Source organism: Bacillus cereus group sp. N24, from assembly GCF_016483345.1.
Taxonomy (GTDB): Bacteria; Bacillota; Bacilli; order Bacillales; family Bacillaceae_G; genus Bacillus_A; species Bacillus_A toyonensis.
Genome location: NZ_JAEHCA010000002.1, coordinates 115,343 through 173,013 on the forward strand (window position 1 = coordinate 115,343; position 57,671 = coordinate 173,013).

Below are 57,671 nucleotides of genomic sequence, written 5' to 3' on the forward strand. Positions count from 1 at the left end.
ACCATGATGTCATCACGACAACCGATAACTTCACTCAGCGTACATGTACCGTTATAAATTAACTCGTTTGCATTACCGAGCCATACGTCCGTACCATGTGATAGTCCAGAGATTTGGACTAACTCTGAGAATGTCGTTGGTTTTGTCTCTTCTAACATTTGTCTTACGAATTTCGTACCGAATTCCGGTATACCAAGTGTACCTGTTTTACAGTTAATTTGTTCTTCCGTTACTCCTAATGATTCCGGACCTGAGAAAATCTTCATTACTTCCGGATCATCTGTTGGGATTGTTTTCGGATCAATACCACTTAAATCTTGTAACATACGAATAACTGTCGGATCATCGTGTCCTAGTATATCAAGTTTCAATAAATTATCATGAATTGAGTGGAAATCAAAGTGTGTCGTTCTCCACTCAGCCCCTATTGAATCTGCCGGATACTGTATTGGTGAGAAATCAAAGATGTCCATGTAATCTGGCACAACGATAATACCACCTGGATGCTGTCCAGTTGTACGTTTTACACCGGTACACCCTGCTACTAAGCGGTCAATTTCTGCATTTCGTATCGTTAAATTATGATCATTTGCATAACCTTTTACATATCCATAAGCCGTTTTTTCTGCAACTGTACCAATCGTTCCTGCACGATATACATAATCTTCACCGAACAGTATTTTCGTATAGTTATGGGCACGTGGTTGGTATTCGCCGGAGAAGTTCAAATCGATATCGGGTACCTTATCTCCTTTAAATCCAAGGAACGTTTCGAACGGAATATCATGTCCATCTTTTACATATGAAACATTACATGTTGGACATTCTTTATCTGGTAAGTCAAAACCAGAACCTACCGAGCCGTCATTAAAGAATTCTGATTGCTTACACTTCGGACATACATAATGTGGTGGTAATGGATTTACTTCTGTAATTTCCATCATCGTTGCAACGAATGATGAACCTACAGATCCACGCGAACCTACTAAATATCCGTCTACTAACGATTTTTTCACTAGCTTATGTGAAATTAAATAAATTACAGCAAATCCATGTCCGATAATACTTTTTAATTCTTTTTCCAATCGGGCTTCTACAATTTCTGGTAGCTCTTCCCCATAAATGCTACGCGCCATTTTATAACTCATATCACGCGTTTCATCATCAGCACCTTCAATTTTCGGTGTGTATAAATCATCTTTTACTGGATGAACATCACCAATTAATGACGCAACCTTTTGTGTATTCGTTACTACAATTTCTTTCGCTTTGTCTTCACCTAAAAATGAAAAACACTCTAACATCTCATCTGTTGTACGGAAATGTACCGGCGGTAATGAATGTCGATTTAACGGATTTGCTCCGCCCTGCGAACTCACTAAAATTTTACGATACATAGCATCCTCTTGATCTAAATAATGCACGTTCCCTGTAGCGACAACCGGTTTATCTAACGTCTCACCCAGTTTTACTAAGTTAGAAATAATTGTTTTTAATTGTCCTTCATCTCGAACAAGTTCACGTTCTACTAAATGACGTAACACCTCTGGAGGCATTACTTCAATGTAATCATAGAATTGCGCAATTTCTTCTACTTCTTCAGGTGCTTTTTGCATCATTGCCTCAAACACTTCACCTTTATCACAAGCCGTTCCTACTAAAATTCCTTCACGATATTTTTTTAATAGTGACCTTGGTACACGTGGCACACGGTAAAAATAATTCAGGTGAGAATATGAAACAAGTTTATATAAATTTTTCAATCCAACATCTGATGTAGCAAGTAATGTCATATGACTTGGACGCCCACGTTTATACGCATCCCCTTGTCCCATACTATCATTTAATTGATCATGATATTCAAATCCCTTTTCAATTACATCTTTTAGCATTTTCACAAGTAAGTATCCCGTTGCTTCAGTATCATAAATCGCACGGTGATGTTGCGTTAATTCAATATCAAGCTTTTTACACATCGTATTTAATCGATGGTTTTTCATTTCCGGGAATAAGAACCGCGCAAGTTCTAACGTATCAATAACAGGGTTATTCGTTTTTGCTAACCCTGCCTTTTTAAAACCTACGTTAATAAAGCCCATATCAAAGCTTGCGTTATGAGCAACAAGTGTATGGTCACCCATCCATTCCTCAAACTTTTTAAACACTTCGTCCACTTCTGGTGCATCAGTTAACATATCATCTGTAATACCTGTTAATTCAATAATCGTCGCAGATAATGGTTGATGCGGATTTGCGAAAGATTCAAAACGATCAATGATTTCGCCACCTTTTATCTTTACGGCAGCTAACTCAATGACTGTATCGTATACAGCTGATAAACCTGTCGTCTCAACGTCGAAAACAACATACGTTTCCTCTGCAAGTAAACGATGCGCTTCGTTATATGCGATCGGTACACCATCATTAACTAAATTTGCCTCTACACCGTATATAACTTTAACCCCAGCCTTTTTACCCGCAGAGTATGCTTCTGGGAAAGACTGAGCAACAGCATGGTCTGTAACTGCAATAGCCGCATGTCCCCATTTACCAGCTTGAGCAACAAGCCTAGAGACAGGCGTAACAGCGTCCATTTGACTCATTGGGGTATGAAGGTGAAGCTCTACACGTTTTTCACCTTCTGGCGCCTTATCTTTACGAGATGGTCCTGTTATTTCATTAATATCGTTTGCAATCATTACTAAATCTCGAACAAATGTATCATTTTGAACAGAACCACGTGCTTTCACCCACATTCCTTTTCTCAAGGATTGCAGCATTGGAATATCTTCTTTGTCACGCGAAAACATTTTGATCATAATAGAATCCGTATAGTCCGTTATTTTTAAAGTTAATAACGTACGCCCACTACGAAGCTCTTTTGTTTCTACATGGAATACATACCCTTGAACCGTTTTTCTTCGTTCTTCATCTTGAATTTCTCGCATCGGTGTAATCTCTTCATCTGGCTTAATAAGATATCCGAGTACAACCGGTCCTTCATGCACAACGCTACTTTCTTCAGCTTGCTTCTTCGCCATTTCTTCCATAGCTTGTATTACACGCTCACGGTCTTCTTGCTGAGTTTGCTCACGAAACTTTTGCATTTCTTCTGCATTTTGCTTTATATGTGTGTCTAACTGAAACCGTGGGAATCCAAAAGCTTCGTATTGATCACCTACTGGTTTCGTAACATTTTTCTTTAAAGCAGTAGATTCTAACTCGTTATTCACATTTATTAACAACTTCACTCCATTTACCTGAGGTAGTTGCTTCTTTAAGTAAGCAAACATAGGTGAAAATGTAATTCGCTCCGTACAAAGCGGCCAATATGCCTTCACTTCTTCTTCTGTAAATTGTTTATTCTCTGCTTGTAATGCAAATGTTGTTCTTGCAATATGAGAAAATGATTGCTTAAGCTTCATTTCTAGCAATTCATATAATTCTGTCGGCAAAATACGTGGCACTTGTAAGTCAAAATGCCAACTTTTATTCGCTTTATCAATAACTAGCTTTTCAATACCACCGCCCTGTAAATATTGATTTATAAGGTCTTCTGGTATTTGCAACTGCTGGAGCAAAATTTGAAATCGCTCTTGTTGTTCATTTGTTAATGACATAAGCACTCTCCTTCCATTTGCTATTATAAATTGAAACGTACTACAAAGAAAGATGTCTCCCTTCTTCTTTTACAAAATACGTTTACAAAGAAAGAGAAGGTACCTCATTACGAGGTACCTCTTCTTATTTTAAAATATTAGCAATATATGTTTGAAGTTCTTCTACTTTCACTTCTTCAGACTCGCCTGTAGCACGTACTTTCACTTCTACAATACCTTCATCTGCTTTTTTACCAACCGTAACGCGAACTGGAAGGCCAAATAAATCTGCATCTGCAAATTTAACACCTGCACGTTCTGCACGATCATCTAGTAATACTTCATATCCTTGCTCTTGTAATGAGTTGTAAATATTTTCACCCATTTCACGTTGTGCATCAGATTTCATATTTACTGGAATTACATGCACATGGAACGGTGCTACAGCTTTTGGCCAAACTAAGCCGTTCTCATCATTAAACTGCTCTGCAATTGCTGCCACTGTACGAGATACACCGATACCGTAACAACCCATAATAAGTGCTTGTGTTTTCCCGTTTTCATCTAGGAATGTTGCGTTCATCGCTTCACTATAGCGAGTTCCTAATTTAAATACATGACCAACTTCAATTCCGCGTGCGAAAAGAATTGTTCCGTTTCCATCTGGAGATTGGTCTCCTTCTTGGATGAAGCGTAAATCTGTATATTGACTTACTTTAAAGTCACGTTCTGGATTTATATTTACATAATGGAACCCTTCTTCATTCGCTCCTGAACATCCGTTTACAATTGATGCTACAGCATGGTCAGCAATAATTTCGATATCACCTGTTACACCAATCGGTCCTAATGAACCAACTTCACAATTTAATAATTCTTTTACTTCTTCATGAGAAGCAAGCTCAACAACTGAAGCGCCGTATACATTTTTCACTTTTACATCGTTTACTTCATGATCACCACGAACAAGTACAACTACTAATTTCTCGTCTACTTTAAATACCATAGACTTAATACACTGTTCTGCTTCAATGTTTAAGAATGCAGATACTTCTTCAATTGCTTTTTGATCTGGCGTTGCTACTTTTTCAAGTGCCTTTTCTGCTTCGTCACTCTTCGTATACGAAGCTACAACAGGAGCCATTTCGATGTTCGCTGCATAATTGGATGTATCCGAGTATGCAATAGTATCTTCACCAACATCAGATAATACCATAAATTCATGTGTATCTTTTCCGCCCATTGCTCCAGAGTCAGCAATAACCGCACGGAAATTTAAGCCACAACGAGCAAAAATGTTAGAGTATGCTTTATATAAGCGATCATACACTTCATCTAAGCTCTCCTGCGTAGCGTGGAAAGAATAGGCATCTTTCATTAGAAACTCTCTTCCACGTAATAAACCGAAACGAGGTCTTTGTTCGTCACGGAACTTTGTTTGAATTTGGTATAGCGTTAACGGTAATTTTTTATATGATTTTACTTCATCACGTACAAGATCAGTAATTACTTCTTCATGTGTCGCCCCTAAAGCAAATTCACGAGCGTTACGATCTTTCATACGCATTAATTCAGATCCGTAAGAATACCAACGGCCTGATTCTTGCCATAATTCTGCAGCTTGCATCGCTGGCATTAATAATTCTACAGCTCCTGCGCGTTCCATTTCTTCTCGAACGATACGTTCTACTTTGTGTAGTACTTTTAAACCAAATGGTAGAAAACTATAAATACCAGAAGCATTTTGACGCATAAAACCTGCGCGAAGTAATAATTGATGACTCTTAATTTCAGCATCAGCTGGAACTTCACGTAATGTAGGACTGAATACCATACTTTGTTTCATTTATTCGCACCTCTTCATTTTACTCTTACACGCAGTAAAACCCCTCACCTCGAGTTAGGTGAGGGATTTTATTCTACGAGCTCTATTTCATTATAAGTTTCACTTTATTTTACAAGAAAAACTTACGAATGTCATTCCATGTTACAACTAACATTAGTAACATTAATAATGCAAAACCAATAAAGTGGACCATTCCTTCTTTTTGACGGTCAATCGGTTTTCCTCGTAACGCTTCGATTAAGAAGAAGAATAAACGTCCACCGTCTAAAGCAGGGACTGGTAATAGATTAAATAAACCAAGGTTTATACTTAAAACTGCCGCTAAACTTAGCACACGCGTAAATCCATAATCTACGACTTGATCTGTTAGATTATAAATTCCTACTGGACCTGACAACTCATTAATAGAAAATTGACCAGTTACTAATTTCACAAGAGACTCAAAAATTAGTTTCGTCCATTCGTACGTTTGTTCAAATCCTGATTTAATCGAACCCATCACTGTTTTCTCTACAGGAGAGTAAACACCAATTCTACCAACTTCTTCTTTACCTTCTTTATCGAGTGTTGGAGTTACTTTTACATTAAGCTGTTCATTATCACGCTTTACTTGTAACGTAATTTCTTTATTCGGGTTTTCACGTACAATGGCAACAACATCTTTCCATGTACTTGTACTTTTCCCATCAATTGCTTGAATTGTATCGTTTTCTTTTAATCCAGCTTGCTGCGCTGCACTATTTTCCATTATTTTTCCGACCATTGGTTTGTCAATGGGAACCCCTTGTACAAATCCAAGAATCACAAAAATAACAAATGCTAAAATGAAGTTCATTGCAGGACCCGCAAAGATTGTTAAAGCACGTTGACCCAATTTTTTAGAGCCAAATTGCCTGTTATACGGAGCAATTTGAATTTCTTCTCCAGCAGTAATGATACGAGCCTTTTCATTCACTCGGAATGTTTGAAGCTCTTCCTCATACTCTTCATAGCCTGAAATCGTTAGATTATGCTCTAAATCAGCTTGTTCGACTTCAATAACACGAACATTGGGATATTTTTCATATCCATCAAAAACTAATTTCACAGCTTCGTCTTTTTCATTTAGCACAAGGCCAACCTTTTTCCCTGGCTTTAACTCCACTGTGTCCGCATCCTCGCCAGCCATTCTTACATAGCCACCAAGGGGCAGTAATCGAATCGTATACACCGTTTCATTCTTTTCAAATGAGAATATTTTCGGACCAAAACCAATCGCAAACTCGCGACATAAAATGCCTGCTCTTTTCGCGAAATATAGATGCCCTAGCTCATGGAAAAATACGAGTGCACCGAAAATTAATATAAAGGCAATCGCTGTATTCAATTCCATAACCACCTTTGCTAAATTTGTTCCATCACAAACCGTCTTGTGGCTGCATCAATTTCCAGAATTTCCTCTAAGCTCGGACGTGCAATGACATTGTGATGGTTCATTGCTTTTTCAATGAGGTCTTCCACTGTTAAGAAACCAATTCTCTTTTGTAAAAAAGCTTCAACAGCTACTTCATTTGCAGCGTTCATTACAGCTGGCATACTTCCACCTGTTTTCCCAGCCTCATACGCAAAACGTAGACAACGGAAACGTTCTTGGTTCATTTTTTCAAAATGCAATGTTCCCATTTCCCATAAGTTTAACTGTTTTGTATCTGAAAGAGGTAATCTATCAGGATATGTAAGCGCGTATTGAATTGGTACTCGCATATCAGGTGAGCCAAGCTGTGCCATTACACTACGATCTTCAAATTCAACCATAGAATGAATAATACTTTCTTTATGTAAAACAACATCAATTTGCTCATAAGGGATACCAAAAAGCCAATGTGCTTCAATTACTTCTAGTCCCTTATTCATCATTGTAGCAGAATCAATTGTAATTTTCGAACCCATTGACCAGTTTGGATGTCGAAGCGCATCTTCTACGGTCACATGATGCAATTCATCTCTCGTTTTATCACGGAAACTTCCACCAGAAGCCGTTATAATGAGTCGAGAAATTCTTTTTTCATTTTCACCATTCAAGCATTGAAAAATAGCTGAATGTTCACTATCTACCGGAAGTAACGAAACATTATGTTTTTGCGCCGCTTCCATTACTAGATGCCCTGCAGTTACTAACGTTTCTTTATTTGCAATTCCAATTGTTTTTTTCGCCTCAATTGCACGAAGTGTTGGTAACAACCCTACGCTACCTACAACGGCATTTACTAAAATCTCCGCATCTGGATGTAATGCTACTTCTAAAAGACCTTCACTACCATACACAACTTTTGTATTACCAGAAACAGCTTGTAATTTTATAACATCTTCTGCTCTTTGCACAGAAACGATTTGCGGAGAAAATTCTTGAATTACTTTTACTGCGTAGTCAATATTTTTCCCTACAGAAAAAGCAACGAGACGGAATTGGTCTGGGTGCGAGCGTAACACATCTAAAGTTTGTGTACCAATTGATCCGCTTGCACCTAATAAACTAATGTTTTTCATGACTTCAACCCCTCGTTCATTTATTAATTGTATTGCAATAAGAAGTAGAGAATTGGTAACACAAATAACCAACTATCTGTTCGATCTAATATACCACCATGTCCAGGTAAAATTGTACCTGAATCTTTTACACCATAATGACGTTTAAATGCAGATTGTACTAAATCACCAATTTGTCCAAAAATAGAAATGATAATTGTCAGCACAATTAAAATTACTACATTCGATTCAACTGGGAAGAACACGTTGTATACAAGTGCCACAATAATTCCACAAACGATACCACCTACTGAACCTTCAATCGTTTTATTTGGACTAATTTCTGGCCATAATTTTCTTTTTCCTAATGCTTTTCCTACGAAATATGCGCCTGAATCAGTAGCCCATATAACAAATAATGCGCAAAACACATATTTAATTCCTAATATTCTCGTTTCATTCAGATATAAGAATCCCATTGCAACATATGTTGTTGCCATAAGTAAAAATGAAGCATTATCAAAAGTAAATGTATTCTTAGAAAGGACTGTATATGATAAAAGTAATAAAACAATCACAAACGTAATTTCTAATTTACCTAATCCAATCCACCTAAATAGTTCTGATGCACTACTTGGAACTAAAATAGTCCATAATAATACCGCAGCTAAAACTGTTGGTACTGAAATAAGCGTAAGCTTATTCATTCGAATTAACTCATATAAACCTATAGAAGCAAGTGCATACACTAAAACCGTAAAAGGCACGCCACCGTAAATTACGATGGGAATGAATAGCGCGGCAGCAACCACTCCAGTAATAATTCTCTGTTTCACTACCAAACCCTCTCTTTCTACACGCCTCCGAATCTGCGCCCTCTATGTTGAAAGTCTGTAATCGCACTAAGCAAATGTTCTTCCGTAAAGTCTGGCCAATACACATCCGTAAACCAAAATTCCGAATATGCAATTTGCCATAACATGAAATTACTAATACGTAGCTCTCCGCTTGTACGAATTAACAACTCTGGATCAGGTAAAGAACCCGTCATTAAGTAGGAAGAAATCATTTCTTCACTTATCTCTTCAGCACGAATTTTTCCTTCCTCACTATCTTTCATCATATGTTGCACAGCAGAAACGATTTCATCTCGACTTCCATAGTTTAACGCGAAATTGAGAATTAATCCCGTATTCTCTTGCGTATCTTCCATTGCTTTTTCCATCGCTCTGCGTGTATGCGTAGGAAGACGATCTTTTTGCCCTATTACTCGGACTTGTACGTTTTCTTCAATCAATTCTGGTAAAAATGTACCTAGAAATTCTTCTGGAAGCCTCATTAAATAGTCAACTTCCTTTTTCGGTCTTTTCCAGTTCTCAGTTGAAAAAGCATAAAGAGTTAACACTTTCACATTAAGCTTACTTGCAAATTTTGTGATTTTCTTTACAACTTGCATACCTTCATGATGTCCCGCAATACGAGGCATAGCTCTCCTCTTTGCCCATCTTCCATTACCATCCATAATGATGGCAATATGTTCTGGTATATACCCTTTTTTCACTTCTTCAACGAGATGATCAAACGATGCGTCCTTTTTACTTTTAAAAAAAGGAAAGTTTTTAAACATCATTCATACCCTCCAGCAAGCAGACATATGCCTAAAAGTGTAAAAAGACCCCCTTAAGAAGAGGGTCATATTTGCGAAGTTATCGCTATTACACTTCCATGATTTCTTTTTCTTTGTTTTTTGCGATTTCGTCAACTTTTGCAATATATTTATCTGTTTCTTTTTGGATATCTTCAGTATATCCTCTTAAATCATCTTCCGTAATCTCGCCAGCTTTTTCAAGCTTCTTAAGATCATCGTTACCGTCACGACGTACGTTACGAACCGCAACTTTTGCTTCTTCAGCATATTTTTTCACAACTTTTACAAGATCACGACGACGCTCTTCTGTTAATGCAGGGAATGCAATACGAATTACAGTTCCGTCATTAGAAGGGTTTAAGCCTAAATCTGCTTTTAAAATTGCTTTTTCAATATCACCGATAGAAGTTTTATCATACGGTTGAATTACAAGCAAACGTGCTTCTGGAACTGTAATGTTCGCTAATTGCACAACTGGTGTTGGTGCACCATAGTAATCAACTTGTACCTTATCTAATACAGACGAGCTTGCACGACCAGCGCGAACTGTTGCTAATTCACGAGAATAAGCAGCAACTGCTTTTTCCATTTTTTCATTTGAAGACTTCAATACTTGTTGTCCCATAATTATTTCCCCCTTACAACTGTTCCGATATTTTCGCCTAAAACGGCACGTTTAATATTACCTTTTTCCATAACTGAGAATACAATTAATGGAATATCATTATCCATACATAGAGAAGAAGCTGTAGAATCCATTACACCTAAACCTTCTTTTAATACGTCTAAGTAAGTAAGCGTTTCGTACTTCGTAGCAGTTGGATCAATAGATGGATCTGCACTATATACGCCATCCACATTATTTTTCGCCATTAAAATAACGTCCGCTTCGATTTCCGCTGCACGTAATGCTGCTGTCGTATCTGTAGAGAAGTATGGGTTACCAGTACCTGCGGCAAAGATAACAACACGTTTTTTCTCTAAGTGACGAATTGCTTTACGACGAATGTAAGGCTCTGCCACTTGACGCATCTCAATTGAAGTTTGAACGCGAGTTTGAATTCCAATATTCTCTAAACTATCTTGAAGAGCTAGTGAATTCATAACTGTCGCTAACATGCCCATGTAATCTGCTCCTGCACGATCCATGCCCATTTCGCTTCCAATTTTCCCACGCCAAATGTTACCGCCACCAACAACAACAGCAACCTCTACATCAAGTTCTGCAATTTCTTTCACTTGTTCCGCAACTGACTTGATAACAGCTGGGTTAATTCCAAATCCTTGCTCGCCAGCTAAAGCTTCTCCGCTCAGCTTTAAAACGACACGATTATATTTCGGTTTACTCATAATGAACCTCCAATTGCTTACATCTTTATTTTAAAAAAGGGAACACAATGTGTTCCCTAATCTGTATTAGTTGTTACCTTTTACTTGGTTCATTACTTCTTCAGCAAAGTTGTCTTCGCGTTTTTCGATACCTTCACCAACAGCGTAGCGAACGAATCCTTTTAATGTTCCGCCTTTAGACTCAACGAATTGACGAACTTTCATATCAGGGTTTTTAACGAATGCTTGGTCAAGTAAGCAAATTTCTTCGAAGAATTTGCCAAGACGGCCTTCTACCATTTTTGCAACGATTTTTTCAGGCTTGCCTTCGTTTAAAGCTTGTTGTGTTAATACTTGACGCTCATGCTCAACTTCTTCAGCTGTTACAGCATCACGGTCAATGTATTTAGGGTTAACTGCTGCAATGTGCATTGCTACATCTTTAGCAGCTGCTTCGTCAGTAGAACCTTCAAGAACTGTTAATACACCAATACGTCCACCCATGTGTAGGTAAGCGCCGAATGCATCAGCATCCGTTTTTGATACGATTTCGAAACGACGAAGTGTAAGTTTTTCACCAATTTTAGCAATTGCTTCATTGATGTGCTCTTCTACTGTTTTACCGCCTTCAATTGTTTGAGCCATAGCTTCTTCAACGTTAGCTGGTTTGTTAGCTAATAAGTGAGCAGCTAATTCTTTAATTAAAGCTTGGAAACCTTCGTTTTTCGCAACAAAATCAGTTTCAGAGTTTAATTCTAAGATTAAGCCGTCGTTACCGTTTGTTTCGATGAAAGTTAAACCTTCAGCAGCGATGCGGTCAGCTTTTTTAGCAGCTTTCGCAATACCTTTTTCACGTAAGAAGTCAATTGCTTTCTCCATGTCGCCGTTTGTTTCAGTTAAAGCCTTTTTGCAGTCCATCATACCTGCGCCTGTTTTTTCACGAAGTTCTTTTACCATTTGTGCAGTGATTGCCATGTTTTTCATCCTCCTAAAATATGTATTTATACCTTTTAAAAAGGTTTTTATACCTTAAAAAAGGTGATAAAAGGCCGAACCCCTTATCACCTTTCCAAATTTGTTACGCAGTAACAGTTTCTTCACCTTGTTTTGCTTCAAGGATCGCGTCTGCCATTTTAGATGTAAGAAGTTTTACAGCACGAATTGCATCATCGTTTGCTGGGATAACGTGATCGATTTCGTCTGGATCACAGTTTGTATCAACGATACCGATGATTGGAATGTGTAATTTGCGTGCTTCAGCAACTGCAATACGCTCTTTACGAGGGTCTACTACGAATAATGCACTTGGAAGACCTTTCATATCTTTAATACCGCCTAAGAATTTCTCAAGACGCTCTAACTCTTTTTTAAGTTGAACAACTTCTTTCTTAGGAAGTACTTCGAAAGTACCATCTTCTTGCATTCTTTCGATGTCTTTAAGGCGCTTGATACGCTTTTGGATTGTTTGGAAGTTTGTTAAAGTTCCACCTAACCAACGTTGGTTAACGAAGTACATACCAGCACGAGTTGCTTCTTCTTTAATAGCTTCTTGTGCTTGTTTTTTAGTACCTACGAATAAAATGTCTCCGCCTTCAGCAGCGATGTCACGCATCGTTCTGTAAGCTTCCTCAACTTTTTTCACAGTTTTTTGTAAGTCGATGATGTAGATACCGTTACGCTCTGTGAAAATGTAACGCTTCATTTTTGGGTTCCAACGACGTGTTTGATGTCCGAAATGAACACCAGCTTCAAGCAATTGCTTCATAGAAATTACTGACATAATATAGTTCCTCCTAAATGGTTTTTGATATCCTCCGTTTACTTCATCTCTAAGCGAAACTACAACCGTAGCACCAACACTTAAATCAGTAAACGTGTGTACTTTGTACTGACACCACTGCTTACTATATCATACTGAAATATTACAATCAAGTCGAAAATGCGAACAATGTAAAACTTTCTTTATTCACACTCGAATTCTAGTATTACCAACCTGTATTTCTTTTAAGCGAAAAAATAAAATTCAATTCATAGTTTTCCAAAGAACACGATTATGGCGCTTTTCACAAACAACATCAATCTCTTATATACAAAAAAACTCTCCTCATTTGAGGAGAGTTTTTATAAATTAGTTTGTTTTTAATTTAGCAAGTTCATGTAAAAATTTGTCGTTTAATACTTTAATGTATGTTCCTTTCATACCTAAAGAACGAGACTCGATTACACCAGCACTTTCTAATTTACGTAGTGCATTTACAATCACAGAACGAGTGATTCCTACACGATCAGCAATTTTACTTGCAACAAGTAGACCTTCTGTTCCGTTTAACTCTTCGAAAATGTGCTCAATTGCTTCTAACTCACTGTAAGATAATGAGCTAATCGCCATTTGAACAACAGCTTTACTACGTGCTTCCTCTTCGATTTCTTCTGCTTTTTCACGTAAGATTTCCATACCTACTACAGTTGAACTGTATTCAGCAAGGATTAAATCATCATCTAAGAACTCTTGACCAAGACGAGCTAACACTAATGTACCTAGACGCTCACCGCCACCAACGATTGGTACGATTGTAGTTAAACCTTGACCGAATAATTCTCTATTTTCTACTGGGAATGCTGTGTAAGCACTGTTTACATCTAAGTTTGAAGATGTTTCCGTTACATTGAATAAGCTTTGCGTATATTCTTCTGGGAATTGACGCTCTGCAAGCATTTGTTTCATACGCTCGTTCTCGATTTGTTGGTGAATTGCATAACCTAGTAATTTACCACGACGACTTACTACGAATACGTTCGCTTCGATTACTTCACACATTGTGTCAGACATTTCTCTAAAGTTTACAGGCTTTCCTGCTGCGCTCTGTAATAACGCATTTAATTTTCTTGTTTTTGCTAATAATTCCATTTCAAAAGTTCCTCCTACATGTTACTCACATATTTTTTCATCACTTGGAAACTAGGGCGAGTCACCTGATGACACTATTACAAAATAAACTGGCTCACATCTTTATTTTTAGCAATTGTTGCTAATTTCTCCTCAACGTATTGAGGTGTTATCGTTATTTTCTCTAACGTAATTTCAGATGCTTCAAACGATAAATCTTCAAGGAGCTTCTCCATAATCGTATGGAGTCTTCTTGCTCCAATATTATCTGTATCCTGATTAACTTGATAAGCAATCTCAGCAATCTTACGAATAGCTTCGTCTGAAAATTCAATTTCTATACCTTCAGTCGCTAATAATGCCATATACTGTTTAATTAACGCATTGTCAGGCTCGATTAATATTTTAACAAAATCATCTGTCGATAATTTTGTTAATTCTACTCGAATCGGAAATCTCCCTTGCAATTCCGGAATTAAATCCGACGGTTTAGACATATGAAACGCTCCAGCTGCAACGAATAAAATATAATCCGTTTTTACTGATCCGTATTTTGTCGCAACATTCGATCCTTCTACAATTGGTAAAATGTCACGTTGCACACCTTCACGTGATACATCTACGCTATTCGACTGCTTACCAGCAATTTTGTCAATTTCATCGATAAAAATAATCCCGAGCTGTTCAGCACGATAAACAGCCTCTTGTGTAACTTCATCCATATCAATTAAGCGCTGTGCTTCCTCATTTGTCAAGAGTTTTCTTGCTTCTTTTACAGAAAGTTTACGTTTTTTCGTTTTTTTCGGCATAAAACTTCCTAATGCATCTTGGAAATTCATTCCCATTTGTTCCATACCAGTTCCTTGTAACATATCAAACATTGATGACTGTTGCTCAGTCACTTCAATCGATACAATTTCATCTTCAAGAAGTCCTGCAGCAAGCTTTCTTTCCACGTCTTGACGTTTCTTTTCAATTTCAACATCTTCTTGCTCATCGGATGTTTGATTCGAATTTTGAGCACCGCCAAAAAGCATTTCTAATGGATTTTTAAATCCAGACTGCTTCTCCGGACTTGGCACTAAAATTTCAACAAGACGTTGGTTCGCTTGCTCTTCTGCTTTATCTTGAACTTTAACTACCATTTCTTCTTTCACGATGCGTACTGACGTTTCTACAAGGTCACGTACCATCGACTCTACATCTCTACCTACATATCCAACTTCTGTGAATTTAGTAGCTTCAACCTTAATAAAAGGTGCTCCAACGAGTTTCGCCATTCGTCGTGCTACCTCTGTTTTACCAACACCTGTCGGTCCAATCATTAAAATATTTTTAGGTGCAATTTCATCACGTAAATTTTCAGCTAGTTTACTGCGACGATATCGATTTCTCAAAGCTACAGCAACCGCTTTCTTTGCATCTTTTTGACCGATGATGTATTGATCTAATTTTTCCACAATTTGGCGCGGAGTAAAATGTAAATGCATATAAAATGCCTCCCTTACGATTCTACAATTCTTCAACAATTATGTTGTGGTTCGTATAAACACAAATATCGCCTGCAATTTCTAGACTCGCTTTCGCAATCTGCTTCGCAGTTAAATGTTCACTTGCATATTGTTTTAAAGCACGACCTGCAGAAAGTGCATAATTTCCACCAGATCCAATTGCTAAAATACCATCATCCGGTTCAATTACTTCTCCTGTGCCCGAAACAAGGAGCATAGTTGTTTTATCCATGACAATGAGCATCGCTTCTAACTGACGCAGCATTTTATCCCCACGCCATTGTTTCGCCATTTCAACTGCAGCACGCTGCAAGTTCCCGTTATACTCTTCTAATTTCCCTTCAAACATTTCAAAAAGAGTAAATGCGTCCGCAACTGAACCTGCAAAACCAGCTAAAACTTTCCCTTGGAAAAGTCTACGAACTTTACGAGCTGTATGTTTCATTACAACAGCATTCCCCATCGTTACCTGGCCATCTCCAGCCATTGCACATTCTCCATTATGATGAACTGCAAATATCGTTGTAGCGTGGAAATTTCCCATAGAAAAAACTCCTTTATATGTTTTTATAGCTTTAAAAGCAATTTATGCCCGCGGGTGATGCTTCATGTAAACAGAACGCAATCTTTCTTTAGAGACATGCGTATAAATTTGTGTCGTCGACAAATTTTCATGACCTAACAGCTCCTGTACAGTACGTAAATCTGCCCCTTCATCTAACATGTGTGTAGCAAATGTATGCCTTAACATATGGGGACTTATCCGCATTGTCAATGAAGCCTTCTTAATGAGTTCGTTTAATACATAGCGCACACCACGACTTGTTAGCGGCGTACCTTTCGCATTTAAAAATACCATATGAGATTGTTCTTCAGTCTTGTTAGCTAACTGTTTTCTCCCGTTCTCCATATAAGTAATTAAAGCATCTTGTGCATAACTTCCGAACGGAATATACCTTTGTTTTTTTCCTTTTCCCATCACTAAAATTGTTCCCACTGCAAAGTCAATATCGGTAAGTTGTAGGTTGACACATTCACTCACACGGATCCCCGTCGCATACATCAACTCTAATAAAGCTTGATTCCTTTGACCTAGCGGCGTTTCCGTATCAGAAACTTCAAATAATTCCTCTAATTCTTCAGCATATAAAAACTTTGGGATTGACAATTCTTTTTTGGGGAGTGACGCAAGTGCAAACGGGTTATCTTTCCGATAACCTTCACGCATTAAAAAACGATATAAACTTCGTAAGCTTGACACTTTTCTTGCGACAGATTTACGGGCTAACTTTTCATCGTGCAACGTCGTTAAGTACAAACGAACATCCGCGTATGTAACATCTAAAAAAGAGGATATGCCTTCTCGCTCCATAAATCGCACAAAATGTTCTAAATCATTTTGATAACTTGCAATTGTATATTTTGAATAATTTCTTTCAATTTGTAAATATCCAACGAATAATTGTAACAATTTCTTCACATTCACATAACTCACCTCAATAAAGGCTACTAAATCGTATCACAACTTAGTAGCCTTTGCAAGAAATTTAACTAAATATTTACAAAATTTTGAATTGTTTCTAAAGCGCGTGTAGCATACGCTTCATTTCGTTCTGCCTTCTTTTTGATCTTCTTCTCTAACGGTGCAAATAGACCGAAGTTTGCATTCATAGGCTGGAAGTTTTTCGCATTTGTCGCAGTAATATAATTCGCCATACTTCCCATTGCAGTTACAGGTGATAATACAACTGGCTCTTCGCCTTTTACAAGTCGAGCAGCGTTAATACCTGCTAATAACCCTGATGCCGCCGATTCAACATATCCCTCTACTCCAGTCATTTGACCAGCAAAGAATAAATCATCACGTTGTTTATATTGATACGTCGGACGAAGTAAATTAGGCGAATTAATAAACGTATTACGATGCATTACACCGTAGCGTACAATTTCTGCGTTCTCCAGTCCTGGAATTAACTGTAACACTTCTTTTTGTGGTCCCCACTTTAAATGCGTTTGGAAACCTACGATATTGTATAACGTTCCCGCTGCATCATCTTGACGTAACTGAACAACAGCATATGGCGTTTTCCCTGTTTTCGGATCTTCTAATCCAACAGGTTTCATTGGTCCAAATACTAGCGTCTGTCTTCCTCTGCTTGCCATAACTTCCACTGGCATACAACCTTCAAAGAAAATTTCCTTTTCAAATTCTTTTAAAGGTACTGTCTCAGCAGCAATTAAAGCATCATAAAAACGATCAAATTCTTCTTCTGTCATAGGACAGTTTAAGTATGCCGCTTCTCCTTTATCATAACGAGACTTTAAATATACTTTGTTCATATCAATGCTGTCTTTTTCAACGATTGGTGCTGCTGCATCGTAGAAATAGAAATAATCTTCACCTGTTAGTTCTTTTAATTGTGCAGCAAGATCAGGAGATGTAAGTGGACCTGTTGCAATAATTGTTGGTCCTTCTGGAATTTCAGTAAGCTCTTCATTCACTACAGTTACATTCGGATGATTCTTTACGTATTCAGTCACTTTAGCTGCAAACTCATGACGGTCAACTGCTAAAGCTCCTCCAGCTGGCACAGAGCACTCATCAGCTGCACGAATAATGACAGAATCCATTAAACGCATTTCTTCTTTAATAACTCCAACGGCATTTGTTAATGTGTTTGCACGTAATGAGTTACTGCACACTAATTCAGCAAACTTATCTGTGTGATGAGCTGGCGTTTGCCTTACTGGTCTCATTTCATATAATTTTACTTGGACACCACGTTTTGCAATTTGGTAAGCCGCTTCACTTCCTGCAAGACCTGCGCCAATGACGTTTACTACTTGTGTTGTCATATATATCACCTTTCCTTTTCTTCCCGAAAAAAATGTGAGCAGTTACGCTCACATTTGTTGTTCTTCTTCATAATCACACGAAATACATTGTACTTGCACGCCTTTTTTCAACTTTTTCTCTACAAGCATCCCTTCACACTTCGGACATTTACGGCCAATCGGCTTATCCCAAGATACAAAGTCGCATTCTGGATACGTACCGCATCCGTAGAAAAGACGTTTCTTTTTGTTACTACGACGTTCAATAATTTGTCCTTCTTCACACTTCGGACAAATTACACCGATTTCTTTCACAATCGGTTTTGTATTACGACAATCAGGGAAATTCGAGCAAGCCATAAACTTCCCATATTTACCCATTTTAAAGACCATTGGATGACCACATAATTCACAGTCTTCCCCAGCTGGTTCATCTTTAATTTCCACTTCACGCATTTCTTTTTCCGCTTTTTCTAAGCGCGGTTCAAATCCTACGTAGAAATCATCAACAATTTTCACCCAATTCGCATTTCCTTCTTCCACTTCATCAAGGCTTTGCTCCATGTTAGCTGTGAATTCAATGTTAATAATTTCTGGGAAAAACTCTAAAATAAGTTCGATTACTATTCCACCCAATTCAGTTGGAACGAAACGTTTATTATCTAAAGCAACATAACCGCGTTTTTGAATTGTTTCAAGTGTCGGCACATAAGTGGATGGTCTTCCAATCCCAAGTTCTTCAAGTGTTCTTACTAAACGAGCCTCTGTATAACGTGGCGGTGGTTGTGTATAGTGTTGTTTCGGCTCTATATCTTTTGAAAATACCGTTTCTCCCACTTCTAACGGTGGCAACATCTTATCCTTTTCTTCCGCACCATCATCTTTTGACTCAACATACACTTTCATAAACCCCGGGAACTTTACAACCGAGCCACTTGCACGGAACTGAACATTGTTATTAATGAGTTTCGCTGTAACAGTATCCATTATAGCAGACGCCATTTGACTTGCAACAAATCGCTCCCAAATCAATTTATACAACCGAAGTTGGTCACGACCTAAGAAACTTTTTAGTTCCTCTGGCTTTCTCATTACCGAAGTAGGACGAATTGCCTCATGCGCATCTTGTGCATTTGATTTTTTCGTTTCTTTCTTCTTCTCTGTTCCTATGTATTCCGCACCATACGCCTCAGTAATGTAAGTACGAGCCTCTGTTTGAGCTGTTTCTGAGATACGCGTTGAGTCAGTTCTCATATACGTTATAAGACCCACAGTCCCTTGTTTCCCAAGATCTATCCCTTCATACAGTTGCTGTGCAAGCATCATTGTTTTCTTTGCTCGCATATTTAACTTACGTGCTGCTTCTTGTTGCAAGGAAGATGTTGTAAACGGTAAAGCGGGATTACGTTTTCGCTCTTTTCTCGTTACATTTTCAACTGAAAACGCATTATCTTTCATCTGTTCAATTATTTCATTCACTTGCGTTTCATTCGTTAATTGAACCTTTTCACCATCTACACCGTAAAAGCTTGCTTCAAATGTATCTTTCCCTTTTACAAACTCTGTTTTAATTGTCCAGAATTCTTCAGGCTCAAAGTTTTGAATCTCCCTTTCACGTTCGATAATTAAACGAACTGCTACAGATTGTACACGACCTGCACTTAATCCTTTTTTTACTTTCTTCCATAATAAAGGACTAATATTGTAACCAACTAGACGATCAAGTATACGTCTTGCTTGTTGTGCATCTACTAAATCCATATTAATTGCACGAGGATGTTTAAATGATTCTTTTATTGCATCTTTTGTAATTTCATTGAAGACAACTCGACAATCTGATTCAACATCCACATTTAACGTATTCGCTAAATGCCAAGCAATTGCTTCTCCTTCACGGTCTGGATCGGCCGCGAGATAGACTTTCTTTGCTTTTTTTGCCGCTGATTTTAAATCTTTTAAAACGGGACCTTTACCACGAATGGTAATATACTTCGGGGTGAAGTTGTTCTTTACTTCTATCCCCATTTGGCTTTTAGGTAAATCGCGAACATGTCCCATGGACGCAACGACTTTGTATTTTTTCCCTAAATATTTCTCAATGGTCTTCGCCTTAGAAGGCGACTCCACGATTACGAGGTAATCTGACATGCTAGTGCCTCCTTAAGAGGTGGATTCAAGTCTTCATTAATCTTATTGATTTCTCTTGTTTTTGTCAATCAAGAATGAATATACCATACAGTGCCAATCTACCATTTGTCAATAATTGTTTAATAAAAACATAAAAATATAAGGTTAATTTATTATTTCTTCAAAGATATCCTCTGCATTTCGTACTAGTTTTGCACCTTGTTGAATAAGCTGATTCGTTCCCGATGCACTATCAATAAATATTGGTCCAGGAAGCGCAAATACCTCTCTATTTTGCTCTAATGCAAGGTCTGCCGTAATAAGTGACCCACTTCTTGATTTTGCTTCTACAACTAAAACCCCTTTACTTATCCCGCTAATAATTCGATTTCTTTTTGGAAAATACCATTTTTTCGGTGCATAGTGCGGAGGATACTCTGTTAATAGCAATATATATTCCTCCCACTTTTCATATAAACGTCTATTCTCTTTCGGATACATATAAGATAATCCGTGTCCCAATATCGCAATAGTCGGACGATGTTTCTTTACTGTAACTTCATGAGATATTGTATCTATCCCTTTTGCAAATCCGCTCACAATAAGCCATTCTCTTTCTAATAAAGGATGTAAAATAAACTCCATACTCTCACGACTGTATAACGACGGTTCTCTCGTTCCAACAACCGCCAATTTATTTACTTTATTTAGAAAATTCTTCTCTCCTTTTCCATATAAAACAAAAGGAGGGTCTTGTATTTCACGTAATAATTGCGGGTAATTTTCATCCCATATAGTTACATAAAAGATTTGATTTCTCTCTAAATAAGATATATATTGCAAAAGGTTTGAATTTTGGAGGAAATGTACTAGTTCTGCAGATTTTTTCGGGGATATTCCAGTGTAGTTTTCTATTTGTTTTTGGTTAAAATTGTATATTACCTTCAATTCTGGATCGACATATAGCAGCCTCTCCATCGCCTTCCAATGATCCGCTAACACGTAATGAAGATGTAATAATCGCTCTCTTTTCATCCTAATTCTCCTTACCCATAATTTTTATTATGTAAACAGAAAAATTGTAAAAAGACACCCTCAAATAAGAAGGTGCCTTTCAAAAAGATTAATAGTTTTTACAAGTTTCAAATAATCCCTTTTCTTTTAAAACAGAGATTAACGTTTCACCCATAACAGCTGGTGTTTCAGCCACTTTAATACCACAAGCTTCCATTGTTTTAATCTTTTCAGCAGCAGTTCCTTTGCCGCCAGAAATGATTGCCCCCGCATGACCCATACGTTTGCCTTCAGGCGCTGTTTGGCCACCAATGAAGCCTACAACTGGTTTTGTCATATTAGCTTTTACCCATTCAGCTGCTTCTTCTTCTGCCGTACCTCCGATTTCACCAATCATAATTACAGCATGTGTTTCTTCATCTTCATTAAATGCTTTTAACGCATCAATAAAGTCTGTACCGTTAACAGGGTCCCCACCGATACCTACAGCAGTAGATTGGCCAATACCTTCTTGTGTTAACTGGTGTACAGCTTCATATGTTAATGTACCAGAACGAGATACGATACCTACATGACCTTTTTTGTGAATGTATCCTGGCATAATACCGATTTTACATTCATCAGGTGTAATGACACCTGGGCAGTTTGGTCCAAGTAAACGTGTATGTTTACCAGCCATATATCTCTTTACGTTAACCATATCTAATACAGGAATTCCTTCAGTAATACATACTACTAAATCAATCTTCGCATCAACTGCTTCCATAATTGCATCAGCAGCAAAAGCGGGTGGAACGTATACAACTGAAGCGTTTGCGCCTGTTGCTTTCACAGCATCTTCTACTGTATCAAATACTGGTACACCTTCAATATCAGTGCCGCCTTTACCAGGTGTTACACCACCGACAATTTTCGTACCGTATTCAATCATTTGTTTTGTATGGAATAATCCTTGAGAACCAGTAATACCTTGAACAATAACTTTTGTATCTTTATTAACTAATACGCTCATTTTTCTCCCCCGCTTTCTATTAGCCCACTAGTGAAACAATTTTCTGTGCACCGTCTGCCATAGATTCTGCTGCAACAATATTTAAGCCAGACTCATTTAAAATTTTCTTACCTAATTCTACGTTTGTACCTTCAAGACGTACAACTAAAGGTAATTCAAGACCTACTTGCTTCGTTGCTTCAATAACACCTTCTGCGATAACATCACACTTCATAATGCCACCAAAAATGTTAACGAAGATACCTTTTACATTTTTGTCAGAAAGGATAATTTTGAATGCTTCTGTTACTTTTTCAGCCGTTGCACCGCCACCAACATCTAAGAAGTTAGCTGGGTCACCATGGTAATGTTTAATGATATCCATTGTAGCCATCGCTAAACCTGCACCATTTACCATACAACCGATATTTCCATCTAAAGGAATGTAGTTTAAGTCATATTTAGATGCTTCAACTTCTTTTGAATCTTCTTCATCAAGATCACGCAGCTCTAAAATGTCTTTATGACGATATAATGCATTAGAATCAAAGTTTAATTTTGCATCTAAAGCCATTACTTTACCGTCACCTGTTGTAACAAGTGGATTAATTTCAGCGATAGAGCAATCTTTTTCAATAAACGCACGATATAAGCCCATCATAAACTTCACAGCTTGTCCTACAAGCTCTTTTGGAATATTGATGTTAAATGCGATTCGACGCGCTTGGAAACCTTGTAAACCTACTGCTGGATCAATATATTCTTTAAAGATTTTTTCAGGTGTTTTTTCTGCTACTTCTTCAATTTCTGTTCCACCTTCTTCAGATGCCATTAAAACAACTTGAGAAGTTGCACGATCTAACACTAGACCTACATAATATTCTTTCTTAATATCGCAACCTTCTTCGATAAGTAAGCGTTTTACTTCCTTACCTTCAGGACCTGTTTGATGCGTTACAAGTGTAGTTCCTAAAATGCTTTCTGCATATGTACGAACTTCTTCTAAATTTTTCGCAACTTTTACACCGCCAGCTTTGCCGCGTCCACCAGCGTGAATTTGCGCTTTAACTACACATACATCCGTTCCTAATTCTTTCGCCGCTTCTACAGCTTCTTCTACTGTAAATGCAACTTTCCCGTTCGGAACGCTAACCCCATAGCTTTTAAGGACTGCCTTACCTTGGTACTCATGGATATTCATGGTCCCATCCTCCCCTGTTTTCCTGTTTTACTCGAAAAGTTTTTTAATGTTTAAAAAACATTACATTGCCATTGTATAAGATGATTGGCACGCTGTCTACAATAAAGTGTCAGAAAACTGAAATCGCTTTATTCTTTTTCGAAAATAATAATGTTCATATACCAAAATAAAAAAATAAGCTGTATATTCACAGCTTATTTTTGAATCATATCTTTAATTGGCGCAAATGATTTCCGGTGTTCCTCTAATACTCCATGCGCTTCAATCGCTTCTAAATGCTGTTTCGTTCCATACCCCATATGTTGTCCAAATCCATATGCAGGATACTTTTCCCCAAGCTCTTTCATCATACGATCTCTCGTCACCTTCGCGATAATAGATGCAGCTGAAATAGAAACACTTTTCGCATCACCTTTAATAATGGATGTTTGTGGAATTGATGTAGGAAGCTTCATCGCATCAATTAATAAATATTGTGGTGTACAAGATAAATTCGCAACAGCATCTAACATCGCTTGTTTCGTCGCTTGATAAATATTTATCTCATCTATGACTTGCGGTGATACAATTCCAACTCCAATCGCAATTGCTTGTGCTTTTATTTCATCATAAAAACGCTCTCGCTTCGCTTCACTCAGCTTTTTTGAGTCATCTAACCCTGGAATATAAAAATTATCTGGAAGAACGACAGCTGCCGTCACAACGGGCCCAGCTAATGGTCCACGCCCTACTTCATCAATGCCAGCAATATATGTGATTCCTTTTTCACGTAACGCATTTTCATACTTAGACATTTCTAGAAATTTTTCTTTTTCCTTTTGTGCTAACTCTTTTTGTTTGTACCACTTCAAAATAAGTTTTTGAATACCCTTTCGTTCATCTTTCATTAACATTTGAAAGCGATCATCTTCTTCACTCATAATTTCTTGCAGTAAATTCTCCGCTTCTTGTATTGTCATTTTTTGCATATAAGTACACTCCTTTATAAACGTATACAAAAAGAAAAGACGCACAAACGCACGTCTTATACTCCTTCTATTTTCTCTACCTCTTCTACTTGCTCCACAAACTCTTCTGGTGTTTCAAACGTCATTTTACCAAGTTTTCCACCGCGAAGTTCACGAAGTACCAGTTCAGATGTTTTATCATAATCAATCATTCCGCCGCCCATTAAACAGCCTCTGTATTTTCCAATTGCATCAAATAACTCTACAATATCTTCTGGAATTTCATCTAAATTATATCGCTCTTTTAAACGTTCTGGATAGTGTTTCTCCATAAAACGTAATGCATAAACAGCTACATCTTGTAAATTTAAAATTGAATCTTTAATTGCACCCGTTGTCGCTAAACGAAGACCCACTAATTGATCTTCAAATTTAGGCCACAGAATACCTGGTGTATCTAACAGTTCCATTTCTTTCCCAACTTTAATCCATTGTTGAGCTGTTGTCACACCTGGACGATCTCCTGTTTTAGCAATGTTTTTCTTCGCCAATTTATTAATTAACGTAGATTTACCAACATTCGGTATACCGACAATTAAAGCACGAATTGCTCTCGGTCTAATCCCTTTCGCAACCATCTTATCAAACTTCTCTTTAACAAGCACTTTACAAGCCGCAGTAATTTCCTTCATACCTTGTCCAGCTTGCGCATTAATTGAAATTGCCATATGCCCTTTTTCTTTAAAATATGCAATCCATTCTTTCGTTAGACGATCATCTGCCATATCCGCTTTATTTAAAACAACAAGCCTTGGCTTATGTGTAATAATCTCATCAATCATCGGGTTTCGAGATGATAATGGTAATCGAGCATCTACTAGTTCAATTACAACATCAATTAATTTTAATTTTTCTGTTACTTGGCGTCTAGCCTTAGCCATATGCCCTGGAAACCATTGAATTACCATGTTGCCACCTTCTTTTTCATTTATTTCACAATACGTGCATCTTTTAACGGCCAATATAGCATATTGGCTTTACCAAGTACTTGATCCATTGAAATCGTACCAATCGAACGGCTATCTTTACTAAAACGACGATTATCCCCTAAAACAAATAATTGATCTTTTGGAACAGTTTTCTTTCCCGTCATTTCTTCAAGAGTAAAATCATATGTAAGCGGTCCATCAGCAAGCTGTTTTTTCTGCTTATCTAAATACGGCTCCTCATAAACCTTTCCGTTAACATATAGTTTGTCATTCCGATACTCTATTTCATCGCCTGGCAGGCCAATAATACGCTTAATATAATCTTTATCTTCCGTTGCACGGAATACGATAATATCGAAGCGTTTTGGGTCTCCTATGTGATAACCAATTTTATTTACAATCATTCGATCTCGATCATGTAAAGTTGGCGCCATTGATACCCCATCTACGAGAATTGGCGCAAAGAAAAACTGTCTAATAACACCAGCTAATACAACAGCAATCAAAATTGCTTTGATCCATTCCCAAAGTGAACTCGTCTCTTTTTTCATGTATTTCCCCTCCACGGTTATGTAAGCTGCTCGTATTATACCAAAATTTTATATAGATTGGAAAAAGGGAGCTTGCGCATTTACAAGCTCCCATACATGTCTTATCGAATTTCTTTAATACGTGCTTTTTTACCGCGAAGGTTACGTAAGTAGTATAACTTAGCACGACGTACTTTACCACGACGAAGTACTTCGATGTTCGCGATTCTTGGCGTGTGAACTGGGAATGTACGCTCAACACCTACACCGTAAGAAATCTTACGAACTGTGAATGTTTCACTGATTCCGCCACCACGACGTTTGATTACAACACCTTCGAAAAGCTGAATTCTTTCACGAGTTCCCTCAACTACTTTTACGTGTACACGTAAAGTGTCTCCAGGACGGAATGAAGGAAGGTCAGTTTTTAATTGGCCTTTTGTAATTTCTGCGATTAATTGTTGCATATTAAATTCTCTCCTTTAAACAGATGCTCTTATAAAGTCTTATTAAATTACAGCGGAACATCGTTAATACGGCTACTGATTTCAGTAGCACAAATGTTATAATAGCATATTGCTAGGACTGTTGCAATAGAAAATATATGAAGCCCTTATTGTTCTTCTTTAATCTGTTCCAACCATTTCTTTTCTTGCTTAGATAATTCTCTTTCTTCCAATAAATCCGGTCTACGTGTGTACGTACGACGCAAGGATTCTTTATGGCGCCATTCATCAATATTTTTATGATTTCCTGACATTAAAACATCTGGTACCTTCATACCACGAAAATCAGCAGGGCGTGTATAATGTGGATGTTCCAATAACCCTGTACTAAACGAATCTTCCACTTGTGAAGCATGATTTCCTAGTACTCCTGGCAGGAGACGTACTACACTATCAGTAATAACCATAGAGGCTAATTCTCCACCTGTTAATACGTAGTCACCAATAGAAATCTCATCGGTTACGAGATGCTCACGAATTCGTTCATCATATCCTTCATAATGCCCACATACAAAGATTAAATGTTCTTCCTCTGCAAGCTCTTCCGCTTTCTTCTGAGTAAATCTTTCCCCTTGCGGACACATTAAGACAACTCTCGGCTTACGCTCTGTTTCTTTCGTTAAATCTTCTACCGCATCAAAAATAGGCTGAGGAGTAAGCACCATACCAGCACCTCCGCCGTAAGGGTAATCGTCTACACTATTATGCTTACTCGTTGTATAATCACGAAAGTTAACAACACGAAGGCTTACCGCTTCTTTTTCTTGCGCCTTCTTTAAGATGGAAGACCCAAATACACCGGTAAACATGTCTGGAAACAACGTTAAAATATCAATTTTCATTATAGTAGCCCTTCCATTACATGAATGGTTACTAATTTATTTTCAATATTAACTTGAAGTACAACATCATCAATGTAAGGAATTAAAAGATCTTGGCCCTTTGGACGTTTAATTACCCAAACATCATTTGCACCAGGAGATAGAATCTCTTTAATCGTTCCTAACGCTTCTCCTTCTTCCGTTACAACACTGCAACCAATAATTTCATGATAGTAGTATTCACCTTCAGCAAGTTCGCCTAACTGCTCTTCTGGTACTTTTATTAAAGAACCTTTAAACTTTTCTGCTTCATCTACATTGTTGTATCCTTCAAATGTTAATAAATCAAATGTCTTATGTTGACGATGAGAAGTTACCTTCACCGGAAGGAAGTCTGTACTTTTCTCATTCGATATGTATAGAGTGTTTCCTACTTTATATCGCTCTTCCGGAAAATCAGTACGAGAAATAACACGAATTTCTCCTCTTACGCCATGAGTATTTACAATTTTCCCTACATTAAACCATTTTGTCATAAATAGTATGTCACCCCTGGTTTCTATATAAATTAAGCATCTCCATTTCACATATGGAACATGCAACTTCTCTTTAAATGTTAAAAAAGGGAGAGGATATAACTCCTCGCCCTTTTTACGTTTATTGAATTTCCAGTGTTACTTTTTCATCATTATGATGTCCCACTGAATACAAGAGCATTCGAATCGCTTTCGCAACTCTCCCTTGCTTACCAATGACTTTTCCAACATCCTCAGGATGTACAGTTAATCGATACTTTATCTCTCCGTTGTAAAGTTCCTGTGTAACTTTTACATCTTCAGGATGATCGACAAGAGGCTTGACAATCGTCTCGACTAACTTCTTCATAGTCATTGCCTCAATTACTTACCTTGTTTAGATAAGTGGAATTTCTCCATGATACCTTGGTTAGAGAATAAGTTACGAACTGTATCAGATGGTTTAGCACCGTTTCCTAACCATTTTAATGCTGCTTCTTCGTTGATCTTAACTTCAGCTGGTTGAGCAACCGGATTATAAGTACCGATTTCCTCAATGAAACGTCCGTCACGAGGAGAACGAGAATCTGCAACAACTACACGATAGAAAGGAGTTTTTTTAGCTCCCATACGTTTTAAACGAATTTTAACTGCCATTTTATAAAGCACCTCCGAATTTATTTCACACAGATAATTATATTAGCAAAAAGACTATTGCTTTGTAAAGTATTTTTTCTTAACAGAGCCATCTTTTTTTCTTACATGAATGGAAACTTCATTCCACCTAGTCCTTTTTTCTTACCTTTTTGCATTCCAGTCATCGTTTTCATCATTTTCTTCATATCATCGAATTGCTTGATTAGACGATTGATTTCTTGTACGGTTGTACCGCTACCTTTGGCAATGCGTTTTTTTCGACTAGCGTTAATTATTTCCGGTTGTTCACGTTCTAATTTAGTCATAGAACGAATAATTGCCTCAATATGCCCAATTTGCTTTTCATCAACTTGCGCATTTTTCAGCCCTTTAATTTTATTTGCACCAGGAAGCATCCCTAACAATTCGTCAAGTGGTCCAAGTTGACGCACTTGTCCAAGTTGTTCTAGGAAATCGTCAAGTGTAAACGAAAGCGTACGCATTTTTTGCTCAAGTTCTTTTGCTTTCTCTTCATCAACTGTAGCTTGCGCTTTTTCAATTAATGTTAAGACGTCGCCCATCCCTAAAATGCGGGATGCCATACGTTCTGGATGGAACGCTTCAATCGCATCTAGTTTTTCACCCATACCAGCAAATTTAATTGGGGTATTTGTTACAGCCTTAATAGATAATGCCGCACCACCGCGCGTATCACCATCTAGTTTCGTTAATACAACACCCGTTAACCCTAACTGATCATGGAAACTTTGTGCAACATTTACCGCGTCTTGTCCTGTCATCGCATCGACAACAAGGAAAATTTCATCCGGATTCGCAACTTCTTTCACTTTCGCTAATTCATCCATTAGTTCTTCATCAATATGCAGGCGACCTGCTGTATCGATTAAAACATAATCGTGATGATCTTCTTTTGCCTTTGCAATCGCTTGTTTCGCAATTTCAACAGGACTTACTTGATCTCCTAAAGAGAAAACAGGCATGTCCAATTGCTTCCCTAATGTTTCAAGCTGTTTAATCGCTGCTGGACGGTAAATATCCGCTGCAACAAGCATCGGTTTACGATTATGCTTTTTACGAAGCAAATTCGCAAGCTTACCTGTTGTCGTCGTTTTACCCGCACCTTGCAGACCAACCATCATTATAACAGTCGGTGGCTTATTAGCAACAGCAATTTTGCTTTGCTCTCCGCCCATAAGTTCTGTAAGTTCTTCCTGTACAACTTTAATTACTTGTTGTCCAGGCGTCAAACTTTTCATTACATCTTGTCCGACAGCACGCTCAGACACACGCTTTACAAAATCTTTTACTACTTTAAAGTTAACATCCGCTTCTAAAAGAGCTAGACGAACTTCTCTCATCATTTCTTTCACATCGGCTTCAGAAACTTTTCCTTTGCCGCGGATTTTTTGCATTGTCTGTTGAAGTCGGTCGGCTAATCCTTCAAATGCCATATTGCCGCCCTCCTAATCTAATTTTTCGATAGCTTCAACAACTTGTTTCATTTCTTCATTCACATGCTCTTCTTCGCTGATTAGCTGTTTTAGCTTTGCAACAAGTCGCTGTCGCTCTTGAAACTTTTGAAGTAATACTAATTTATCTTCATATTCTTCAAGCATCGCTTCAGTCCGTTTAATGTTATCATACACGGCTTGGCGACTTACATCAAATTCTTCCGCAATTTCACCAAGAGATAAATCATCTAGATAATAAAGCGACATATAACTTCTTTGTTTTTGCGTTAACAACGATTGATAAAAATCAAATAAATAGTTCATTCTCGTTGTTTTCTCGAGCATGTTGGATCATCCTTTGTTAAGTGATTTCCCTTTACATCAATTAGTTTACATGGAGTATAAAAGAGTGTCAAGTTTTTTTCTTAACATCACTTATTTTTTATAGAAAAAGAAGCGGTAATACCGCTTCTTTCATTTATACTTCTTCTGTTTCTACTAAATTTGCAAATAAACCATACACATATTGTTCTGGATCAAACTGCTGCAGATCATCCATTTGCTCTCCTAAGCCAACAAATTTCACCGGTACATCCATTTCGTTACGAATTGCTAATACGATACCACCTTTAGCAGTTCCATCTAACTTCGTTAAAACAATACCAGTAACATTCGTTGCTTCACGGAATGTTTTCGCTTGACTTAAACCGTTTTGACCTGTTGTTGCATCAATAACTAGTAACACTTCATGAGGAGCTCCTGGTACTTCACGCTCAATTACACGCTTCACTTTCTCTAACTCTTTCATTAAGTTCACCTTATTTTGCAAACGTCCTGCTGTATCACATAGTAATACATCTACTTTACGCGCTTTTGCAGCTTGTACAGCGTCATACATTACCGCTGCAGGGTCAGAACCAGACCCTTGTTTAATGACTTCTACACCAACGCGATCGCCCCATACTTCTAATTGTTCAATCGCGCCAGCACGGAACGTATCTCCTGCTGCCAATAGGACTGACTTACCTTCTGATTTAAATCTATGTGCCAGTTTACCAATTGTCGTCGTTTTCCCTACACCGTTAACACCTACAAATAAAACAACTGTTAATTGATCTTCTTGCATATTGATTTCATTACTAAAATCGCTGTCACCTTTATAAATGCCAACTAACTTTTCCGAAATAACAGCTTGTACTTCTTTTGGGTCCTGAATATTTCGGCGCTGCACTTCTTCTTTCAACTGATCAATTAATTCCATTACAGTCGAAACCCCTACGTCTGCGCCGATTAAAATCTCTTCTAACTCTTCAAAGAAATCTTCATCTACTTTACGGTAACGATAGACTAAATCATTTACTTTATCCGCAAATGAATTTCTCGTTTTTTCCAATCCATGTTTAAATTTCTCTGTTACTGTATCCGTTTGTTTTGAAATTTTTTCTTTAAGTTTTTTAAAAAAGCTCATGCTTCCCATCCTTCCTATTTACTCGCCACAAGTTCTTCCCCGTCATCTAAACGAACAGAAACAAGCTTAGATACACCTGATTCTTGCATCGTTACACCATACAATACATCAGACTCTTCCATTGTACCTTTCCTGTGTGTAATTACAATAAACTGCGTCTCATCACTAAATTTCTTTAAGTATTGCGCAAAACGAGCAACATTCGCTTCGTCTAGAGCCGCTTCTACTTCGTCTAGTACACAGAATGGTACTGGGCGTACTTTTAAAATACCAAATAAAAGCGCTATTGCCGTTAAAGCACGTTCTCCACCTGACAGTAAACCTAAGTTCTGCAATTTCTTTCCTGGTGGTTGTGCAACAATATCAATACCAGTATTTAATATGTCTCCAGGATCCGTCATTACTAAATCCGCTCTACCGCCTCCGAATAATTCAGTGAATACAGATTGAAACTCCGTTCGAATCCCTTCAAAAGTAGTAGAAAAACGTTTTTTCATTTCTTCATCCATCTCAGTAATAAGTTGATGCAATGTCGCTTTCGCTTCTTCTAAATCATCTCGTTGCTCTAGTAAGAACGTATGACGTTCCGCTACTCGCTCGTATTCATCAATTGCACCCAAGTTTACTGTACCTAACTCTTCTATGGATAGTTTTATTAATTTCACCTTTTTACGCGCATCTTCTGCAGGCATTGTCATTGTATACTTTAGTTTTGCTGCTTCAAATGAAATCGTATATGTTTCACGTAAATGTTGCAATCTATTTTCCAACTCAACATCAAGTCGGTTAATTTTCACTTCTTGATCTTTCAACAACTCAAGAATATATTTATGTTTGCCTAACGTTTCCTTCACATTGCGTTCTAAATGCTCCACTCTCTCTTGTAATGATACACGTTGTTCACGGCGAGAGCGAATTAATTCTGAAGTTTGATTACGATCATATGCTTTTTTCTCAATCATATTCGTAATTTGTTCTTCACCACTTGAATTAGATGTCATTTCTTGCTTTAAGAATGCTAAATCTTCTTTTGTTTTTACAAGTGTTGTATCAGTTTCTTCTTTTTCCTTCGTTAATCGTTCAACTTTTTCTTTTTGATTAGACAAACGTTGTTGTTGTTCAGCCGCTTGTACTTTCAGCTCAGTCATTTCCTTCTGAACTTTTTCTTTTGAAGAATGTTGCTCACTTTTTTGTTTCGTTAACGCGACGATTTTGCTATCTAATTCCGAAATCTCTGCTTGAAGAGTTGCTAAAATCTTTTCTAACTCTCCTTTACGTCCTTGCATTTTCACTTGATCTTGTAAAAATCCTTCTATCTCTAAGTCATATATAGATAAGCGATCATTAATTCGATGTTCTTCTAATTCTAATTGATTAATTTCTTCTCTTAATTTTTGTTCATCTACACGCTCAATTTCTACACCTTGGCGTAGTTCGCGTATTTGTACTTCTTTTTCTTGAATCTCTTGCTTTACTGCTTTAACAAAGTTTTCTAGCTTCGTTGTTTTTTCTTCCATATCAGTGAGCTTTTTAGTCCATTCTTCAAGTTCACGCTGACGTCCTAATAAAGAAGATTTCGCCTGTTTTACAGCTCCACCAGTCATTGAACCCCCAGGATTCACTACGTCACCTTCAAGTGTTACAATACGATAGCGATATTGTAATTGTTTCGCTAATTCATTTGCACCACGTAAATCTTTCGCAACAACAACTGTACCTAATAGGCTCGAAACGACATTCTCGTATTTATTATTGTACTGCACAAGTTCTGCCGCTACTCCTACAAACGATGGATGTTGATTCACAACACGTAACTGTTCAAATGATAACGATCTACTTTTAATAACAGCTTGCGGTAAAAACGTTGCACGTCCATGTTTATTCTGCTTTAAAAATGCAATTGCATTACGAGCATGTTCCTCTGTTTGTACGACGATATGCTGCATTGCTGCACCTAGAGCAATTTCCATTGCAACTTCATATTCTTTCGGTACCGTTAACAGTTCCGCAACAGCACCCTCGATACCTTGCAACCTATTTTCTCTAGCTTTCAATACTTCACGTACACCTTGGTAGAAACCAGAATAGTCCTCTTGCATCTCTTCTAGCATTTCTTTTCGTGAGCGCGCCTGTTGTACAAATTGATATGCTTGATACAGTTTTGTTTCATTTTCACTATACTGCGCCTTACATTTCCCAAGCGCCGCTTCTGTTTTCTGTATGTTCGAAATGATACCAGCTATTTTTTCTTTCACTTGTTCATAACTTTCAACAAGTTTCGTCTTTTTCTCTGTGATTTCCATACGTATTTCTACATATTTCGCATTCTCTTCATCAAGACGTTCATTTTTAGAGTTTTGCTGTTTAGACTGTTCTTCAATCATAGATAATTCATTACGCTGACTAGCTTGTTGATTTAAAAGTTCAATATAATCCCCTTTTAAATTCTCAATCTGTTCCTCTAAATTATCCGCAAAAGTTGCAAGCAGTTGTTCATTATCAAGCAAATTTCTCTCCAATTCTTTTACTTGATCTACAAATTGCATTAACACTTCTGTACTTGATTCAATTTCACCATCATAACTTTTAGCTTTTTCTGTCAATTCAACAATTAACTGTTCAAGTTGCGCACAATGCGTCGTAGCATTTTTCTTCCTCTCTTTTAACAGCTCACGTTGTCCTTCTAATTTTTCTAGCTCTTTGCTAGAAAGAAGAAGAACTTCTTGCAAGGAATCTACAGACTCATCTACCGCTTGTAATTGTCCACGTAATTCCTCAAGTTCTTCTTCACTTTTTTGTAAATGCGTTGACATTTTAGCTTCTTCGTTTTTATTATGCCCAAACTGACTTCGAAGCGCTTCCCATTTCTCATGCAATTCTTCAATTTCATGTACAATAAGCGCAGCTTCTACTTTCTCTAACTCTTCTTTTTTCTCGAGATAATCTTTCGCAATAGAAGCTTGTCTCTCTAACGGTTCTACTTGAATACTCAATTCATGAATAATATCTTGTACACGATTTAAGTTTTCTTGTGTATCCGCTAATTTCCCTTCAGCTTTCTTTTTACGAAGTTTGTATTTCAGCACACCTGCCGCTTCTTCAAATACACCGCGACGTTCTTCTGATTTACTACTTAAAATCTCTTCCACTTTCCCCTGACTAATAATTGAAAAGGCTTCTCTTCCCATGCCAGAGTCCATAAATAAATCGATAATGTCTTTCAATCTACAAGATTGTTTATTTATATAAAAGTCACTATCACCTGAACGAGATACACGGCGCGTTACACTCACCTCGTTATATTCAATCGGTAAACGTTGATCTTCATTATTTAAAGTTAATGTTACTTCAGCTACATTAACCGCTCTCCTCGTTTCACTACCGGCAAAAATAACATCCTCCATCTTTGCACCACGTAATGATTTTGCAGATTGTTCACCAAGTACCCAGCGAATTGCATCAGTAATATTACTTTTCCCGCTCCCATTAGGCCCTACTACAGACGTAACACCTGGAACAAAATCGACAGATACACGCTCAGCAAAAGATTTAAATCCTGCTATTTCTAATCTTTTTAAAAACACGAAAGGTCTTCCTCCTATTCTCCGTTGTTATATACGCTGTCTGTACGAAACCAAGCTATAATACGGATTTACTTTCCTCTCATTTATCTACAAAAGAAAAGTTTCATTCTATGCATAAGGAATCCCCCTATTCAAAGGGGGATTCCTTATAGTTGTTCTTTTAATTTTTTCAATGCTTCTGCAGCAGCTTGTTGCTCTGCTTCTTTTTTCGACTTACCACTACCAAGACCTAACGCTACATTATTTAATGTAACACGTGACACAAATTCTCGATTATGGGCTGGTCCTTTTTCTTGCAAAATTTGATACTCAATGTTGCCACTACCATCACGCTGGATCAACTCTTGCAATTGACTCTTATAATCCATCACATGAGAAAAAGCACCTTCATTAATTTTCGGATACACAATTTCTTTTAAGAATCCCCAAACTGTTTCTAGCCCTTGATCAAGATAAAGGGCACCAATAAACGCTTCAAAGACATCCGCTAATAAAGCTGGTCGTTCACGTCCACCTGTCATTTCTTCACCTTTCCCTAATAAAACAAGGCTTCCAAATGACAGCTCATTTGCAAAACGAACAAGAGATGGCTCACATACAATAGCTGCACGTAGTTTTGTTAACTCTCCTTCGCTCATTGTCGGATATTTTTGAAACAGATACTGCGATACAGTAAGTTCCAATACTGCATCTCCAAGAAATTCGAGACGCTCATTGTCTTCATGCGGTTTTTTTCGATGCTCATTCACATACGATGAATGCGTAAATGCTTGAGTCAATAATTTTTCATCTGTAAACGTAATACCTATCTTTTCTTGAAACACTTTAAACGCTTCACGATATTTTGTTTCGTATTTTTTTTCTCTATATTTTCGGTACGGCATAGGTCCCTCCAGATATAAGCCGAGAAAGCCCCGCTAAATAACGGGACTTCACTTAAGCATTATAGATGACTCTCTATGTAAGTCACAGCATCGCCAACAGTAGCAATCTTTTCAGCATCTTCATCAGAAATTTCCATTTCGAATTCATCTTCTAATTGCATTACAAGTTCTACTACATCTAGGGAGTCTGCACCTAAATCTTCTTTAAAGCTTGCAGCTGGTACTACTTCAGTTTCTTCTACACCTAAACGATCAACGATGATTTTTGTTACACGCTCTAAAACATCTGCCATTCCATTCACCTCCCCTCAAATATTATATTAAATATTGTCCAAAAAAACTAGATGAAATCGATTCTTTTATTACATTACCATTCCACCATCAACATTTAACGTTTGTCCTGTAACATATTTGCTTTGATCCGAAGCAAAAAACGTTACAGCATTCGCGATATCTTGCGCTTCACCAAACTGTGCAGCCGGAATAACTTTTAACATTTCACCTTTTATATTTTCATCTAATACGTCCGTCATATCAGTTGCAATAAATCCAGGAGCAATTGCATTTACAGTTATATTTCGGCTTGCTAATTCTTTTGCTGATGTTTTTGTTAATCCAATTACACCAGCTTTAGCAGCAACATAATTAGCTTGCCCTGGATTTCCTACAACACCAACAACAGAAGCAATATTTATTATTCTACCATGACGTTGGCGCATCATATAACGAGATACTGCTTTTGTACATAAGAATACACCTTTTAAGTTTGTATTAATAACTGTATCCCATTCTTCTTCTTTCATACGCATTAATAAATTATCTTTTGTTACGCCGGCGTTATTTACAAGAATATCGACTTGTCCAAATGTATCTACTGTTTGTTTCACCATATTTGTAACATCTTCAGCATTTGCAACATCTGCTCTTACCGCAATTGCATCTGAACCTAATTTCTTGATTTCATCTACTACTTCATTCGCCTTTTGTTCATTACCAGCATAATTTACTACTACATTTGCCCCTTGTTTCGCTAAATCGATTGCAATCGCGCGACCAATTCCACGTGAAGCACCAGTTACTAATGCTACTTTCCCTTTTAACATCAGTTTTCTCCTCTCAAATTTGAAATGGTTTCTTTTAATGTCGCTTCATCATATATCGCATATGCTTTCACTGATGAATCAATCGACTTCATAAGCCCAGCAAGTACTTTTCCAGGTCCAATTTCAATAAATGTATCCACACCTTGTTTCACCATAGTTTCAATAGATGGGTACCATAATACAGGTGAATAAAGTTGTTCAATTAGCTTCTCTTGAATATCTGCACCACGTGTAATAACATCTGCTGTAACATTTGCTATAACAGGAATATTCGTATCCTGAATTGTAATTTCATTTAACACACTTTGAAACTTCTCAGCAGCTGGCTTCATAAGAGAGGAATGAAATGGTCCACTTACTTTAAGCGGAATTGCTCTTTTAGCACCATTTTCTTTCGCTCTTTGAGAAGCAAGTTCTACCCCTTGATTTGTTCCAGAAATTACAATTTGCTTCGTACTATTCATGTTTGCAATCTGTACTGCATACCCTTCACTTGTTACTTCTTCTGTAACTCGTTTCAGCATATCTGGATCAGCACCTAAAATAGCTGCCATTGCCCCTTCCCCACCAGGAACGGCTTCTTCCATATATTCGCCACGTTTTCTTACAGCATATACAGCATCTTCAAAAGTTATAGCACCAGCTGCCACAAGAGCGCTATATTCACCTAAACTATGTCCTGCTACAAAATCAGGTGTAATGTCATACTCTTTCAAAGCTGTCAAAATAGCAAAACTCGTTGTTAATAATGCAGGTTGTGCATTTGTCGTTAATGTAAGCTTTTCCTGCGGCCCTTCAAAAATCACCTCTGAAAGTGAATCTTGTAGCACCTCATCTGCTTTCGCAAACACTTTCGCAACCTCGTTATTATTCTCTGCTAACTGTCTACCCATTCCAACTGCCTGTGAACCTTGGCCCGGAAAAAGAAATGCTATTTTTCCCATTTCAAATCCTCCTCTTATTGAAGCGGCTCCTTCTCCATTACACTTGAAATTGTAGGAATTACTTCTTTCGCTACCATTTCTCTCGTTTGACGAATCGCACTAAATATCGATTGGTCATTTGAAGAACCGTGAGCCTTAATGACAGGAGCTTTCAATCCAAACAATGCCGCTCCTCCATACTCCGAATAATCCATTTTATCTTTTAATACCATAAGTTTTGGTTTTAATACCGCTGCTGCTAATTTGCTCGTAAACGAACTCATTAATTGCTCTTTTAACATAGAGAATAGCGCAAGCGCTGTTCCTTCTAGTGATTTTAGAGCTACGTTCCCTGTAAAACCATCACACACAACAACATCTGCTACACCTTGCAATAAATCTCTTGATTCAACGTTTCCAACAAAATTAATTGGTGCATCTTTGAGCATAGCAAAGACCTGTTTTGAAAGCTCGTTTCCTTTTCCATCCTCTGTTCCAACATTTAAAAGTCCAACACGAGGGTTTTTAATTCCTCTTACCTTCTCTGCGTAAACAGAACCCATCACTGCATATTGATATAAATGAACTGGTTTTGCATCAACGTTTGCTCCAACATCTAACATAACAAAACCTTCTCCATCAACAGTTGGCATTGTCGGTGATAAAGCTGGTCGTTCAATCCCTTCCATACGACCGACAACAAATAATCCTGCTGCCATTAAAGCCCCTGTACTACCTGCTGATATACAAGCATCTGCAATACCATCTTTCACTTGCTGCGCTGCTAGTACCATTGAAGCTTGTTTTTTTCGACGAACCGCCCTTACTGGCTCATCTGTCGATTCAATTTTTTCGTCTGTATGAAGGATAGTAATTCGCTCTTCACTCGTTAAGTATTGACGGATTTCTGCTTCTTTCCCTACTAACGTAATATGTAAATCTGAATATTCCTTAATAGCTTTCATTGCTCCTAATACTACAGCCTTTGGAGCATGATCTCCGCCCATTGCATCTATTGCGATTTTCATAAGTTGTTACCTTCCTCACTATTATTACTAGATCGATACATTTCAAAAGTGCCTGTAAAAACAAGTTCTTCTCCAACAAAGCTACGCACTTTGACAACCGTCCGTCCTTTATCATTCTCTACATCTTCAACGCGTGCTTTTGCAACTACACGTTCTCCTAATTTTACAGGACGAATGTATCGAATGGTAGACTTTGCAGTTAAAGCTAATTCTTCATCAATAACTGCAACAGCTAGTGAGTTTGCTTGCGCAAACAAATGATGCCCACGAGCAATTTGATTTCTTTTAAATACATGTTCTACCTTTACTTCAAAGATAGATATCGCATGTCTATCTAATTCTATATCGATAATTTCTCCGACAACCTCTTCTAACGGTAAAGATTTCACATCTTCTTCATGTTGTTTTGTAGCCACATGCTTAATTCGTTCTCTCAATTCAGGAATAGATAACTCCATACGATCCAGACGAACAGTCTGTATGCTCACTTGAAATTTTTCTGCTAAATCTTCATCCGTTATAAAAGGATTCGTTTCTATCGTTTGTTGTAATAATTCTTGTCTTTCTTTTTTACTTCTTCTCTTTTTCATACCGCACCATCCATTTTTATGACTAGGTACTAACAGTAGTATATAATCATTAAAAGTAGAATGCAACAAAAACTTTTGCAGACTACCTTTAATCGAGCTTCTCTCCCTGGAACACACCTGTTCCGTCAAGATAAGTACGCAACGAAGCATACTGATCATTGTGCCAAAACGCTTCTGAATCAACTAGTATCGCCGCATCTTGTCTCGCTGTTTCTAACGCCCGATAATCATGTACCATATCAGCAACCTTAAATTCTGGTAGACCACTTTGCTTACTTCCAAAGAAATCCCCAGGACCTCGTAACTCTAAATCTTTTTCTGACAATACAAATCCATCATTTGTTTCAGTCATAATACGCATTCTTTCTTTTCCTGTTTCTGATTTCGGGTCTGCAATTAATAAGCAATATGATTGCTCACTACCACGCCCAACACGCCCCCTGAGCTGATGAAGCTGCGATAAACCGAAACGCTCCGCGTCATAAATAACCATAACAGTCGCATTTGGTACATTCACACCTACTTCAACAACTGTTGTCGAAACAAGAATTTGCACTTTATTTTCACTAAACTGTCCCATTATCTCTTCTTTTTCTTGAGATGATAGTCTCCCATGCATTAATCCAACTTGGCACTTACCTTGATAATGATGAGTCAGCATACTATGTAAATCGATAGCATTTTGTACATCAAGTTTCTCAGACTCTTCAATAAGAGGACAAATAACATATGCCTGTCTTCCTTTTGTTATCTCTTTCTCCACAAAGCCGAGAACACGGTCTAACATATCATGTTTTGCCCAATACGTTTCGATTACCTTTCTACCAGCTGGCATTTCATCGATAATAGAAACGTCCATCTCTCCAAATGCCGTAATAGCTAACGTTCGCGGAATTGGGGTTGCCGTCATAAACAATACATCTGGACTTTCACCTTTCTCACGTAAAACCCGGCGCTGCGCTACACCAAATCGATGCTGTTCATCGGTAATAACGAGACCTAACCTATGAAATATAACTTCATCTTGAATTAAAGCGTGCGTCCCAACAAGGATATCTACTTCTCCTTGCTCTAATCTTGCCAAAATTTCCCGACGTCTCGCACCCTTAACAGAACTCGTTAACAGTTCAACCGTCATACCGAAATGAGAAAACGTCTCCGCAAGCGACTGATAATGTTGTTCGGCTAAAATTTCTGTAGGAACCATTAAAGCACCTTGATAATGAGCTAATTTTGCAGCATAGAGACCAATCGCAGCAACAACTGTTTTCCCAGAACCAACGTCACCTTGCAACAGCCTGTTCATCCGATAAGGAGATGTCATATCCTTTAAAATTTCATCTACCACCCGGCGCTGTGCACCAGTTAACGGAAACGGAAGTGCATCGATAAATTCTTGTAATTCTGTTGACGGGATTTCCTTCTTCGTACCTTTTGAATTTTCTCTCTCCATTTTCCTTAGTGTTTGCATTTTTAGCTGAAATAAGAAAAACTCCTCATATACAAAACGGCGACGAGCTTGCTTTAAATCTTCTTGCCCTACCGGAAAATGCAACGCCCTGAGTGCTTCATAACGTGGTAATAATTTATACCGATTTAACAAACCATCTGGTAGCACTTCGACTATAGAATCTCCATACTCCTTTAGCGCTTGTGCAATAAAACGGCGCATCTGTTTTACTGTAAGCTTTCCTTTCACTGAATATACAGGCTCTACTTCTTGTTGACGAACAACCGGTCCAAAATGAAGCTCTGATACAGCAATTGTTTGACGATGTTGATCCCATTTACCAGTAATCGTTACCGTTTCATCCAAATTTAACTTTTGCTTATAGTAAGGTCTATTAAAACATACAGCCGTAATTAAATAACGACCGACGAGAACACGAACTGTAAGACGTGATTTTTTCTTACCATAGTATTGTAGTAACGGAGCACTATGAACTTTCCCTTCAACTGTTACACGCTCATCATGCTTCACTTCAGCAAGATCTTTCATCGCATAATCTTCATAACGGTACGGAAAATGCTCTAATAGATGAGAAACTGTATAAATTCCCATCTCGTGTAGTAATTCAGATGTTTCTCCTCCGATTCCCTTTACATCTGTAACAGGAACTTGTACAACTTCATTCAAGATTCTCACACTCCGTCACATTATTTTCTTTGTTACACTCTATTTGAGTATCAATTAACATCTGCAATCGCTATCTTTCACCTTATATATTCTATCATAGGCATTCTAAGAGAAACTACTCAAATCCCTTATACACAACAAGTAAAAAAGAGCCTCACTATTAGCAGCAAGGCTCTTTTCTTTATTCCATATGCTAGCCTTTTGAATAAAAACTAGTAATAACGTTCACATTACTACTTCTGATCCATTAGCAAGTAAGTGATCCATTTATTTTCAAAACGAATCTTTTTTATTCTACAGAGAAGATGAAAGAATACACTGGTTGATTCCCAGCATGCACTTCTACTTCAGCATCTTCAAATTTCTCTTCTACAAATGCAACTAACTCAGCTACTTCTTCATCAGTTGCATCTTCACCTTGTAGAATCGTTACGATTTCAGACTCTTCATCAATCAGTGCTTCTAATAATTGCTTTGCAGCTCCTACTTTTTCAGCATTTGTTGATACGATTTTTCCATCTGCAATGCACATGAAATCGTCTTTTTGAATTGCTACACCGTCAATTTCCGTATCACGAACAGCATACGTAATTTGACCCGTTTTCACATGAGATAAAGCTTCTTTCATGTTTTCTTCATTTTCTTCTAACGTTCCAACTGGATTAAATGCTAACATTGCAGCCATACCTTGAGGAACTGTTTTTGAACGAATAACAATAACTTCTTGATCAACAACTGACGCTGCTTGTTCTGCTGCCATTACGATGTTTCCGTTATTTGGTAAGATGATGATTTTTTCAGCATTCGCCTCTTCAATCGCCTTCACAATATCCTCCGTACTCGGATTCATCGTTTGGCCACCTTCGATTACTTTCGTTGCACCAATGCTCTCAAATAAAGTTTTAATACCAGATCCCATAGCTACAGTTACGATACCATATGGTTGTTTTTCTTTCGATTGAGTTGTTTGCTCAGGAACCATAGTAGGTTCATCTAATAAAGCGGTATGCTGTTCACGCATATTTTCTACTTTAATCTTAATTAAACTACCATAGCGTTGCCCATAATTCATAGGATCTCCAGGATGTTCCGCATGAATATGAACCTTAACAACCTCATCATCTGAGACAACAAGTAGTGAATCTCCGTATACACTAATATCTTCACGGAATTTTTGTTCAGAGAAATTATGTTCCTTCATTTTTTCAGGCTCTAATTTCACCATGAATTCCGTGCAATATCCATACTTTATATCTTCTGTACTCAATTGGCTTTGTACACTACGGTGATGTTCTGCGCGTACCATGTCATTCATAGATGGTTGGGCAGACACATCAGAAGAAATTGTTTCTCCTTTTAAGTCAGCTAAAAATCCTTCATATACAACAACAAGACCTTTACCACCGCTATCTACAACGCCAACTTGTTTTAATACAGGTAATAAATCTGGCGTACGATTTAACGATGCATTGGCTTCTTTCACAACGTCTTCCATAAACAAAACAAAGTCGCGCTGTTTTTTCGCAACTGTCACTGCATATTTACCCGTTTCCCTTGCAACCGTTAAAATCGTTCCTTCAATCGGTTTCATAACCGCTTTGTAAGCCGCTTCTACCCCAGCATCTAAAGCTGCAGCAAAATCAACTGTTGTTAATTCTTCTTTTTGTTCAATGGATTTTGAAAAACCACGGAATAACTGAGATAAAATAACACCAGAGTTACCACGAGCTCCCATTAATAATCCTTTGGCTAAACTTACACCAACTTTACCAGCGTGCTGTGAAGGATTTGCTTTCACTTCACGTGCGCCTGAAGTCATTGATAAGTTCATGTTTGTACCGGTATCGCCATCTGGAACTGGAAATACGTTTAATGCATCAACAAGCTGAACATTATTTGTTAAATTATTCGCTCCTTGCATGATCATTTGTGATAAACGTTTCCCATCAATTTTTTGAATTGACACAGATTTTCCTCCTTAATGCACATTACAAGTTTATTACTTTAACTCCTTGTACGTAGATGTTTACAGAATCTACTGCTAGTCCTACAGTTTGATCTAATGTATATTTCACTTTCGTCTGCACGTTATGTGCTACTTCTGAAATTTTCGTACCATAGCTCACAATAATATACATATCAATATGTACTTCATCTTCATCTTTACGAACAATAACACCTCTAGTGAAGTTTTCTTTTCGTAAAATGTCTGTTAATCCATCTTTTAACTGATTTTTTGATGCCATACCTACGATACCGTAGCAATCTACCGCGGCACCTCCAGCAATTGTTGCAATTACATCTGTACTAATATCAATTTGACCGTACTTCGTTTTAATTTCAATTGACATCTCGTTTCCCCCTTCATAAATGGTGAAAGTGAGCTAGACTACTTTAGTTACTATCATATAATCTTTTCAAAGAAAATTCCATCGTTCTTTCTTTTCACTCTCATATTTTATGTTTTATACTACACTTTTCTATGATGAGCAAAATAGTCCATTGTTATTATACAACATGTACCACTATAATATGTCAAGCAAATTTTCTTGATTTCAACTTTTCTTCACTTACATATAGTGTCAAGTAATTTTTCTTGATTTCTTTTTTCTACAGTGTTGCATTCTCTTTTTAGTTGTGTTAAATTATAGTAGTGTTTTTAGCATCGCAAAAAAGACTAACATTGAAAAATTACGTATGGTAAGGTGTCAAGGGAGGGAAATATAAATGGCTCGTGTTTGTGCTATCACTGGAAGAAAAGCTCGTTCTGGTAACTCTCGTTCTCACGCAATGAACGCTACAAAACGTAAATGGGGCGCTAACCTTCAAAAAGTTCGCGTACGCATCGACGGTAAAGTTCAACGTGTTTACGTTTCTGCTAGAGCATTAAAATCTGGCAAAATCGAACGTGTTTAATAATAAAAAAAAGAGCCGCTAGGCTCTTTTTTTACTATACCAATGGAAAAAGCACCTATTATCGGTGCTTTTTTTAGTCTTTTTTGAAGGTGTTTAACATCGCACGAACAATTCCACCAAGAAATTTAGGTAACTTAATTGTATAAAATCTCATGGTTTCCCTCCTAATCCCCTTTACTCCACTTGCCCACTATATGATGCAAGGAGCAAAATTGTTTCTTCAATCAGTGCTTCTTATCATCATTAATATGCCAGATGCGAATGAAAAAGTACCTTTTTCCTCAATGAGTTCATTACTAATACAAAGTGTCGATCCCCACTCTATCGTTTTATTAGTAAGAGGGTACTTAAATCCTTGTAGTGTAATACCTTCTACACTTTCAGTAACTGGCACAAATGATACATAGGGGAAATTTTTATTTATTCCAATTGTATATGTACCAACTTTTTTCACCATAATTTCATTTTTATTATCCACAATACACATTTCCACTTTTGCTTCTAAACCCTTTAAAAGCATCTGTATATTTGCTAAACCATGATCCAACCGCCCACCAGTTGCACCAAAAATACGAATTAATTTGGGTTTCTGTTCTAAAGCCCAACTAATTGCAATCTCTAAATCCGTTTGATCTTTTTCTCGTGGAACAATATGTAATTCATCTGTTTGCTGTCCCATCCATACTAATTCCTCTTCAGTTACTGAATCGTAATCTCCGAACGCAACAGATGGAGTAATCCCTCTTTTTAGTAAATGGTACACTCCTCTATCAACCGCCGCCCACACTACTTCTTCATTTTCATATCGAGAAAAATCTGCGCAATATTCTGCAGGGCCTCCTGCTAAAATATGAATAATCATTTTTCCTTCCCCTTCTATTGTAAAAAGGCAATCTGCCATTCGGTAGATTGCCTTTTTACATATTTTTCGCTCTATCCTGTCTAAATAGTGAAGTCTTACTAAACCCGAAACTTCACTAGGATAGGGATCTGTTCATTCATTATCCACGAATGATACGGATCGCTTCACCGCGGTCTTTTTGATTGTATACCGCTGATCCAGCTACAAGTACATTTGCTCCTGCTTCAACACAAAGTCTTGCCGTTTCAACGTTGACACCACCATCAACTTCAATTTCGACTTCTAGATTTCGCTCTTTAACCATTTCTGCAACTTGTTTAATTTTCGGTAATACAGAATGGATAAATTTCTGTCCACCAAATCCAGGATTCACCGTCATAAGTAATACCATATCTATATCTTCTAACACATGCTCAATCACCGAAACTGGCGTATGTGGATTTAATACAACCCCTGCTTTAATGCCATGAGATTTAATTAACTGAATTGTACGATGTAAATGAGGACACGCCTCTACATGAACAGTAATAATATCCGCTCCAGCTTTCGCGAAAGTTGGGATATAGTTATCAGGATTTTCAATCATTAAATGCACATCTAACGGTAATGATGTAATCGGGCGGATCGCTTCTACAATTAATGGCCCAATCGTAATATTCGGTACAAAATGCCCGTCCATTACATCGACATGAATGTAATCAGCTCCGCCTTTTTCTACATCTTTAATTTCTTCCCCTAATTTTGAAAAATCTGCTGATAAGATCGATGGTGCAATTTTAATCATAACTAATACCTCGGCTTTCTCTCTCTAATTTCTTCTACGAATTGTTGGTAATTCTTATAACGATATTCTGTAATCTTTCCTTCTTCAACCGCAGCTTTCACCGCACATTTCGGTTCAGAAAGATGTGTACACCCTCTAAATTTACAGTATTGGCTCGCTTCTTTCAACTCAGGAAAACAATATGTAAGATCTTCTACCTCTATATCTATGAAATCAAGTGAACTAAAACCAGGTGTATCCGCAACAAGTCCACTTCCAACTGCAATTAATTCCACGTGTCTTGTCGTATGTTTTCCGCGTCCTAAATGTGAGGAAATATCATTTGTTTTTAGTTCTAAATCCGGACGTAATACGTTAAGCATCGAAGATTTCCCAACACCTGATTGGCCAGCAACGACAGAAACACAACCTTCTAAAAATGGTTTTAAAATAGCAATACTTTCCGATGTATTTATAGAAGTAAATAATACATCATAACCCATTTCACGATAATCATTTGCATAAGCTTCAACGGTTTCTCGCATCTTTTCATCCACTAAATCCATCTTACTAATACAAATAATCGGCTTAATGTTATGATATTCAATCAGCACTAAAAATCGATCTAGCAGTCCAGGATTAAAATCTGGTTCTACTGCAGAGAAAACAAGGATTGCTTGATCCACATTAGCAATCGGAGGCCTAACAAGTTCATTTTTTCGATCAAATACTTCAAGCACGTAGCCTTCCGTTGGGTTATCTGCTTGAAAAACGACTTGGTCTCCTACAAGTGGTGTAATTTTATTTTTTCTAAATACACCACGCCCACGACATTGTGTAATCCCTTCTTCATGTTGTACATAATAAAATCCACTTAAAGCCTTTACAATTTTTCCTTCTGGCATATAATTCTCCTTTATTTTGTATAAAGTGAAGCTGTAATTAAAACGAATAGACTAGAGTTCTTTAAACAATTATTTTAAAACCCACCAATATATAACCAGGTTCATATATTTAATCTCTACCATCAAATTCGAAATATTTTTTACAACAATATCACTTGTATAGCTTTTTGAATCATATATTTTTGCCTGTTATACAGTCCACCTTGTAGACAGCATAACAGGCAAGGGTAATGAATTCCATTCTCTATAAAAAGAAAATGGAATTCACTATTATTGAGTTGGATATGGTACTTCCTTATCGATAATCGTTACTCCATCCCGTACGATTTTATAGTGACCCTTTGAGCCTTCTTGAATTACAAATTCTAAAGAAATTGTTGCCGACTCTGAAATCGTTCTAGTTTCAATTGGTCTATCCATCTTTTGTTGCATATCTTCTTTATAAATTTCTATTGTTTGCGGTTTTTTCTCACCTATTATAGAAGACTCATATGGGATAGAAATGTTATCCACCTTCACTGTTTTTGTTACTTTCGGCTTAGGGCCATTCGAGATGATAAGTGTCACTTTATCTCCTTCTTTTAACGGAGTTCCTGGTTTTGGCGATTGCGAAATTACAAGACCTTTATCAACCGTATCTGAATACTCTCGTTTTATATCTGGAGTTAATTTTCTCTCATTCAAATCACCAGTTGCACTATTTTCAGTCCATCTTGAAAAATCACCTGGTCTATTTTGATAAGGACCTTTACTTATCCAAACTTTTAGTTCTTGCTCCGCCTCTACAACCATTTGATCAGGTGTCGGTATTTGTTCTACAATTTCACCTTTTGGTTTATCATTTTCAATATAATTTTCAGTAACCTGTTTATATCTTTCTTCTAACTCGGGTTTTACACTCTCAAAGTTTTGACCTGTAAAATCCTTCATTTTACTTTTCTTTTTTCCACCTGATTGATAGATAGTAATTTTAGAACTTTCCTTCACTACTCTTCCTGCTACAGGATCAGTTTTTATTACATCTCCAGCTTCCACATCATCTGTATATACAATATTAGGTTCTGTCACTTCAAAACCTTTTTCTACCAATTTATTTACAGCTGTCGTATATTTCATACCAGCCACATCAGGAACTTTTACATCTTTCGGAATAAAGAATCCCGGAATAACAGTAAGGGCTAATGTTATTCCAATTGCTAAAAGTAAAAATGTCGTAATTAAAACCTTAATCCATTTATTACTTCGTTTTTTCTTCTTATCTAATTCAGTATGTTCTTTTCTTTTTGGTTCATCCACTTTACTTCCACTTAAAACAATCGTTTCATCAGTTACATTTTCAAATAATTGTTCTTGTTGGATAATTGGAATCGCTTTCGTCGCTTCCATATCTTCTGGTATGTAAAATGGCTGTTCATTAATTCGTTCTGGATATAAAGCCGTTTCAATATCTCGTTTCATCGCATTAGCAGATTGGTATCGATGGAACGGATCTTTAGCAGTTGCCTTTAATATAATATTCTCAACACTTTGCGGAATATTTTCATTCCATCTTCTTGGAGACGGTATTTCACTTTGTAAATGTTTTAAAGCTATTGCAACAGCAGATTCACCAGAAAACGGTTGTCTTCCTGTTAACAATTCGAACATAACAATACCAAGCGAATAAATATCTGATTGTTTATTTGCTATCCCGCCGCGCGCTTGTTCTGGTGATAAATAATGCACCGAACCAAGTACTGAATTTGTATGTGTAATAGTTGTTGCACTTGTAGCTGTCGCAATTCCAAAATCTGTTACTTTTACTACTCCATCAGCTCGAATTAAAATATTGTGCGGTTTTATATCACGATGCACAATTTCAAAATGATGAGCGTGTGCCATGGCGGATGTTAATTGCTCCATAATATCAAGAGCTTCCCCTATAGGTAACATCCCTTGCTCAATTATGTATTGCTTTAATGTTTGTCCAGGTACATACTCCATTACAAGATAATATATACCATCTTCTTCTCCAACATCATACATATTCACAATATTTGGATGCGACAACGTTGTAACAGATTGCGCTTCTCGATGGAAACGTTTAATAAACTCTTCGTTATTGGAATAGTCGAGTCTTAATATTTTCACCGCTACATCTCGGCCGAGTATGTCATCATGAGCTAAATATACATTGGCCATCCCTCCACCGCCAATCATTTTTAGCAGCTTATAACGGTCATTTAAGCGTTTTCCAATCAGCACGTTGCACTTCACCTACTTTCGTTTGTCGAATCCGCATAATCAATAAGAACAAGAGTAATATTATCCTCTCCACCACGATCATTCGCCAATTGAATGAGACTTTGCACCTTAGCTTCGAGCTGTTCATTTAACTGTAAAATTTGTTGCATATCAGTCATAGGGACTTTATTAGACAATCCATCAGAGCAAAGAAGCAATTGATCATCTTCTTCAAGTACCAATGTTTTAACATCTAATCCGACTTTTTCTTCTGTTCCTAGCGCTCTTAACAAAACATTTTTTTTCGGGTGGTATTCTGCATCTTCCTTTGAAATTTCACCATGTCTCACAAGTTCATTTACAAGTGAATGATCTTCCGTTACGAGCGACATTATTCCCTCTGATACCATATAACAACGACTATCTCCTATATGACCTATTGTTACAAAATTAGGCGTACAAATTGCTATGATAATCGTTGTTCCCATACCATCACACTCTACGTGTTGTTTAGAATATTCAAAAATGCGTTCATTAATAATTCCAACACTAGTATGTAACCACTCTTCTACCTTTTTAGGCTCATTCATATTATGCGTTTGCTTCCAATAATCATGGAATAATTGAATGGCCATCGAACTAGCTACATCGCCAGCTCGATGACCTCCCATTCCATCTGCTACTACCGCTAAAATATTTCCATCTAAATTGTGAAAAACTCCTGCACTATCTTCATTATGTTGACGAACTTTCCCTTTATCCGATAGAAACACGGCTTTCATCTCGTCACCTCGTCTCTTCTTTGCGCTCCTTCGCACGCAACTGACCGCAGGCAGCATCAATATCGTGACCTTGTTCACGGCGAATTGTTACATTCACTCCACGATCTTTAAGCGTTTTTTCAAATAAGAAAATTTGCTCACGTGGTGTTCGTACGTAATCACGTTCTGGTACGTAGTTAACCGGAATTAAGTTCACATGACACTTTACACCTTTTAAGAGCGCAGCAAGTTCTTCAGCGTGCTCAACTTGGTCATTTTCTCCCCCAAATAGTCCATATTCAAATGTAATACGACGCCCTGTTCTATTTACATAGTATTTAATAGCTTCCATTAAATCAGGTAGCTTATAAGCACGGTTAATCGGCATTAATTTTGAACGTAATTCTGAATTTGGAGCATGCAATGAAATCGCAAAATTAATTTGTAACTCTTCTTCAGCAAACTTGTAAATTTTCGGAATAATACCACTCGTCGAAACTGTCATATGTCTTGCACCAATATGAAGTCCTTTTTCATGGTTAGTGATGCGTAAAAATCCCATTAAATTATCATAGTTATCAAATGGTTCTCCAATTCCCATAACAACAAGAGAACTTACACGTTCTTCCGTTTCATCAAGCGCGCGTTGCACTTCTACTACTTGCGCTACAATTTCTCCAGCTTCTAGGTTTCGTTTTAACCCGCCAAGTGTAGAAGCACAGAACGTACAGCCAATACGACAACCAACTTGTGTTGTTACACAAATAGAATTTCCGTATTCATGTCGCATTAATACCGTTTCAATAGAATATCCATCATATAACTGGAATAAGAATTTAATCGTTCCATCCGAAGACGTTTGTTTTACTAACGTGTTTAAAGTAGTAATATCAAAGGAATTCGACAATTTATCACGCAATCCTTTAGAAAGGTTTGACATATCCTCATAATTTTTTACACGTTTTTTATATAGCCAGTCAAAAATTTGTCCAGCACGGAACTTCGGTTCTCCTTGTTCCTTTAACCAATCTTGCATTTCATGAAGTTGTAAAGAGTAAATTGATGGTTTTTTCGTTTCTACATTTTTCTTTTGTTTTTTTACAGTCGTTTCCATGATGCTACACCTTCTTCCTTAAACAAGCAATATAAAAGCCATCCGTTGCAAAATAATGCGGCAAAATTTGTACTTGACCTTCATTAATATACGGACTTAATTTTTCTGGCATACGTTCTTTTATCGTAGTATCCCATTCAAATTCAGGATGTTCTTTTAAAAATTTATCTATTACTTGTTCATTTTCTATTTTCTCAATTGTGCACGTACTATAAACAAGACGACCGCCTTGTTTTAATAATGGTGCTATCTTTTCTAATATCGCAAGTTGAATCGTCGATAATCTTTCACTATCGCCTTTATCTTTTCCTAACTTAATATCAGGTTTACGTCTAATTACCCCAAATCCAGAACATGGTGCATCTACTAATATTTTATCAAAAGTTTCATTTGCAAAGTGCTCTTGCACTTTTCTAGCATCTAAAGCTTTTGTTTCTATATTTTCTAGACCAAGTCGCTCTGCTTGTTGTTTAATTAAACGCACTTTATGCGCGTGTAAATCAAGAGACATTACTTTACCAGTTCCCTTTAAACGCTCAGCTATATGCGTAGTTTTACCACCAGGAGCAGCACAACTATCAAGAACTGTCTCTCCCTCATTCGGGTCTAAAGCACGTGCAACAAGCATAGAGCTTTCATCTTGAATAGAAAGGAACCCTTTTTTAAACGCTTCTGTATGCGCTACATTCCCTCTTTCAATTTGAATTGCATCATCTGACAAATCGCCAGACTTTGCTTCTATTCCTTCACTTGCCAACAACTCAATTGCTTCTTCTACCGTTACTTTATCAACGTTCACACGTGCTGTAGGTACTGGTGGTAACATGTTTACTTCACACATTTTCTCTGCTGTCTCTAAACCATATTCAGATGCCCAATCTTGTACTAACCAAACTGGGTGACTCGTTGCAATTGCAAGACGTTCCACTGGATCTTTGATTTCATCTAATGAAGGTACACCTTCTCGCTGAATTGAACGCAATACTCCGTTCACCATGCCTGAAATCCCTTTATGCCCACGACGCTTTGCTATTTCAACCGCTTCATGAATAGCCGCTCTTTCTGGCACTCGGTCCAAATATATCATTTGATATAAAGATAAGCGAAGCAATACTCTTACCCACGCCTCAACCTTCTTTTTTAAAAAAGGCTGTAAATAATAATCTAATGTGTCACGACGTTGAATCGTTCCATATACAATTTCAGTTAATAAACCAATATCTTTTCTCTCAATTGCATTTTTTTCAATTAGATTATTTAAAAGTAAGTTACTATATGCACCACTTTTTTCTACTTGAATTAAACCATCAAGAGCTAATTCACGAACATTTTGTCTCATGCATTTTCTCCTAACTTCGTGCCAATTTCAGGTTTTGTCCCACGTAAAAATTGTGAACAACTCATACGCTTTTTACCCGACGGTTGCAATTCAGTAATTTTAACACCTGTTTCATTCCCTGTTGCAACAACAAATCCATCTTCTTCAAGACCAACTATTGTACCTGGTTCAGCTTTCGCTTCTAGAGAAACTTTCTCTCCCCACCATACTTTAACAACTTGTTCTGCTAAAGTCGTATATGCAACTGGCCATGGGTTCAATCCGCGAATGTGATTGTATACTTCTTCACCTGTTTTTGTCCAATCAATTTTCTCTTGCTCACGTTTTATATTATATGCGAATGACACTTCATCTTCATTTTGTTTAATCGGTTCTAACTTACCTTGAATTAATAAAGGTACTGTTTTAGATAGAAGATGTGCACCGGCTTCACTTAACTTATCAAATAACGAGCCCGTCGTTTCACGCTCTTCAATTTCCACTTCTACTTGCGTTAAAATATCACCAGCGTCTAATTTTTCTACCATATACATAATTGTAATTCCTGTTTTTTCTTTACCTTCCATAATTGCATAATGAATCGGTGCACCACCGCGTAGTTCTGGAAGTAAAGAGGCATGGACATTAATACATCCGTACTTTGGCGCTTCTAAAATTTCGTTTGGTACAATCTGACCGAACGCAGCTGTTACAATTAAATCCGCCTCTAATGCTAATACTTGTTCATATTCGTCTTTTTCACGAATTTTCAGTGGTTGTAACACCGGAATACCATGTTTCTCCGCTTCAACTTTAACAGGTGTAGGTGTTAATACTTTTTTTCTACCTACCGGACGATCTGGTTGCGTCACAACACCTACTACATCATAGCCATCTTCGATAAGACGACGAAGCACCGGCACTGAAAAGTCCGGTGTTCCCATAAATACTACTTTAATCATTTAAAAACCGCTCCTTTTAACACCTATTCTAATTCGTTTTCTTCATAATATCTTGTCACTTTCGATGTAAATAGAACACCGTGTAAATGATCGATTTCATGTTGAATTGCACGCGCTAAAAATCCTTCCGCTTCTAATAAAAACACTTTACCTCGGCGATTCTGTGCTCTTACTTTAATATAATCTGCACGTTCCACTTCACCATAAAGTCCCGGGAAGCTTAAACAGCCTTCGGGACCTACTTGTTCACCACGTTTTTCTAATATTGATGGATTGATTAACTCGATTTTCCCGGTATCATCATCGACATCAACAACTGCTACTTGCAAGCTTACCCCTACTTGAGGTGCAGCTAAACCGACTCCGTCCGCCATTAACATTGTTTCATGCATATCTTTCAACAATTTCACTAACTTTTTATCAAAGTTAATTACTCTTTCACATGGTGTTTCTAACACTTCATTTGGATGCTTTACTATTTCTAAAACTGCCATATTTCCCTCCGCTACATTAACATTGTTGGATTAAAATCAATTGAGATTTGTAGCTCTTTTTGCATTTCTGCTTGATAATGTTCATTTACCATTTTGAGCACGTTCTTTAAGTTTGGTTCCCGTTTGTATTTTATCATGCATTGGTAACGATATCTATCTTTTATCCTTGGAATTGCTGAAGCAACTGGCCCTAACACCATCGTTTGCTGCGAACAATGCATTCGTAAATGACCGACAATTTTTTCCGTCACTTGCACTGCCTTTAATAATTCTGGATGAGATACCGTTACAAGTACAACATAGTAATAAGGTGGATATTGTCTTGTTCGTCTCATTTGCATTTCTTGGTCAAAAAACACATCATATTGCTGGTTCTTTGCTAACTCTATACTATAATGTTCTGGCGTATACGTTTGAATTACAACTTCCCCTGGCAATTCATGTCTACCTGCCCGTCCACTTACTTGCGTCAATAATTGATATGTTTTTTCACTCGCCCGAAAATCAGGTAAGTGAAGCATCGTATCTGCAGTTAAAACACCAACGAGCGTTACTTTCGGAAAATCAAGTCCTTTGGCGATCATTTGTGTCCCAAGTAATATATCTGCTTTCTCTTCACCAAACGCCTTTAATAACTTCTCATGCATCCCTTTGCGACTTGTCGTATCTACGTCCATTCGAATGACTCGCGCTTCTGGAAATAGTTTTGTAATTTCTTCTTCTACTTTTTGTGTGCCTGTACCAAAGAAACGAATATATGTACTTTGACAAGCTGGACACGCAGTTGGCATATTCTCCTCATAACTGCAATAATGACATTTTAAACGATGGTTCATTTTATGATACGTCAGCGAAATATCACAATGTGGACATTGTACAACATACCCGCAATCACGACACATCACAAATGTTGAATGACCTCTCCTATTTAAAAAGAGAACCATTTGTTCTTTCTTTTCTAGTCGATCTGCTATTTTTTCATGCAACGCCTTCGAAAACATTGATCGATTCCCGTCGCGAAGTTCTTCACGCATGTCAACAATTTCTACTGTTGGTAAAGCTTGTTCGTTCATACGTTTTTCCATCGTTAATAGTTCATAAACACCTTTTGTCGCTCTTGCAAATGATTCAAGTGTAGGCGTTGCACTTCCAAGAACGATTGGACATTTATGATATTGCCCTCTCCACACCGCTACATCTCTTGCATGATACTTCGGGTTATCTTCTTGCTTATAACTCGATTCATGCTCTTCATCAATAATAATAATCCCTAAATTTTCAAAAGGAGCAAAAATAGCTGAACGGGCACCAACTACCACTTTCACTTCTTTTCTCAAAATCTTACGCCATTCATCATATTTTTCACCAACAGACAGTGCACTATGAAGAACCGCTACTTGCGAGCCAAACCTACCTTTAAAACGATCTACCATTTGAGGCGTTAGCGCAATTTCAGGAACGAGTACAATAGCTTCTTTTTCCTTCTTCAGCACCGCTGCTATAGATTGTAAATATACTTCTGTCTTTCCGCTTCCTGTAACACCATATAGTAAAAATGGATTGTAAGTTTCATTTGTAATTGATGATAAAATAGGTGTAATAACTTGCTTTTGTTCCTCTGTAAGTGGAAATGGTTTCGTTTGTTCAAAATCATCATCGTCATACGGATTCCGGTATACTTCCACATATTTTTCTGAGATTAGCCCCTTTTTAACAAGTGATTTTATTGGAGCATCTGTTATTTGTAGCTCTTCTGTTAACAATTTCAACGGTACACTTTTATAATTTTCCACAAAATAATAGAGTACATCTTGTTGTTTTTTACTTTTCAATTCAAATGCAGCTAATTCTAATTTATCTTCCGGCAACTCTGGCTGAACGACTCTTTGTTTCTTCTTCTGCACTTTATCTTTCACTTGATATACGACTTCCATCGTACCATTTTTAATTTCTTGTTGAATAGCGCGGTATAAATGTGGCTGCGCCTCAATAACTTCCCAATCGATTGCTTCCTTATCCTGAAATAAATACAGTATTGCAGGTGCTACTTCTTCTTGTTTACGAAGTTGTAGACGCTTTTTATACGTTGCTTTTATCGCTGTCGGAAGCATGACTTGAAATGCTGAAATCATATAACATAACGTTTCACTTGTAAGCCAATATCCAAGCTTTAATAATTCATCATTTAAAACCGGTGTTACATCTAATATTTCATGGATTGTCTTTAATTTTTTACTTTCCACGTCAACCGAATCTTTAATCTCAATAATAAAACCTTGCAATTTTCTTGGACCAAATGGAACTACTACACGCATTCCTGTCTGTACAATATCTTCCCATTTTCTAGGGATAATGTAATCAAACGGTCTATCTGTCTGACGGGCAGGTACATCAACAATTACACTTGCAAATTTCATAAACGATCATCTTCTAACATCATTTCAATTTGCTTTAATATTTCGCGAGCTACTTCTTTCTTCGTTAAAAGTGGCAACTCAATAACTTTTCCATCTTTTCTATACATTGTTACAATGTTCGTATCTGTGCCAAATCCAGCTCCTTGCGCTTTTACATCATTCGCAACAATCATATTCGCATTTTTCTCACGTAACTTTTTCGTTGCGTATTCCTCTACGTTTGTCGTTTCAGCAGCAAAACCGATAAGTAACTGTTTACCCTTCTTCTCACCTAGCGTTTTTAAAATATCTACCGTTCTCTCTAATTCAATTACAGCATCACCATTCTGCTTTTTCATTTTATTATCATGAACATATTTCGGGCGATAATCTGCAACAGCTGCTGTTTTGATGACAACATCTACATTTTGATAATGTTGAAGGACTGCTTCTAACATATCCTGCGCTGAATCCACTTGTATCGTTGTTACATGTAGTGGCGGATTTAATGCCGTCGGCCCCGAAACAAGTATGACATCAGCCCCTAAGTTCGCTGCTACTTCTGCAATCGCATACCCCATTTTTCCAGAAGAAAAATTCGTCATAAAACGAACTGGATCAATCTTTTCACGCGTCGGGCCAGCAGTTATTAACATTTTCTTACCTTGTAGTGGTTTTTGTTCCGTGAATGCTTCTTCTAACCGCGCAATAATTGCTTCAGGTTCCTCTAGTCTTCCCTTCGCTACATAACCACACGCTAAAAAGCCTTCCCCAGGCTCAATAAATGTATATCCTAACGTTTTTAACGTCATCATATTTTTTTGAACAATTTTATTTTCGTACATATGCACATTCATAGCAGGTGCAATCCATACTGGAGCTGTAGTAGCTAACAAAGTAGTTGTAATCATATCATCCGCAATACCACCAGCTAACTTCCCGATACAATTGGCTGTAGCAGGTGCAACAAGTACTACATCTGCCCAATCTGCTAAATCGATATGAGCAATAACAGCTGAGTCTTTCTCATCGAATGTATCTATATATACATCATGACGAGAAAGTGCTTGGAATGTAAGAGGCGTAACAAACTTTATTGCCGACTCACTCATGATCACCTTTACAATAGCACCAGCTTGTGTCAATTTACTAGTTAACGCAGCCGCTTTAAAGACCGCAATGCCTCCTGTTACACATAGGAGTATCTTTTTCCCTTTTAGCATATGGCTCGTCCTCTTTCTTTTTCAAACTTATAATACTGAAACAGGTTTCTCAGCTCTTCAGTACCAATATTTCATCCTATCGTAAAAAAATAACAACCTACTTGTAAA

Annotated in this window: 53 protein-coding genes (1 of these 53 cut by a window edge); 1 reads left to right on the forward strand and 52 read right to left on the reverse strand. The window is 37.4% G+C overall.

All coding sequences use genetic code 11. The features are described 5' to 3' along the window. The 40 genes from JDS95_RS03540 to JDS95_RS03735 form a co-directional block, all read right to left on the reverse strand. On the reverse strand, window positions 1-3,620 hold the 5' portion of the coding sequence (locus JDS95_RS03540; protein ID WP_000060014.1) for a PolC-type DNA polymerase III. 682 nt of this gene lie to the left of the window's left edge; only the first 3,620 of its 4,302 coding nucleotides appear in the window; the start codon lies at window positions 3,618-3,620; the stop codon falls past the left edge of the window. A gap of 124 nt (window positions 3,621-3,744) precedes the next feature. Then, window positions 3,745-5,445 (reverse strand): proline--tRNA ligase, encoded by a 1,701-nt coding sequence (locus tag JDS95_RS03545; protein WP_000814319.1) that lies wholly within the window; start codon window positions 5,443-5,445, stop codon window positions 3,745-3,747. A 109-nt stretch (window positions 5,446-5,554) separates the two neighbouring features. Continuing rightward, window positions 5,555-6,811 carry an RIP metalloprotease RseP gene (rseP, locus tag JDS95_RS03550; protein WP_001090232.1) on the reverse strand — a complete coding sequence of 419 codons (1,257 nt, stop codon included), beginning with the start codon at window positions 6,809-6,811 and terminating at the stop codon, window positions 5,555-5,557. 17 nt (window positions 6,812-6,828) lie between these two features. Further along, entirely contained in the window at window positions 6,829-7,971 is a 1,143-nt protein-coding gene (dxr, locus tag JDS95_RS03555; protein WP_000790353.1) for a 1-deoxy-D-xylulose-5-phosphate reductoisomerase, read from the reverse strand. A gap of 23 nt (window positions 7,972-7,994) precedes the next feature. Further along, window positions 7,995-8,786, reverse strand: coding sequence for a phosphatidate cytidylyltransferase (gene cdsA, locus JDS95_RS03560; protein WP_000813595.1), 792 nt, complete (start codon window positions 8,784-8,786; stop codon window positions 7,995-7,997). A 17-nt stretch (window positions 8,787-8,803) separates the two neighbouring features. Then, window positions 8,804-9,580: an isoprenyl transferase gene (uppS, locus tag JDS95_RS03565; protein WP_000971308.1), complete on the reverse strand. Its 777-nt coding sequence runs from the start codon at window positions 9,578-9,580 to the stop codon at window positions 8,804-8,806. Between the two features lie 85 nt (window positions 9,581-9,665). Next, window positions 9,666-10,223: a ribosome recycling factor gene (frr, locus tag JDS95_RS03570; protein ID WP_000531505.1), complete on the reverse strand. Its 558-nt coding sequence runs from the start codon at window positions 10,221-10,223 to the stop codon at window positions 9,666-9,668. 2 nt (window positions 10,224-10,225) lie between these two features. Further along, a complete protein-coding gene (gene pyrH / locus JDS95_RS03575; RefSeq protein WP_000042662.1) occupies window positions 10,226-10,948 on the reverse strand; it encodes a UMP kinase in 723 nt (240 codons plus the stop codon). Window positions 10,949-11,014: 66 nt separating this feature from the next. Beyond that, window positions 11,015-11,902 carry a translation elongation factor Ts gene (gene tsf / locus JDS95_RS03580; protein WP_001018579.1) on the reverse strand — a complete coding sequence of 296 codons (888 nt, stop codon included), beginning with the start codon at window positions 11,900-11,902 and terminating at the stop codon, window positions 11,015-11,017. A 103-nt stretch (window positions 11,903-12,005) separates the two neighbouring features. Continuing rightward, the gene (gene rpsB / locus JDS95_RS03585; RefSeq protein WP_000111485.1) at window positions 12,006-12,707 is read right to left on the reverse strand and encodes a 30S ribosomal protein S2; all 702 of its coding nucleotides are present in this window, start codon (window positions 12,705-12,707) and stop codon (window positions 12,006-12,008) included. A gap of 348 nt (window positions 12,708-13,055) precedes the next feature. Further along, the gene (gene codY, locus JDS95_RS03590; RefSeq protein ID WP_000421291.1) at window positions 13,056-13,835 is read right to left on the reverse strand and encodes a GTP-sensing pleiotropic transcriptional regulator CodY; all 780 of its coding nucleotides are present in this window, start codon (window positions 13,833-13,835) and stop codon (window positions 13,056-13,058) included. A 77-nt stretch (window positions 13,836-13,912) separates the two neighbouring features. Continuing rightward, a complete protein-coding gene (gene hslU, locus JDS95_RS03595) occupies window positions 13,913-15,304 on the reverse strand; it encodes an ATP-dependent protease ATPase subunit HslU (protein WP_000550076.1) in 1,392 nt (463 codons plus the stop codon). Between the two features lie 22 nt (window positions 15,305-15,326). Then, on the reverse strand, window positions 15,327-15,869 hold the full coding sequence (hslV, locus tag JDS95_RS03600; protein ID WP_000526274.1) for an ATP-dependent protease proteolytic subunit HslV: 543 nt from the start codon (window positions 15,867-15,869) through the stop codon (window positions 15,327-15,329). Window positions 15,870-15,911: 42 nt separating this feature from the next. Beyond that, complete coding sequence (gene xerC, locus JDS95_RS03605) at window positions 15,912-16,811, reverse strand: tyrosine recombinase XerC (RefSeq protein ID WP_001101252.1); 900 nt, start codon at window positions 16,809-16,811, stop codon at window positions 15,912-15,914. Between the two features lie 65 nt (window positions 16,812-16,876). Next, the gene (gene trmFO / locus JDS95_RS03610) at window positions 16,877-18,181 is read right to left on the reverse strand and encodes an FADH(2)-oxidizing methylenetetrahydrofolate--tRNA-(uracil(54)-C(5))-methyltransferase TrmFO (protein WP_000211999.1); all 1,305 of its coding nucleotides are present in this window, start codon (window positions 18,179-18,181) and stop codon (window positions 16,877-16,879) included. Window positions 18,182-18,229: 48 nt separating this feature from the next. After that, window positions 18,230-20,308 carry a type I DNA topoisomerase gene (gene topA / locus JDS95_RS03615; protein WP_001286961.1) on the reverse strand — a complete coding sequence of 693 codons (2,079 nt, stop codon included), beginning with the start codon at window positions 20,306-20,308 and terminating at the stop codon, window positions 18,230-18,232. A gap of 144 nt (window positions 20,309-20,452) precedes the next feature. Then, window positions 20,453-21,322, reverse strand: coding sequence for a DNA-processing protein DprA (gene dprA / locus JDS95_RS03620; protein WP_000818051.1), 870 nt, complete (start codon window positions 21,320-21,322; stop codon window positions 20,453-20,455). Between the two features lie 88 nt (window positions 21,323-21,410). Further along, entirely contained in the window at window positions 21,411-22,313 is a 903-nt protein-coding gene (sucD, locus tag JDS95_RS03625; RefSeq protein WP_000115185.1) for a succinate--CoA ligase subunit alpha, read from the reverse strand. Window positions 22,314-22,332: 19 nt separating this feature from the next. Next, window positions 22,333-23,493, reverse strand: a complete 1,161-nt coding sequence (gene sucC / locus JDS95_RS03630) for an ADP-forming succinate--CoA ligase subunit beta (RefSeq protein ID WP_001020779.1) — start codon at window positions 23,491-23,493, stop codon at window positions 22,333-22,335. Between the two features lie 194 nt (window positions 23,494-23,687). Further along, on the reverse strand, window positions 23,688-24,461 hold the full coding sequence (locus JDS95_RS03635; RefSeq protein WP_001171133.1) for a ribonuclease HII: 774 nt from the start codon (window positions 24,459-24,461) through the stop codon (window positions 23,688-23,690). 56 nt (window positions 24,462-24,517) lie between these two features. Then, window positions 24,518-25,408: a ribosome biogenesis GTPase YlqF gene (ylqF, locus tag JDS95_RS03640; protein WP_000236690.1), complete on the reverse strand. Its 891-nt coding sequence runs from the start codon at window positions 25,406-25,408 to the stop codon at window positions 24,518-24,520. Window positions 25,409-25,428: 20 nt separating this feature from the next. Beyond that, complete coding sequence (lepB, locus tag JDS95_RS03645) at window positions 25,429-25,980, reverse strand: signal peptidase I (protein WP_000712442.1); 552 nt, start codon at window positions 25,978-25,980, stop codon at window positions 25,429-25,431. Between the two features lie 101 nt (window positions 25,981-26,081). Further along, window positions 26,082-26,426: a 50S ribosomal protein L19 gene (gene rplS / locus JDS95_RS03650; RefSeq protein WP_001186517.1), complete on the reverse strand. Its 345-nt coding sequence runs from the start codon at window positions 26,424-26,426 to the stop codon at window positions 26,082-26,084. A 146-nt stretch (window positions 26,427-26,572) separates the two neighbouring features. Next, window positions 26,573-27,307 (reverse strand): tRNA (guanosine(37)-N1)-methyltransferase TrmD, encoded by a 735-nt coding sequence (trmD, locus tag JDS95_RS03655; protein WP_000686907.1) that lies wholly within the window; start codon window positions 27,305-27,307, stop codon window positions 26,573-26,575. Then, window positions 27,307-27,822 (reverse strand): ribosome maturation factor RimM, encoded by a 516-nt coding sequence (gene rimM, locus JDS95_RS03660; RefSeq protein WP_000170280.1) that lies wholly within the window; start codon window positions 27,820-27,822, stop codon window positions 27,307-27,309. Before rimM ends, trmD begins: the two co-directional genes overlap by 1 nt. Window positions 27,823-27,943: 121 nt before the next feature. Continuing rightward, complete coding sequence (locus tag JDS95_RS03665; RefSeq protein WP_000737399.1) at window positions 27,944-28,171, reverse strand: KH domain-containing protein; 228 nt, start codon at window positions 28,169-28,171, stop codon at window positions 27,944-27,946. A gap of 14 nt (window positions 28,172-28,185) precedes the next feature. Further along, complete coding sequence (gene rpsP, locus JDS95_RS03670; RefSeq protein WP_000268750.1) at window positions 28,186-28,458, reverse strand: 30S ribosomal protein S16; 273 nt, start codon at window positions 28,456-28,458, stop codon at window positions 28,186-28,188. 101 nt (window positions 28,459-28,559) lie between these two features. Then, the gene (gene ffh / locus JDS95_RS03675; protein WP_000863463.1) at window positions 28,560-29,909 is read right to left on the reverse strand and encodes a signal recognition particle protein; all 1,350 of its coding nucleotides are present in this window, start codon (window positions 29,907-29,909) and stop codon (window positions 28,560-28,562) included. A gap of 12 nt (window positions 29,910-29,921) precedes the next feature. After that, window positions 29,922-30,254 carry a putative DNA-binding protein gene (locus JDS95_RS03680; protein WP_000891061.1) on the reverse strand — a complete coding sequence of 111 codons (333 nt, stop codon included), beginning with the start codon at window positions 30,252-30,254 and terminating at the stop codon, window positions 29,922-29,924. A 133-nt stretch (window positions 30,255-30,387) separates the two neighbouring features. Continuing rightward, entirely contained in the window at window positions 30,388-31,377 is a 990-nt protein-coding gene (ftsY, locus tag JDS95_RS03685) for a signal recognition particle-docking protein FtsY (protein WP_000007643.1), read from the reverse strand. 14 nt (window positions 31,378-31,391) lie between these two features. After that, entirely contained in the window at window positions 31,392-34,961 is a 3,570-nt protein-coding gene (gene smc, locus JDS95_RS03690; protein WP_000479008.1) for a chromosome segregation protein SMC, read from the reverse strand. Window positions 34,962-35,107: 146 nt separating this feature from the next. After that, window positions 35,108-35,845 carry a ribonuclease III gene (gene rncS, locus JDS95_RS03695; protein ID WP_001146877.1) on the reverse strand — a complete coding sequence of 246 codons (738 nt, stop codon included), beginning with the start codon at window positions 35,843-35,845 and terminating at the stop codon, window positions 35,108-35,110. Between the two features lie 59 nt (window positions 35,846-35,904). Beyond that, window positions 35,905-36,138 carry an acyl carrier protein gene (gene acpP / locus JDS95_RS03700; protein WP_000786062.1) on the reverse strand — a complete coding sequence of 78 codons (234 nt, stop codon included), beginning with the start codon at window positions 36,136-36,138 and terminating at the stop codon, window positions 35,905-35,907. Between the two features lie 69 nt (window positions 36,139-36,207). Continuing rightward, on the reverse strand, window positions 36,208-36,948 hold the full coding sequence (gene fabG, locus JDS95_RS03705) for a 3-oxoacyl-[acyl-carrier-protein] reductase (protein ID WP_000911780.1): 741 nt from the start codon (window positions 36,946-36,948) through the stop codon (window positions 36,208-36,210). Next, the gene (gene fabD, locus JDS95_RS03710) at window positions 36,948-37,892 is read right to left on the reverse strand and encodes an ACP S-malonyltransferase (protein ID WP_000515917.1); all 945 of its coding nucleotides are present in this window, start codon (window positions 37,890-37,892) and stop codon (window positions 36,948-36,950) included. The genes fabG and fabD overlap by 1 nt, the downstream gene beginning before the upstream one ends. A 14-nt stretch (window positions 37,893-37,906) precedes the next feature. Beyond that, window positions 37,907-38,899: a phosphate acyltransferase PlsX gene (gene plsX, locus JDS95_RS03715; RefSeq protein ID WP_000684090.1), complete on the reverse strand. Its 993-nt coding sequence runs from the start codon at window positions 38,897-38,899 to the stop codon at window positions 37,907-37,909. Next, complete coding sequence (fapR, locus tag JDS95_RS03720) at window positions 38,896-39,489, reverse strand: transcription factor FapR (protein ID WP_000747351.1); 594 nt, start codon at window positions 39,487-39,489, stop codon at window positions 38,896-38,898. The genes plsX and fapR overlap by 4 nt, the downstream gene beginning before the upstream one ends. An 88-nt stretch (window positions 39,490-39,577) precedes the next feature. After that, window positions 39,578-41,626 carry an ATP-dependent DNA helicase RecG gene (recG, locus tag JDS95_RS03725; RefSeq protein ID WP_144467046.1) on the reverse strand — a complete coding sequence of 683 codons (2,049 nt, stop codon included), beginning with the start codon at window positions 41,624-41,626 and terminating at the stop codon, window positions 39,578-39,580. Window positions 41,627-41,915: 289 nt separating this feature from the next. Next, window positions 41,916-43,592, reverse strand: a complete 1,677-nt coding sequence (locus JDS95_RS03730) for a DAK2 domain-containing protein (protein ID WP_000027119.1) — start codon at window positions 43,590-43,592, stop codon at window positions 41,916-41,918. A 22-nt stretch (window positions 43,593-43,614) separates the two neighbouring features. Continuing rightward, the gene (locus JDS95_RS03735) at window positions 43,615-43,977 is read right to left on the reverse strand and encodes an Asp23/Gls24 family envelope stress response protein (protein WP_000021109.1); all 363 of its coding nucleotides are present in this window, start codon (window positions 43,975-43,977) and stop codon (window positions 43,615-43,617) included. Window positions 43,978-44,353: 376 nt separating this feature from the next. Here JDS95_RS03735 and rpmB point away from each other — a divergent pair, with 376 nt between their 5' ends. Beyond that, window positions 44,354-44,542, forward strand: coding sequence for a 50S ribosomal protein L28 (gene rpmB, locus JDS95_RS03740; protein ID WP_000124776.1), 189 nt, complete (start codon window positions 44,354-44,356; stop codon window positions 44,540-44,542). Window positions 44,543-44,615: 73 nt separating this feature from the next. On the opposite strand, the gene spoVM is transcribed toward rpmB, so the two are convergent. The 12 genes from spoVM to coaBC form a co-directional block, all read right to left on the reverse strand. Next, window positions 44,616-44,696 carry a stage V sporulation protein SpoVM gene (spoVM, locus tag JDS95_RS03745; RefSeq protein WP_001213599.1) on the reverse strand — a complete coding sequence of 27 codons (81 nt, stop codon included), beginning with the start codon at window positions 44,694-44,696 and terminating at the stop codon, window positions 44,616-44,618. Between the two features lie 66 nt (window positions 44,697-44,762). After that, entirely contained in the window at window positions 44,763-45,443 is a 681-nt protein-coding gene (locus JDS95_RS03750) for a thiamine diphosphokinase (protein ID WP_002039429.1), read from the reverse strand. Between the two features lie 100 nt (window positions 45,444-45,543). Next, window positions 45,544-46,188, reverse strand: a complete 645-nt coding sequence (rpe, locus tag JDS95_RS03755) for a ribulose-phosphate 3-epimerase (protein WP_000589968.1) — start codon at window positions 46,186-46,188, stop codon at window positions 45,544-45,546. 2 nt (window positions 46,189-46,190) lie between these two features. After that, window positions 46,191-47,072: a ribosome small subunit-dependent GTPase A gene (rsgA, locus tag JDS95_RS03760; protein WP_001113944.1), complete on the reverse strand. Its 882-nt coding sequence runs from the start codon at window positions 47,070-47,072 to the stop codon at window positions 46,191-46,193. Between the two features lie 270 nt (window positions 47,073-47,342). Next, complete coding sequence (gene prkC / locus JDS95_RS03765; protein ID WP_000904738.1) at window positions 47,343-49,316, reverse strand: serine/threonine protein kinase PrkC; 1,974 nt, start codon at window positions 49,314-49,316, stop codon at window positions 47,343-47,345. Window positions 49,317-49,324: 8 nt separating this feature from the next. Continuing rightward, window positions 49,325-50,077, reverse strand: coding sequence for a Stp1/IreP family PP2C-type Ser/Thr phosphatase (locus tag JDS95_RS03770; protein WP_000648688.1), 753 nt, complete (start codon window positions 50,075-50,077; stop codon window positions 49,325-49,327). Between the two features lie 4 nt (window positions 50,078-50,081). After that, window positions 50,082-51,170, reverse strand: coding sequence for a dual-specificity RNA methyltransferase RlmN (rlmN, locus tag JDS95_RS03775; RefSeq protein WP_000450536.1), 1,089 nt, complete (start codon window positions 51,168-51,170; stop codon window positions 50,082-50,084). 4 nt (window positions 51,171-51,174) lie between these two features. Continuing rightward, window positions 51,175-52,509, reverse strand: coding sequence for a 16S rRNA (cytosine(967)-C(5))-methyltransferase RsmB (rsmB, locus tag JDS95_RS03780; RefSeq protein ID WP_085450623.1), 1,335 nt, complete (start codon window positions 52,507-52,509; stop codon window positions 51,175-51,177). Further along, window positions 52,506-53,450 carry a methionyl-tRNA formyltransferase gene (fmt, locus tag JDS95_RS03785; protein WP_000598800.1) on the reverse strand — a complete coding sequence of 315 codons (945 nt, stop codon included), beginning with the start codon at window positions 53,448-53,450 and terminating at the stop codon, window positions 52,506-52,508. The genes rsmB and fmt overlap by 4 nt, the downstream gene beginning before the upstream one ends. Before the next feature lie 23 nt (window positions 53,451-53,473). Beyond that, entirely contained in the window at window positions 53,474-53,944 is a 471-nt protein-coding gene (gene def / locus JDS95_RS03790; RefSeq protein WP_000279472.1) for a peptide deformylase, read from the reverse strand. Window positions 53,945-53,955: 11 nt separating this feature from the next. Next, complete coding sequence (gene priA, locus JDS95_RS03795) at window positions 53,956-56,361, reverse strand: primosomal protein N' (RefSeq protein WP_000666740.1); 2,406 nt, start codon at window positions 56,359-56,361, stop codon at window positions 53,956-53,958. After that, complete coding sequence (coaBC, locus tag JDS95_RS03800; RefSeq protein WP_000911715.1) at window positions 56,358-57,563, reverse strand: bifunctional phosphopantothenoylcysteine decarboxylase/phosphopantothenate--cysteine ligase CoaBC; 1,206 nt, start codon at window positions 57,561-57,563, stop codon at window positions 56,358-56,360. Before coaBC ends, priA begins: the two co-directional genes overlap by 4 nt. Between the last annotated feature and the right edge of the window lie 108 nt (window positions 57,564-57,671).

What these genes read in the sequence shown, in the direction of transcription:
- rpsP (WP_000268750.1), bottom strand. Translation starts at nt 28,458, where the DNA reads ATGGCAGTTAAAATTCGTTTAAAACGTATGGGAGCTAAAAAAACTCCT.
- JDS95_RS03545 (WP_000814319.1), bottom strand. Translation starts at nt 5,445, where the DNA reads ATGAAACAAAGTATGGTATTCAGTCCTACATTACGTGAAGTTCCAGCT.
- rimM (WP_000170280.1), bottom strand. Translation starts at nt 27,822, where the DNA reads ATGACAAAATGGTTTAATGTAGGGAAAATTGTAAATACTCATGGCGTA.
- trmD (WP_000686907.1), bottom strand. Translation starts at nt 27,307, where the DNA reads ATGAAAATTGATATTTTAACGTTGTTTCCAGACATGTTTACCGGTGTA.
- ffh (WP_000863463.1), bottom strand. Translation starts at nt 29,909, where the DNA reads ATGGCATTTGAAGGATTAGCCGACCGACTTCAACAGACAATGCAAAAA.
- spoVM (WP_001213599.1), bottom strand. Translation starts at nt 44,696, where the DNA reads ATGAGATTTTATACAATTAAGTTACCTAAATTTCTTGGTGGAATTGTT.
- JDS95_RS03750 (WP_002039429.1), bottom strand. Translation starts at nt 45,443, where the DNA reads ATGGCAGATTGCCTTTTTACAATAGAAGGGGAAGGAAAAATGATTATT.
- rsmB (WP_085450623.1), bottom strand. Translation starts at nt 52,509, where the DNA reads ATGAGACAAAATGTTCGTGAATTAGCTCTTGATGGTTTAATTCAAGTA.
- sucD (WP_000115185.1), bottom strand. Translation starts at nt 22,313, where the DNA reads ATGAGCGTATTAGTTAATAAAGATACAAAAGTTATTGTTCAAGGTATT.
- rpsB (WP_000111485.1), bottom strand. Translation starts at nt 12,707, where the DNA reads ATGTCAGTAATTTCTATGAAGCAATTGCTTGAAGCTGGTGTTCATTTC.
- dxr (WP_000790353.1), bottom strand. Translation starts at nt 7,971, where the DNA reads ATGAAAAACATTAGTTTATTAGGTGCAAGCGGATCAATTGGTACACAA.
- rpe (WP_000589968.1), bottom strand. Translation starts at nt 46,188, where the DNA reads ATGATTAAAATTGCACCATCGATCTTATCAGCAGATTTTTCAAAATTA.
- JDS95_RS03635 (WP_001171133.1), bottom strand. Translation starts at nt 24,461, where the DNA reads ATGCAAAAAATGACAATACAAGAAGCGGAGAATTTACTGCAAGAAATT.
- rncS (WP_001146877.1), bottom strand. Translation starts at nt 35,845, where the DNA reads ATGCCGTACCGAAAATATAGAGAAAAAAAATACGAAACAAAATATCGT.
- codY (WP_000421291.1), bottom strand. Translation starts at nt 13,835, where the DNA reads ATGGAATTATTAGCAAAAACAAGAAAATTAAATGCGTTATTACAGAGC.
- JDS95_RS03680 (WP_000891061.1), bottom strand. Translation starts at nt 30,254, where the DNA reads ATGCTCGAGAAAACAACGAGAATGAACTATTTATTTGATTTTTATCAA.
- def (WP_000279472.1), bottom strand. Translation starts at nt 53,944, where the DNA reads ATGGCAGTTTTAGAAATAGTAAAGCATCCAAATGAAGTGTTAGAAACA.
- sucC (WP_001020779.1), bottom strand. Translation starts at nt 23,493, where the DNA reads ATGAATATCCATGAGTACCAAGGTAAGGCAGTCCTTAAAAGCTATGGG.
- acpP (WP_000786062.1), bottom strand. Translation starts at nt 36,138, where the DNA reads ATGGCAGATGTTTTAGAGCGTGTAACAAAAATCATCGTTGATCGTTTA.
- uppS (WP_000971308.1), bottom strand. Translation starts at nt 9,580, where the DNA reads ATGATGTTTAAAAACTTTCCTTTTTTTAAAAGTAAAAAGGACGCATCG.
- rlmN (WP_000450536.1), bottom strand. Translation starts at nt 51,170, where the DNA reads ATGGAAACGACTGTAAAAAAACAAAAGAAAAATGTAGAAACGAAAAAA.
- fmt (WP_000598800.1), bottom strand. Translation starts at nt 53,450, where the DNA reads ATGATTAAAGTAGTATTTATGGGAACACCGGACTTTTCAGTGCCGGTG.
- hslU (WP_000550076.1), bottom strand. Translation starts at nt 15,304, where the DNA reads ATGCATTTACATTTTACTCCGCGCCAAATTGTGGAAAAATTAGATCAA.
- ftsY (WP_000007643.1), bottom strand. Translation starts at nt 31,377, where the DNA reads ATGAGCTTTTTTAAAAAACTTAAAGAAAAAATTTCAAAACAAACGGAT.
- topA (WP_001286961.1), bottom strand. Translation starts at nt 20,308, where the DNA reads ATGTCAGATTACCTCGTAATCGTGGAGTCGCCTTCTAAGGCGAAGACC.
- hslV (WP_000526274.1), bottom strand. Translation starts at nt 15,869, where the DNA reads ATGGGAAATTTCCACGCTACAACGATATTTGCAGTTCATCATAATGGA.
- tsf (WP_001018579.1), bottom strand. Translation starts at nt 11,902, where the DNA reads ATGGCAATCACTGCACAAATGGTAAAAGAACTTCGTGAAAAAACAGGC.
- JDS95_RS03735 (WP_000021109.1), bottom strand. Translation starts at nt 43,977, where the DNA reads ATGTCAATTGAAATTAAAACGAAGTACGGTCAAATTGATATTAGTACA.
- dprA (WP_000818051.1), bottom strand. Translation starts at nt 21,322, where the DNA reads ATGAAAAGAGAGCGATTATTACATCTTCATTACGTGTTAGCGGATCAT.
- JDS95_RS03770 (WP_000648688.1), bottom strand. Translation starts at nt 50,077, where the DNA reads ATGAAAGCCGTGTTTCTATCGGATAAAGGGAAAGTTCGTCAACATAAT.
- coaBC (WP_000911715.1), bottom strand. Translation starts at nt 57,563, where the DNA reads ATGCTAAAAGGGAAAAAGATACTCCTATGTGTAACAGGAGGCATTGCG.
- rsgA (WP_001113944.1), bottom strand. Translation starts at nt 47,072, where the DNA reads ATGCCAGAAGGAAAAATTGTAAAGGCTTTAAGTGGATTTTATTATGTA.
- trmFO (WP_000211999.1), bottom strand. Translation starts at nt 18,181, where the DNA reads ATGACAACACAAGTAGTAAACGTCATTGGCGCAGGTCTTGCAGGAAGT.
- rplS (WP_001186517.1), bottom strand. Translation starts at nt 26,426, where the DNA reads ATGCAACAATTAATCGCAGAAATTACAAAAGGCCAATTAAAAACTGAC.
- fabD (WP_000515917.1), bottom strand. Translation starts at nt 37,892, where the DNA reads ATGGGAAAAATAGCATTTCTTTTTCCGGGCCAAGGTTCACAGGCAGTT.
- ylqF (WP_000236690.1), bottom strand. Translation starts at nt 25,408, where the DNA reads ATGGTAATTCAATGGTTTCCAGGGCATATGGCTAAGGCTAGACGCCAA.
- pyrH (WP_000042662.1), bottom strand. Translation starts at nt 10,948, where the DNA reads ATGAGTAAACCGAAATATAATCGTGTCGTTTTAAAGCTGAGCGGAGAA.
- JDS95_RS03665 (WP_000737399.1), bottom strand. Translation starts at nt 28,171, where the DNA reads ATGAAGAAGTTAGTCGAGACGATTGTCAAGCCTCTTGTCGATCATCCT.
- lepB (WP_000712442.1), bottom strand. Translation starts at nt 25,980, where the DNA reads ATGAAAAAAGAGACGAGTTCACTTTGGGAATGGATCAAAGCAATTTTG.
- priA (WP_000666740.1), bottom strand. Translation starts at nt 56,361, where the DNA reads ATGAAATTTGCAAGTGTAATTGTTGATGTACCTGCCCGTCAGACAGAT.
- fapR (WP_000747351.1), bottom strand. Translation starts at nt 39,489, where the DNA reads ATGAAAAAGAGAAGAAGTAAAAAAGAAAGACAAGAATTATTACAACAA.
- frr (WP_000531505.1), bottom strand. Translation starts at nt 10,223, where the DNA reads ATGGGACAACAAGTATTGAAGTCTTCAAATGAAAAAATGGAAAAAGCA.
- plsX (WP_000684090.1), bottom strand. Translation starts at nt 38,899, where the DNA reads ATGAAAATCGCAATAGATGCAATGGGCGGAGATCATGCTCCAAAGGCT.
- fabG (WP_000911780.1), bottom strand. Translation starts at nt 36,948, where the DNA reads ATGTTAAAAGGGAAAGTAGCATTAGTAACTGGTGCTTCACGTGGAATT.
- rpmB (WP_000124776.1), top strand. Translation starts at nt 44,354, where the DNA reads ATGGCTCGTGTTTGTGCTATCACTGGAAGAAAAGCTCGTTCTGGTAAC.